Origin of the sequence: Bradyrhizobium lablabi (assembly GCF_900141755.1) — a bacterium.
GTDB classification, from domain to species: Bacteria; Pseudomonadota; Alphaproteobacteria; order Rhizobiales; family Xanthobacteraceae; genus Bradyrhizobium; species Bradyrhizobium lablabi_A.
Map to the genome: position 1 here is coordinate 7,729,481 of NZ_LT670844.1, position 54,253 is coordinate 7,783,733.

Sequence of the window (54,253 nt, forward strand, 5' to 3'; positions counted from 1 at the left end):
GAGTGGGAGGCCTGCGATGCCGCGGACAAATGTGCCGCGATCGCCTCGAGCGCGCCGGCTATCCTTTCCGTCGTGTCATGTTGAAGCGGCGCCAGACGTTTTGTCGCGGCCGGCGCTGATTTTCGCGCGGCGCGAGGTCTTGTTTTTCGAGGCTTTTTCGACATCTCTGGGGTTCCTGGCCACGCAGCCATATCGGGCCTTTGGGGTGGCCGCAAGCCACTCAAATGAATGCCAAATCAGGGCTCTGGCGGCGTTGCAATTGGGACCGCGGCCGCTATAGTCCGCGCGAATTTGCCTTGATCCGGCCTTGACGCAGAGGCGTCGCCGGCTCACTTCCGTTTCACAACCCGCGTTTCACGAGGATTGTCCAAATGCTGATCACACCTGCGTTTGCCCAGGCTGCGGGCGGCGGCGATACCAACAGCATGTTGATGTCGCTTCTGCCGTTCGCGCTGATCTTCGTGATCATGTATTTCCTGATTCTGCGGCCGCAGCAGAAGAAGGTGAAGGACCACGCCGAGCTCGTCAAAAACATCCGCCGCGGCGACACCGTGGTGACCTCGGGCGGTCTGGTCGGCAAGGTGACAAAGGTAGTCGACGACGACCAGATCGAATTCGAAATCTCCGATGGTGTCCGCGTGCGGCAGATGCGGCAGATGATTTCCGGCGTGCGCGCCAAGGGCGAGCCGGCCAAGGACAAGACCGACACCGCCAAGGAAGATAGCTCGGCGAGTTAGCGCGTTTTTCCAGCCGGCGCATATTCCAGAATTTGCCAGAATCTGACAGGTCAGCTCGATGTTGTATTTCACGCGGTGGAAGGCGCTGGCGATCATCCTGACGGCGCTGGTGGTGTGCCTGTGCGCCGTTCCGAATTTCTTCCCCGAGGCGAGGGTCAAGGCATGGCCGGCGTGGGCGCAGCGGCGGCTGGTGCTCGGCCTCGATCTGCAGGGCGGCTCTTATTTGCTGCTGGAGGTCGATTCCAACTACGTCAAGAAGGAGAAGCTCGACCAGATTCGCGATGACGTGCGCCGGACCCTGCGCGACGCCAAGATCGGCTATACCGGCCTTGCGTCGCGTCCCGACAGCGTCGAGGTTCGCGTCAAGGACACCGACCTGCCGACGGCGCTGCCAAAATTGCGCGAGCTGTCGCAGCCGCTCGGCGGATTGCTCGGTTCCAGCGGCCAGCGCAGCCTCGAAGTCAGCGATGCCGGCGGCGGCCTGATCCGCCTGGCGGTGACGCCGGCGTCCATCACCGAGCGGATACGCCAGACCATCGAACAGTCGATCCAGATCGTCGAGCGGCGCATCAACCAGCTCGGCACCGTCGAACCGGTGATCCAGCGGCAGGGCACCGATCGCATTCTGGTGCAGGTGCCGGGCTTGCAGGACCCGAGCGAGCTGAAACGCATCCTGGGCCAGACCGCCAAGATGGAATTCCGCATGGTCGACACCTCGGTGTCGCCGGAACAGGCCACGCAGGGCAGGGTGCCGCCGGATTCCGAAATCCTGATGAGTTCGAGTTCGCCGAAAATACCCTATGTCATCAAGAAGCAGGTTCTGGTCTCCGGCGGCGATTTGACCGACGCACAGCCGGGCTTCGATCCGCAGACCAGCGAACCCGTCGTCAACTTCCGTTTCAACACCTCGGGCGCCCGCAAATTTTCCCAGGCAACATCGGAAAATGTCGGCCTGCCGTTTGCCATCGTACTCGACAATGAGGTGATTTCGGCGCCCGTCATCCGCCAGCCGATCACCGGCGGTTCCGGCCAGATTTCCGGCAACTTCACGGTCCAGTCGGCCAACGAGCTTGCGTTGTTGCTGCGCGCCGGTGCACTGCCGGCGCCGCTGACCGTGATCGAGGAGCGCACCGTCGGCCCCGGTCTGGGGCAGGATTCGATCGAGAAGGGTGAGCTCGCGGCCTATGTCGGCTCGATCATGGTGATCGTGTTCATGCTCGTGACCTACCGGCTGTTCGGCGTGTTCGCCAACATCGCGGTCGCCATCAACGTCGCCATGATCTTCGGCGTATTGTCGCTCTTGAATGCAACGCTGACCTTGCCGGGCATCGCCGGCATCGTGCTGACGGTCGGCATCGCGGTGGATTCCAACGTCCTGATCTACGAGCGCATCCGCGAGGAATTGCGCGGCGGGCGCACCGCGATTTCGGCGATCGACGCCGGCTTCAAGCGCGCGCTGTCGACCATCCTCGATTCCAACATCACCACCTTCATTGCCGCCGCGGTGCTGTTCTATATCGGCACCGGCCCGGTGCGCGGCTTCGCCGTGACGCTCGGCATCGGCATCATCACCACGGTTTTCACCGCCTTCACGCTGACCCGCCTGATCGTGGCGACCTGGGTGCGGTGGAAGCGGCCGCAAACCGTGCCGATTTAGGCATGATCCCGAAAAGTGGCCACCGGTTTTCGGAGGAGATCATGCCTTCACACAATAAAGCGACGAACCTGATCCAGCCCTGCTGGATCAGGTTGTAGGGAATCCGGAGTCTGTAGTGACACATTTGGTTCTCATCTCGCTGGGCGTTCTGATTGCCGTGCTGACGGTCGTCAGCTGCTTCGGCTGGCTGCCGTCGCTGCGCATCGTGCCCGACGACACGCATTTCGATTTCACCCGCTTCCGCCGCATCAGTTTTCCGATTTCGGCGCTGCTCTCGATCCTTGCGATCACGCTGTTCTTCACCCATGGGCTGAATTTCGGCATCGATTTCAAGGGCGGCACGCTGATGGAAGTCCGTGCCAAATCCGGCACCGCCGACATCGCCTCGATGCGCGCCACCCTCGGCCGCCTCGGGCTCGGCGACGTGCAGTTGCAGCAGTTCGGCGGGCCGGACGAAGTGCTGATCAGGGTCGCCGAACAGCCCGGCGGTGATGCGGCGCAGCAGGAGGCGGTTCAGAAGGTGCGCGGCGCGCTGGGCGATAGCGTCGAGTACCGCCGCGTCGAGGTCGTAGGCCCCCGGGTATCAGGTGAATTGCTGGCCTACGGCATGCTCGGCTTGATGCTCGCGATCGTCGCCATCCTGATCTATCTCTGGTTCCGGTTCGAATGGCAGTTCGCGCTCGGCGCCATGATCGCCAACGTCCACGATATCGTGCTGACTATCGGCTTCATGTCGATCTCGCAGGTCGATTTCGACCTCACCAGCATCGCGGCCTTGCTGACGATCCTCGGCTATTCGCTCAACGACACGGTCGTGATCTATGACCGCATCAGGGAAATGTTGCGGCGTTACAAGAAAATGCCGATGCCGCAATTGCTCAACGAATCCATCAATTCGACGCTGTCGCGGTCGATCATCACCCACGTCACCGTGACGCTGGCGCTGTTCGCGCTGTTGTTGTTCGGCGGCAACGCCATCCACAGCTTCACCGCGGTGATGATGTTCGGTGTGGTGCTGGTCGGCACCTACACCTCGATCTTCATCGCAGCGCCGATCCTGATCTATCTCGGCGTCGGCACCGAGCGGCTCGACGCGCCGGACAAGCCAGCGAAAAAATAACATGCCGAGCCACTCGGACGCTCCCCATCTTCCGAGGTCGGCGCCGATCGAGGCCTACGGCAAGGGCGGTTTTGCGTTTGCCGAGATGTCGCATCGCGGCTCGCTGTTGTGCCTGCCGGATGCGATTTGGGCCTGGCCGGTGACGAGGCCGGAGGAGATCGACCGAGCCTCGCTCGACCGCGTATTCGCCTCGGCCAACGGCATCGATACGCTGATCATCGGTACCGGCACCGGCGTCTGGCTGCCGCCGCCAGAGCTTCGCGAGGCCTTGCGGGCGGTCGGCGTGGTGCTGGACGTCATGCAGACGGGTCCGGCGACCCGCACCTACAACATCATGATCGGTGAGCGACGGCGCGTCGCGGCCGCGCTGATCGCGGTGCCATGAGCAGCGCCGAGGGACTTAAAGGTTCCGCCGATTTCTGCACTCAACTGTTGCGGACCCACGATTTTGCCCGCTACGCCGCCACATTGTTCGTGCCGGCCGAGCAGCGACGGACGCTGATCGCGCTCTATGCTTTCAACGTCGAGATTTCGCGGGTGCGCGAGCAGGTGAGCCAGCCGCTGCCCGGCGAAATCCGCCTGCAATGGTGGACCGACATGCTGGCGGGAGCAGGCCATGGCGGGATCGAGGGCAACCCGGTCGCGGCCGAATTGCTGCTCGCGATCAGGACCTTCCGTTTGCCGGTCGAGCGGCTGTCGCGGCTGATCGACGAGCACCTGTTCGATCTCTACAACGATCCGATGCCCACTAAGGCTGCGCTGGAAGGCTATATCGACGAGACGTCGTCGGCGCTGTTTTCTCTGGCTGCAGCCATCGCCGGGCAGCAATCCCCTGAGATCGAGCACCTCGCGCGCCATGCGGGCCTCGCCCAGGGCATCGCGCAGGTGATGGCGGCATTGCCGCTGGATGCGTCGCGACGTCACCTGTTCGTACCGCTGCAGCTGCTGGAGCAACACGGCAGCGGCATGGAAGAGGTTTTTGCGGGCAAGGAAACCCCAAAGCTGCGCGCGGCGCTGGATCAGCTGCTCGGCGAAGCGCGGGAGCATCTGAAGACGGCGCTCGTGCTGCTTGCGGAGGTGCCGCCGCAGGTGCGGTCGGTATTCTTGCCGTTGGCGCTGACCGCCCGCGATCTCGAGCACATGTCGCGCGCGGACAATGATCCCTTTGTGCCACGTGTCACCTCGCGGTTTCGAACGCTGTGGACGCTGTGGCGGGCGTCACGGTCATATGTTTTTTCGTAGCACAGTGGCCGGTTCACAACAGGTCGTCATACCCGCGAAAGCGGGTATCCAGTACGCCGAGCCCTCTCGATTCTATCGCTGACGTCACGGAGTACTGGATCACCCGCCTTCGCGGGTGATGACGTCGGTGGACGGGGATGACGCCAAATCGGCCACTTCGAAATTGAAGCGGTCGCGCAAATTCTTGCGCTGCTCCAGAATGGCTTTCAGGAACGCGCGGTCGGTGTCGCTTTTCATCATCGGCTCGATCAGATCGAGCTGGTTCATGGCGACAAGTTGCAGGATCTCGGTGCGGGGTTTGCCGGCATCGTCGCGCGGCAAGGCCTGCACCACCTGGATATGCTCCGGCGGTTTTGGACCTTTTGCAGCCGCAAGCTCGCTGCGCAGTTGGGCCTCGAGCGCGCTCTGGTCGGCCTCGACGAAGGCATAAAGTCCGACGCCGGTGCGGCGGTCGGCGAAAGCGACGATGGCGGTATCGCGCACGGCAGGGTTTTTGCGGATCAGATCCACCAGGACAGGCGCGTCGTTGACAAGCCGCCGCCCGCCGCCTTCGCGATCGGTGAAATTGAACAGCCCACGAGTGATGCCGCGATAGACTTTCTTGCCGGTCTTGAGCCATAGGCTGGCGACAAAGGATTTGCGCGCCAGAATCTTGCGTTCCATCGGCGTCAGCGCCTCCGGCGCATAGCTGCGCTTGTGTTTCAAGAGATGCCGGAGATCCTCATAAGCTGCGATCCGGAACAGCCGACTGCGGTTGGCAAAGCAGTGTGCGAGCTGGAAGTCGGTCAGATAGGCGCGGCCGTCGCTGCCGCGCAGCCAGTTTTGCTCCTTGGCAAGATCGTTGTGGCAGATTCCGGCGCGATGCAGCCGGCGCAGCGAAAGCTTGGCGGAACGGAAATAGGCGACGTCGCCAAAGGGCTTTGCCAGGTGCAGCGCCACCCCGTCGATGAAACCGCGTACCAGCGCCTGGCGCCCGGCCCACAAAAGTTCCGGCCCGACATGGAGGCCGCTCGCCTTGGCCAGCGCACGCCGCTCGCGGGCGAACAGATGGCGCGCCGGGAGATAGGACCACCACGGCACCTGGTCGAGCCGGCGCAATACCGCATCGACCTCGCCGCCATCGCCGCGAAAGCGACCGCGCTCAACGGTCGAAAACACGTCGCGCTTCAGCAGGACGCCTTCGGTCCACCGCGCCGACAGCGCTGCTGCGTCGTCTCTGGGCAGATTCATAAAATGCTCACGCCGCCGCTGCGATATGCAGATTGTCGGCGATCCAGCGATCGAGATCGGCTAACGCCCGCGCGCTCATCGCCTGCTTCTTTGCAACGCTCTTTTCGTTGCCGCGCAGGCGGCTGCCATCGGGATTTCGCGTCGGTGGACTGGCGAGCGGCGGGAACAGCCCGAAATTGATGTTCATGGGCTGGAAGGAGCGGGGGCCGGCATCGATGGTCTCGATATGCCCGCCGGTGATGTGGCCGAGCAGCGATCCCAGCGCCGATGTCGCTGGCGGTGGCGGAAGCCCTGTCGCGCGCGCGTCGGCTGCGGCATAGAGGCCGGCGATCAGCCCGATGCTTGCGGATTCCACATAGCCTTCGCAGCCGGTCATTTGCCCGGCGAAGCGCAGCCGTGGCTCCGCGCGCAAGCGGAGTTGGCCGTCCAAGAGTTTTGGCGAATTCAGGAACGTGTTGCGATGCAAGCCCCCGAGCCGGGCGAAGTCGGCGTTTTCGAGCCCGGGAATGGTGCGGAAGACGCGCTGCTGCTCGCCGTATTTCAGCTTGGTCTGGAAGCCGACCATGTTGTAGAGCGTGCCGAGCTTGTTGTCCTGGCGCAGCTGCACGATGGCATAGGCCTTCACGGTCGGATTGTGCGGATTGGTGAGCCCGACCGGTTTCATCGGCCCGTGCCGCAGCGTCTCGCGGCCCCGTTCGGCCATCACCTCGATCGGCAGGCAGCCGTCGAAATAGGGTGTGTTGGTCTCCCACTCCTTGAAGTCGGTCTTCTCACCCGCGATCAGCGCATCGACGAAGCCGTCGTATTGCTCTTTGATCAGCGGGCAATTGATGTAGTCGGCGCCGGTGCCGCCGGGGCCGACCTTGTCGTAGCGCGACTGGAACCAGGCCGCCGACATATCGATGGAATCCCGGTGCACGATGGGCGCGATCGCATCGAAGAAGGCGAGCGCATTCTCGCCGGAGCGTTCGCGGATGGCGTCCGCAAGCGGCGCCGACGTCAGAGGTCCGGTCGCGACGATGACGTTGCGCCAGTCTGCCGGCGGCAAGCCCGTGACTTCGGCCCGGTCGATCTGGATCAAGGGATGGTCGTGCAAAGCCTTGGTCACGGCAGCCGAAAATCCGTCGCGGTCGACGGCCAGCGCCCCGCCGGCCGGCACCTGATTGGCATCGGCGGCGCGCATGATCAGCGAGCCCAGCCGACGCATTTCCGCATGCAGCAGCCCGACCGCGTTGTTGGCGGCGTCATCGGAGCGAAACGAATTTGAACAGACGAGTTCGGCAAGCCCATCGGTGCGATGGGCTTCGGTCATCCGAACCGGGCGCATCTCGTGCACGACAACGGGAATGCCCGATTCGGCGATCTGCCAGGCGGCTTCGGAGCCGGCGAGGCCCGCGCCAACGACATGCACGGCTTCAGAGGGGAGTTTGGGGCCTGTCATGGGGCGGAGAGGTAGCGCGTTTCTGCCCGCAGTGGAATGCGCAACCGCAAACCTTAAGGCGTCCGGTGACGGCAGAAACGACAACGCCCGCGGTGAGGCGGGCGTTATCCGTTTGTCAGTCGGCTAAAACGGATCAGCCGTTATAGGTGCCAGCCGCAACGCGCGGAATGTCCGAACGGTCAAGGCCAATATCGGCCAATTCGCGATCGCTAAGCTGGGACAGTTCGCTGACATTGCGCTGATAGTCCCGGAACGCCTGGATCATGCGGATGAGCGAGAGCAACATGGTAGTCTCCTTGTATCGACGATTCAGCCCTTGGAGGAAGCCTCATCGTTGGAATGAATATAGAGCAAGATTCCTCGTTCCAGAAGTTCAAATGCTGCGGTGCAGCTAAGTGCAGAGCGCATAGCAAAAGTAAGGAACGATTAACCTTTCGGCGCAGTTGCCCAAGACGGCGACCCGGCAGCCCAATTCGCTGCCTGGTCCGGGAAAATTGTCCGTAAAATCACGGCATTGCCGCATCTGCGAACGGCGCGTTAAAGAGACTGAAATGGGGATCATCCGTCGGAAATTCAAGGGAAAATCCGGTCGAAACCGAGCTCTCGCAGGATGGATATTTGGGACGGCGAGGCGAGAGCTTCATGCGCGATTCGCATGCACTGATCGATAGAATGAAGTTATAATCAGTTTTTCAGGAAGACAAGCCAGAAGAATGCGATCATCGGCAGGTCAGCTGCATGGGCCGATGCAGCGGTAACCCGGCGTAGAAAGCGGGCGACTAAGCCGGCGGCGCTACACATAGCGCGGGCCATCCTTGCAGCGACGTGGCCCAACAGCGATCCGCCGGCGATCGGTCACTCCGTTCGACGAGGTTCCAGCCGACCATGCCGGAAATGAATCCGGATCATTGTCGATTGGGATGCTGCGGCGGAGACGCGTCACCAACCAACGCACTCGGTCTGCAAACCTTGCGCGCGCGAAACTCCAACGGACGTTGGTCGTGCGACTCGTCGACGACGATGTGTGCGCTGCGGTTTCTTACCAACGTGTAATGCAAAAGCCTTGCAACGCATGAGCCTCTGCATCGCGCGCGCATCACATTTTTATCGCGCGAAATTCATTCCGAAACTTGGCGATGATCGGCGATCAATCGTTTCGCAGATTCCGGCAATGACGCCGGATCTGTTCTAAACAAATAAGAAATGGGGAAAGTAACATGCTCAATAAGTTACTCGGAGCAGCAACAATCGCTGCCGTTGCAATGACTGTCGTCCCAGCATCCGCCGCTACCAGAATGATAGCTGGCTGCAGTGGCGAAAACATGTCGAAGACCGAATCCGCGATCGAAGCCATGGCCGATGGCGAGGGCAAGGTGGCGGCGCAGAAAGAGATCGCCGCGGCGCAGACCGCGATGCTCGATGGCAAGATGGGCGCATGTTCGATGCACCTCAGCAAGGCCATGCACGTCGGCATGATGAAGTAAGACTGTCACCGGGGGCCGGTCGCGCCGAGTGGTCGGCCCCTTGAGGGGGAGTCAATATCCGAGCTATTCCTTAAGGCTGGCGCGCGAGCTGGCTCGCAAAATACGCAATCGTCTTCGCGTAAACCTCGCTCTTGTTCCATTGCTGGATCACCGCGAAATTGGCGCTGCCGGCCTCCCAGCCCTTGCCGCGCTGCCAGCCATAGCTCGCAAGGTAATTCGCCGTCGAGGCCAGCACATCGGGCGCGCTGCGCAACAGGTCACGGCGGCCGTTACCGTCGAAATCGACCGCATATTTGATGTAGGACGACGGCATGAACTGGGTCTGGCCGAGCTCGCCGGCCCAGGCGCCGCGCATCTCCTGGGGCGAGAGGTCGCCGCGCTCGATGATGCGCAGCGCATCCATCAACTCGCTGCGGAAGGTGTCGGCGCGGCGGCAATCATAGGCCAGCGTCGCCAGCGAGCGGATGGTCGGAAACTTTCCGGGGTTGACGCCGAAATCGGTCTCCAGCCCCCAAATCGCCACCAGCACCTCACCCGGCACGCCGTAGGTTTGTTCGATCCGGCTCAGCACCGAACCATATTGCTTCATCATGTTGGCGCCGCGGGTAAGGCGCGGCGGCACCATGCGGCCGGAAAACTCCTCAAAAGTTTGGTTGAACACCTTCTGCGAGCGATCCCGCGACAGCACCCCCTGATCCAGCGTGACGCCGTTCAGGCCGGCCGCGATCGCGGCCTGGGAGATTCCTTTGGCGGCGGCTTCGGTTTTGAAATCGTTGAGCCAGGCGTCGAAGTTGCCGGTACCGCAGGATGCCGCCAGTCCCGATGTCAGCGGGAGCGCCAGTGCTCCCGGTATCGCCAGCACCGCGCTCAGTGCGAGGGCTTTGAGAGGGAAACGAGGGAACATGGGAGTCATCAGGAGAGATCGATTCGCTTTCGAAGGGTGATGACCGGCACTGCATATGTCGGTGGCAACCGCGGCCAAAACATGGCTCGGACGGTTCTGGCGATCACGAACCACTATAGCAAAACCGCCGGTCAATGATGTGACCGGCGGCTTGATGGCCATGCCTATCCTTATTGCCTGTTCCTTGCCGCCTATCCGTCGGATTTACGCCGCCACGGAAACAAATTGGCCGGGAAATCCGCTGCCGGGCGCCGTTCGCGCGGCGGGCGCGGCGGGAAGGGGCGCAGCGTGGGATCAGGCGCGATCACCTTGCGATAGAGATGCCAGGTGGCATGGCCGAGCAGCGGGATGACGATGGCGAGGCCCAAAAAGGCCGGCAGCGATCCCAGAACCAGCAGCACCGCGACGATCAATCCCCAGGCCGCCATCGGCACCCGGTTTTTCGCCACGGCGCGCAGCGACGTCACCATGGCTTCGAGCGCGCCGGCGTGACGATCGAGCATCAACGGGAACGAGACTACGCTGACACACAGTGCCACCACGGCGAACAGGAATCCGACGCCGCATCCGACCACGATCAGCCACCACCCTTGCGGGGTCGTCAGCACCCGCTCAACGAAATCCGGCATGTCGGCCGCGGGGACGTAACCGAACGCCATCACGTAAATTTCCTGCGCGGTGGCCACCCAGGTCACGAACAGCGCCAGCAACAGCACGCCGAGGCCGAGCATGGCGCCGAACGACGGCGAGCGCACCACTTCAAGAGCATCCCAGGCCGAAGCCGGTTCGCCGGCCTCGCGGCGGCGGCTGAGTTCATACAGACCAAGCGCCGCGAACGGGCCGAGCAGGGCAAATCCGGCAGCAAGCGGAAACAACAGCGGCAGCACCGAATAGCCGAGCACCGTGCGCGCCAGCACCAGGCCGAGCACCGGATAGATCACGCAGAGGATAATGGCGTGGCTTGGCACCGCCTTGAAATCCTCCCAGCCAAGCCGCAGCGCTTCGTGCACGTCGGACAGGCCGATGGTTCGGATGACGGGCCCGGCCGCGCTGTCTTGCGCGGTCTGAACCTGTGACGTGACATTGCCTTGGTATGGAGTGGCCATGGTCATGTTCTCCCTTGACGAGCGGCCTCTCTCCGCGCCGAGGGGCACGCTTGGGCCGTTTCTCTCGAAACGATCACGATCTGGCCAGACGCGAAGACAGGAAACCGAAAGCTGGCCTTGTCGCGAACTGAATTGGCAGCGTACTCCCAACCGCCGGCGCTGTCGCTCACGCTTCGGTGAAAAATTTTATTGCTGCGGCGCGGACCCGAACGCGTCATTCCATCGTCATTTCGCTCCGGCTAAGCTAATTCCGCCATCTTTGCGCTGCATTGGCAAGCCTACCCGAGGCGGCTAAGCTTCGGAGCAATCCGGTCCGGCGCTGCCGGCGGCTGACAAGGGTGCCGTTCAAGCCTTCACACCATCTTAGGTTTCACACCCGTCTTTGGATTCACAGGGAGCGAACGATGAGTATTTTCGGAAAAATCATGAGCGCGATCTTCGGGACCACGGCCAACGCCACGACCGCGAGCGCCGGTGCAGCCGCAGGCACGGGGTCGGCTCCCGGATCGGCCACCGCGTCTTCGTCTTCATCGGCGGCTCCTGCGCAGTCGGTCGATGTCGCGCCGATCCTGGACAAGGCCGTCGCCGCCAAAAAGGAAAAACTGGAATGGCGCACGTCGATCGTCGATCTGATGAAAGCGCTCGATATCGATTCCAGCCTCGGCGCGCGCAAGGAACTGGCGAAAGAGCTCGGCTACACCGGCGACACCGGTGATTCCGCAACCATGAACGTCTGGCTGCACAAGCAGGTGATGGCGAAGCTCGCCGCGAACGGCGGCAAGCTTCCGGCCGACATCAAATGGTGACGCATCGTTTGACTTCATCCATCGCGTAAAATCAAAGACGCCCGCTCGCGCGGGCCTCTTTGTTTGTACAAGGTTCAACGGGGCAAGCGCTTACGGCCATTGCCGGCGCGCGGTGTTCCGCCAGGCCGCGGTCGTGAGTTCGCAGCGGCTGAACCCAATGTCGCGCAGCGTGCGCTCGTCGAGCCGGTTGATGCAGTTGAGTTCGGATCGATAGCGGGCGTATCGCCTGATCAGGGCGATTGAAGCGATCAACATGATCGTGTTTCCTTATAGATGTTTTGGGGGGAGGCACACCGTTGTGCTGAACCGGTTGGTAGCGCCCGCCGCCCAACGGGTTCAGCGCGCCGCAACAAGATTTGCCGGGTCCGGGGGAACGGCGATGAACCTGTTCACCCCACCAGATCGGCAAATTCCGGATGCTTCTGCAAATAATCCACCACAAAGCCGCAACCGGCGACGACCTTTAGTCCGTCGGTGCGGATCAATTGCAGCGCGCCTTGCACCAGTTCGGAGGCGATGCCGCGGCCGCGCAAGCTTGGCGGCGTCTCGGTGTGGGTGATGATGACGGTCGATGGCGTCAGGCGATAATTCGCAAACGCAATCGCGTCCCCGACGTCGAGTTCGAAGCGGCCCTTGGCCTTGTTGTCACGAACGCTGCCTGTCGCCATTTTCCGAAAAACCTTCCGCAAAACCAGTTCCGTCAGTCATTTAGCCACGTGAACCCGCGGATGCAAACCGGCGACCAAAGGCCATTGGCGCATGGAGGCATTGCAATATGCGTGTTTTGTCGATGTTGGCGGCTTCGCTATTCGGCGCAGTGTTGGCGCTCGCGCACCCGCTGCGGGTGGCCGCCCAGGGCGATCAGGTGCTGAGCGATAAAGGCTGGCAGGCCTGCATCGGCGCCGTCAGCTCAGCGGACGACAGAGTATCGGCCTGCACGGCGGTCATCGACGCCAAGGCGGCGACGGGACGCAAGCTCGCCGCCGCGTATTGCAACCGCGGCCACGGCCTTACCGAAAAGCGCGAGCTCGACGCCGCGCTCGCCGATCTGGACGAGGCGATCAAGATCGATCCGGCCTTTCCTTGCGCCTATACCAACCGCGGTCGCGTTTATGCCTTCAGGCACGATCTCGATCGCGCGATAGCCGATTATGATGAGGCCATCCGCGTCGATCCCTCCTTCGCGCTCGCCTACAACAACCGCGGCGACGCCTGGCTCGGCAAGGGTGATGCCGATCGCGCGCTGGCCGATTTCAACAATGCCGTCAAACTCGATCCGAAGCTCGCCATCGCCTACGGCAACCGCGGCTATCTCTATTATCTCAGGCGTGACTTTGCGCATGCGACCCAGGATTACGGCATGCAGATAAAGCTTTCGCCTGACGTGCTGGCCTATATCAACCGCGGCAATGTCTACCGCGATTCCGAACAGCTCGACCGTGCCGCCACGGATTATGCCGAAGCGATCAAACTCGCCCCGACCGACGCGCGGGGCTGGCGCAACCGCGGCATGATCCGCCTGTTTCAGGGCGACAACAAAGGCGGTCTCGCCGATTACGACAAGGCGCTGCAATACGATCCGGATGACGCCGTTTCCTGGAATAATCGCGCCCAGGCGAAGCTGCGGCTCGGCGACAAGAAAGGGGCGATCGCGGATTTCAGGCAGGCCCTGCGGCTTCGTTCCGATTTGCGCAACGCGCGCGACGGCCTGGCGCAGCTCGGCGCCTCGCCCTAACTTTTCAGCAAGTCCTGATAGGCAGCATTCTTGTCGATAAAGGCCTTCACGAACGGACACTGCGCGATCACCTTCAGGCCATCGGCCCGCACCTGGTCGAGCGCGCCCTTGATCAGTTTAGAACCGATGCCCTTGCCGCCGAGTTCGGGCGGCACCTCCGTGTGGATGAAGGTGATGACGCCATCGGCGATTCTGTAATGGGCCGCGGCGAGATGGCCGTCGACCGTGAGTTCGTAACGGTGATGGGTCCTGTTATTGGAAACTTCGTTTTCCATACCATCCAATCCGTCGGTTCAGACTACAAGATTGCTTCGAACGGGTCTTGCACGCGCCGATAGCTTCCCCACTTTTTCAGGAGACATACGCCCGACGCGGCCGGACAGGTCGTTTAACGGAACGTCATGCTCTCCAGCCGCTGACGTATGCCTCTTTTCAAGGGAGGTTTACAATGTCGGACTTTCGTTATTTCAAAACTCATCGGACATGGGAGGATTGGGCCGGCATGCTGCTTGGCGTGCTGATCGTCCTGTCGCCATGGTTTCCCACGCAGGCAGGCCATGAGGTTGTCGATGCCGAGCGCAGCTACGTGATCCTGAATACGTTTGCGGTCGGCATGCTGGTGTTTGGCCTTGCCCAGCTCGAATATGTCGCACTGCGGCGTTGGGAGGAGGTGGCCGCCATCCTGCTCGCTTTGTGGCTGATTTTCTCGCCCTACGTCTTCGGCTATTCCGGCGATGGGCTGCTGCGTTTCTACCACTCGACTCTTGGCGGACTCGTACTGCTGCTGGCGGCACTGCAGTTGTGGCAGGACTGGGACCTGAGCGATCAGGACATGCTCAAGCACGGGCAGTAACGGGGTGGCGGAAGCGGCGTCGGGCAGCCGTCCGCGATTTTCCGCATGCGGTCTGAACGCTGAGGCCGGCTGCACGCACGAAGGGTGATGACAATCCGGAAGCTCACGCTGGTTATCACCGTGCTCGCAGCCGGCTGCGCCCTGGCGCAGCAGCCCGCAAAATTGCCGCCGTTCGATCACGGCAATTATCCGCCGGAGGTGCAAAAGGCGCTTCGCTATGCCGACGACGAATGCAAGCGGGACGGCGGCGGCGAAGTCACTTTCGCGCCCGATACCGTGCGCAAGCTCGATCTCACCGGCGACGGTCGCGACGATTACATCGTGTCGTTCGGCGATACCAAATGCGCCGGACAGAGCGCCTTTGCCGCCTTTTGCGGCTCGGGTGGCTGCCTCCTGAACATCTCGGTGACCTTGCCGAACGGCCGGGTGCGCAAGGTGTTCGACAATTACGTCCGCGGCTACGCGATCCGGCCGGATCCGGCCGATGGAAGCGTTCGCTCCCGCACCATTCGTTTCGAGCTGCACGGCGCCTTCTGCGGCGGCCACGGGACGCCGTCCTGCCTCAAGGAAAAGCGCATCACGACGAGGCCGTTCGAGTTCAGGATGCCGAAGTGAGTTGATGGCATCCGCTTCCAGGTCAGGCGAATCCCTCATTCAAGTCAATACCTACTCAACACATTTCCAATTCTTCTGCACGTGAGGCTCACAGGTATTGGTGTTACTCGGGCAAATGTTCACCCGGTTGAGCACGTCAGACAAGCGCGTCGGCAGTGAGTTTTGAATTTGTCGGTAGAACCGTCCGTCGGTACCTTTATTTTGGTCAACGCAGGCACATTTCAAACGGTCTGGATCAATCTTTGTGCCTGTATCAAATTGTATCCAGGAAACGTTGGTGAGATTGAAGTCGGGATAGTCTTCCAGAGAAGCGCCCCTGAAATCGGTACCTCCCAAGTAGGCGCCGCTAAAATTCGAGCCGTCAAGCGTGGCATTGCGAAGGTCGGCCTTGGCGAGATTCGTACAGGCTAAATTGCTGTGAGAGAAATTGGCGCCGGATCCCTTTAGGGCACCCAATTCCATTCTTTCCAGCGATAGCGAGTTGAGATCGATACAGTCTGGGAAGATAATTTCGAATGTCGATTGAACGAATGTTCCGCGCCACCAAGCACTGCAATGTCGGGTCAGTGTTTCAATTGCGGCAAGCTGGCCAACATTTCCCCAATTTTTCTTATCTCCTTGTTGAGTCCAGACGATCGCAGCTCGAAGGGTTGCCCAGGCGCTTTCCTGTCGGCTGGCGGCGCGATCCTGAAAGCTTACCCAATAGCTCACGACAGTGACGGCTAAGGTAAATGTCCCAACTTTCGCAAGGTGCTTGCTGGCGTCAGAACGGATAAATTTTATGGCTCTCTGAACGGTACCCATATGTTGCTCCCACAGCCTAAGATATTAGAGTGCAATTTTAAATTGCATACAAGCAGTTCTTTTGATTCCAGCGGCTTCATTCTCATAATCTTCTTGGCTCTCTACCCTTGTCGGAGCGTGCGCGAAGACGATAAACATTGGTCAAGGCAAACCCTTTGATTGCCCTTGATTTCAAGAGGAAACCTCCATGAAGCTTGTCCTGACCTTGCTCGGCGTCGTCCTGCTCGTCATTGCCGCCGTCTATTTCGTGCTTCCCGCCGATCAACTGCCCGGCTTCTTCCCCGGACACGAGACCGGAGTTGCACGGATGCACTACAAACACGGCATCGTCGCAGGCGTGGTCGGTGTGGTGCTGTTGGCCGCGGGCGTATGGATGGGACGACGGTGAGCGAGGAGGGCGCAGCATCCGGCATGGGCGGCGCGATGCGCATGTCCCGCCGGGTGATGAATCTTGCGCATTTCTTGACCCAAAATGCGCGCCGGCACAGCGAGCGCACCGGCTTCGTCTGGGGCGACCGGTCCTGGACCTGGCGCGAGATCGACGCCGGCGTGTCGCAGCTTGCGGCGGCATTGGCCGCGCGCGGCATCGTCAAGGGCGACCGGATCCTGGTCCATTCGAAAAATTGCGACGAGATGTTCTGGTCGATGTTTGCGGCCTTTCGTTTGGGCGCGGTTTGGGTGCCGACCAATTTCAGGCTGATGCCGGACGAGGTCGCCTATCTCGCCACCGCCTCCGGCGCCAAGGCGTTCTTGTGTCATAGCGATTTTCCGGAGCATGCCGCCGCCGTCAAAGCCGCGAGCCCGGCGCTCGGCTTTACCTGGCGGATCGCCGACGGCTCGCTCGGCGAGAAATCCGTGAGCGAGGCGATCGCCGCGCATGCCGGCGCTCGCGTCGATAACGCCGGCGTCGAGTATGACGATCCCTGCTGGTTCTTTTTCACATCAGGCACCACCGGACGCTCCAAGGCGGCGGTATTGACCCATGGCCAGATGGCTTTTGTGGTGACGAACCATCTTGCCGACCTGATGCCCGGCACGACCGAGCACGATGCGTCGCTGGTGGTGGCTCCCTTGTCGCATGGCGCAGGCATCCATCAGCTGGTGCAGTCGGCGCGCGGCGCCAAAACGATCCTGCTGCCGTCGGAGCGTTTTGACGTCAACGAAGCCTTCCGACTGATCGAAACGCATCGCGTCAGCAACCTCTTCACCGTGCCGACCATCCTGAAGTTGATGGTCGAAAACCCCGCCATCGATCATTACGACCATTCCTCGCTGCGCTATGTCATCTATGCCGGAGCGCCGATGTATCGCGAGGACCAGAAGGCCGCACTGAAAAAGCTCGGCCATGTCTTGGTGCAATATTTTGGCCTCGGCGAAGTCACCGGCAATATCACCGTGCTGCCGCCGGCGCTGCATCATCCCGAGGACGGGCCACAGACGCGGATCGGCACCTGCGGTTTCGAGCGCACGGGCATGCAGGTCTCGATCCAGGACGATCAGGGGCGCGAACTAAAGCCGTTCGAGACCGGTGAGATCTGTGTCATCGGCCCTGCCGTGTTCGCCGGCTATTTTGATAATCCCGAGGCGAATGCAAAAGCGTTTCGCGATGGCTGGTTCCGTACCGGCGATCTCGGCCACATGGACAAAGAGGGTTTTGTCTATATCACCGGCCGCGCTTCCGACATGTACATATCGGGCGGATCCAACATCTACCCGCGCGAGGTGGAAGAAAAAATCCTCACCCATCCCGCGATCGGCGAGGTCGCCGTGCTCGGCGTGCCGGATCCGGTGTGGGGCGAGGTCGGCGTCGCCGTCTGCGTGCCGCGCGAGGGCGCGAGCCCCGTGACCGAGTTGGAATTGGCAGGCTACCTCGCGACCAAAATGCCGCGCTACAAAATGCCGAAACGGTTTTTCTTCTGGGAGGCACTGCCAAAGTCTGGCTACGGCAAAATACCAAAACGGCTGGTGCGCGATGAGCTGGAGGCGCGCGGCCTGCTCGATCTCACCACCAAGCAGACGGGTTGATGCGAATCATCGCTCAGCCCGGCCCGCCCGCGCCCGAACGCATCCAATGGGTTGCCGCGCGTGGCCGCGCGTTCTCCTTCACGCTGCAAGCCGGCCTGCCATTGCTCGAAGCCGCGCGCCGCGGTTTTGCGGCGGAAGGATTCACGAGCGGCACACTGAACATCAGGGGCGGGGCGCTCGGCCCGTTTGCCTATGTCATGCCGGCACTGTCAAAGACCGGCGAGAACGCGGCGTTTTATAGCGACATGTTTCGGCCCACGGGCGTCACGCGGCTGAGGATGGGAGCGATGACGCTGGGACGGCGCGACGGCGCCGCCTTTTTCCATTGCCACGCGCTGTGGACGGAGGCCGACGGGCGCCCCGGCGGCGGCCATATTTTGCCGGAGGAGACGATTGTCGCCGAACCTTTCGAGGTGGAAGCCTTCGGCCTCGATGGCGCAGTGTTCACGGCGGCGCCCGACCCCGAGACAAATTTCAAACTGTTTGGGCCGGTGGAGAGCGCGACGACGGGAGCCAAAACGACGCACCGCGCGTTCGCGCTGCGGCTGCGGCCGAACCAGGATTTTGCCGGCGCGCTCGAGGCGTTTTGCGGGGGGCGCGGGATTATCCGTGCAAAACTCCATGGCGGCGTCGGCAGCATCATCGGCGCGCGTTTTGTGGATGGTCGCATTGTAAAACCGTTTGCGACGGAGATGGCGGTCCGGTCCGGCGTCATTGCTCCGGGCGCGGACGGCGCGTTGGACGCCAAGCTCGACGTTGCGCTCGTTGACTATACGGGCGGTCTCGCCGAGGGCCGGCTGATCCGCGGCGACAATCCGGTGCTGATGACGATGGAGTTGGTGCTGGAGGTGATCGAGGGGACCGTAATTCGTGTGCAATGAAGTTGTAGGATGGGTTGAGCCCTTCGCGAAACCCATCAATGCTTCGCACGAGATGATGGGTTTCGAAGGGCTCAACCCATCCTACGCAAAATTCCGTTTCACTTTTCAAACAGCCAGTCCGGCAATGACATCGGACATAAATCCGCAATCCCGCGACGCAATGCGCCCGAGTTGTGCGTCAATCATCCGCCCCAAAAAGAAGGGCGTGGGGAATGCCGGGCGCACGGTGCACCCGCAGCCTCGTGTGCAAAGGTGGAGTGTAGAAAGCACACGAGTAGTCACGGTCGCACCGGAATCACCCGGCATCCCCGCACGCAATGGTCTTACGGCTTATATCGTGCTCTCCCCGGTGACCGGGCTTTCTTGCCACCGTCATCCCTGAGAAGCCTGCTTCTCAAGAACTTGACGCCAGCGTCGGGGCGCCAGGACCACACGGTTTTGCCGTACGCGACACGCCTGCGCCTAAGCCTTCGGCGGGCTTGGTACCCGTCCGCCGAAACTCCAGCGAAAGCGGAAACAGCGCCATTCGTCCGCACACTCCGTGCCGCTGAAAGCGATCACATCGCGTGCCTGACGCCGCCGCGTCCATCGCATCCCGCCCCGCGTCGATGACGATGGCCAACGCCCCTCTGTGGGACGGGATGGCAAATCATATAGCTTGATTTGCGTTTCGGAAAAACAGAAATATCTTTGCGAATGGGGCTGGACAGAACGTTAGCATTGGTAGATGGCCTGATTTGCCCGTCGGGCAATCGGTACTCTCATGGCGCGACTATCCGCATTGATATTCACCGTTTCCCGTAGTATGTTATTGCCATGATCAGGTCGTGGCGGAATTCTGCAGCCCGCAAGGTCTGGGATGGCGAGCGGCCGAACCAGTTTCGAGGACTGGATTTCGAGGCCGCCGTCGATCTGTTACTGGCGTTGAATGTCGCCAAATCGCTCGGCGATCTCAGCCCCTTGAAAAGCGTCGGCCTGCACAAGCTCAAAGGCGATCGACGGGGACAATGGGGCGATGACAGTGAACGACCGCTGGCGCATTTGTTTCGAATTTCGCAAGGGCGATGCGCACGAGGTCGAAATCGTTGACTACCACAGAGGTTGAACGCCATGGCTCCTGTTGTACACCCCGGCCGTTTGTTGAAGCGCGAATTGGTCGCGCGAAAGCTCAGCGCCAACCGCCTGTCGCTGGATATCGGCGTTCCCTCCGGCCGTATTACCGACATCCTCAACGGCCGCCGCGCGATCACGGCCGATACCGCGGTGCGGCTCGGTCGGTATTTTGGCAACAGCGCGCAGTTCTGGCTGGACCTGCAGGGTCAATACGACATCGGCGTGGTCGAGCGGGAGAAGGGCGCCGAGATTACCAGGCGCGTCAGGCCGGCAGATGCGGCATGAGCCGGCCGACCGCCAGACCTCGAACTCTTCTGATTTTCGCATTATAGCTTCTCCTGCTTCATGGAGTCAGGCGACCAGCGTTTGGGCAAATGCGATATTCGATCCACGATAAAACGCTTGCGGCGAAGAAAGCCCGCATATTGATCAACGCGCTGGTCGATTGCGCAAAGGCGGGGGTCAAGTCGAGCGCCGTTACCAAGAAAATGCTTTGGGGAATCTCGCTTTACCTGGAATGCGGGAGTTTCACCAAGGAAAACTGGCAAACGTACCATCGCGCAAGCGACGCCGCCAAGCAGGTGCGGGAGTCGGGCGACAAGGACTGGAAAAGGAACGTCACGTTCGAACATGCACGCCCGCTGGGCGTGATGTATCAGATGCTTCTGGATGAGCGGGCAACCCTGACCCTTGAAAGGGCGGCGTTCATCATTGGTGAATATCCGCCCGTCTTGATCACGACGGAAGAAGAGCTCCGAATGGCGAAACTCGGGTTCAAAGGTGACGGCGCGCCGGAGCAGCGATACGCCGAAATTCCGATTTCCGGTTTCAGTCTGCGTTCAGACGATGCAATGTCGCGTTGACGCTCTATCGATTGGTGCGTTTCGCCTCCATTATATATTGCGAGGTGCGTAGGGCGGATTAGCGTGAGCGTAATCCGCCATCGCTTTGGTTGGGGAGGCGGATTACGCCTTCGGCTAATCCGCCCTACGCGCTGATGACGATGGAGTTGGTGCTGGAGGTGCCCTAGGGAGCTCAGAGCCTCCCTCATCGTCATTGCGAGGAGCGTAGCGACGAAGCAATCCAGCTTTTTCCTTGCGGCAAGATGGATTGCTTCGCTTCGCTCGCAATGACGTCAACAACGACTCCCGATCGTCGCTAACGCCGCTTGCGCACATGGACATTGATATCGAGATCGATTTCGCTGACGCAGGTTTGCTGGGTGCGGTGCGAGCCGCCTTCATGCCAAGGGCCGTTACGCGCGCGGGCGTCTCTGACGTTGGCTAGCCTCAAGCATCGCCATTGCGGCAGCTTGCCTGAACTCTGGCCGGCAAACTGCCAAGCCAGCACGACTTCTTCGCCGCTCTTGTTGGTGCCGATGATGTGCGGACACAGTTCGCGCACGCGACCATCGTAGCTGCACACGACCTGCTGCTCGGCGAGGATGGCGATGCGGAAGAGGGTGTAGGTGGCGCTGGGCATGGCGGGCAGGGACTGCTAGCTTGCTATCTGGGATTGCAGAGGCGTCCCTAGTATAGACATTTGACGCAATCTTGTTCCGTCGGACCCGAGCGCATGGCCTCAAGACGAAATCGAACCATCAATATGCCGGCGCCGTATCTTCGGCGCATCTGGCTCGAGCCGTCGCGCATCGCCGACCGCGCGGCCTATCCGTTCTGCCTGCCTTTCCTGCAGGATGATTTCGAACTGAGCTTCGATCGGCCGATCACCATCATCGTCGGCGAAAACGGCACCGGCAAGTCCACGCTGCTGGAAGGAATAGCCGTGCTCGCCGGATATGACGAAGCCGGCGGCGGTAAGGGGTACATGCCGGTCGATCATTCCAATGCGACCGAGGTGATGGGCGGAGAGCTTTCAGAGGCGCTGCGTGCGGGCTGGCTGCCGAAGATTACCAACGGTTGGTTCTTCCGGGCAGAGAGTTTCTTTTCGATCGCAAGATATCTCGACGATGCGGCGCGCGATGTTGGCGCGCCCGAGCCAGACTTCCTCTCCCATTCCCATGGCGAAGGTTTTCTGCGCTTCTTCGAAGAGCGCTGCCAGCGGCAGGGCATCTTCATCTTCGACGAACCGGAATCGGCGCTGTCGCCGGCGCGCCAGATGGAATTTTTAAAACTGATGCGGCGCATGGAGCAGTCCACGATCTGCCAGATCGTCATGGCCACGCATTCCCCGATGCTGATGGCCTATCCCAATGCGCGGCTGTTGCGGCTGACAAAATATGGGCTGGACCCCGTGACCGTCGAACAGACGGATCACTACAAGGTCATGCGGGAGTTCTGCGAGGACCCGGCGGGGTTTGTGGAGGCGGTGATCGAGGAATGAATAGTCAAGGTTGCAGCATGTAGGATGGGTGGAGCGAAAGAGGCTGGGCATTCTTGCCCAGCCTCGAAAGCGATACCCATCAGTCTCAGTTTGCGAAGATGATGGGTTTCGCGAAGGGCTCAACCCATCCTACGGGCTCTTTTGATTTCCGCATTATGGCTTCTTCCGCTTCATGAAGTCAGGACCGTAGGGCGCAATAGCGTAGCGTATTGCGCCGCATGTGTACGAGACGAAAGAGGCGGAATACGCTCCGCTATTCCGCCCTACGGGCTACGCCAACACCGTCGTTCACCGCGGAACACCATGGACCGAAAAAAGCCGCCTAGCCTTTAATGGTTGCTACGCGCTGAGGGAGTGAGCGCGAAGCGACGATCGGTTGCCTTGCCAGCCCGCCCTCTTTAGAGTTTCGGACATTTTCCCTTGGAGCACTGCGCGTCCGTGGCCCTTCTGAAGGCAAACATCTTCGTCCAGACCAGTGGCAAAAAGCGCCACATGATCGCCATTCGAGAGAATACCAAGGGCGATGTCTATATAACGATCAGAGGCGGTCAGAATATCGAAATGGATATCACCGGCAAACCCAAGATTCTGGAGGTCCGCGTCTCCATACATCCGACCCGTGACAGCCCAACATCCAATATGCTGAAATTACAACGGCTGGATGATACCGGTCGGGTCGTCGACAAGGTCGCTTTCACCGACGCGATCAAGAGGTTCCCGGGGCGTTTTGCGGTCGTATCAAGTTCCCGCTTTACCAGCTTGAAAAGCACCTATCACGACTTCGCTGCAAAATACGAGTCATCGGGCTACAAAAACATAGATTTCGGCAACTTCGATCCTGAGCAAAGCACCGCCACGATCGGCCTACTCGTCGGATCCCGCGGACTTCCGTTCGTTTCGCCAAATTGTGCGCGCTTGGAGACTTCTCTTTACCAGCTCGTCTTCTTCCGAAAAGACGTAAATACTCCCGCATCGAACTTCGGCAAGACCCTCTTTCATGAAACGTTCGATCCAGCCGAAATTTCAGCGGACGATTTTCGCCGCGACTTCATCCTCGCCTTTAATCAAGGCTCTTCTCCAAGACAGTGCGAATGGTGGCTCGATCACGATAGCCTCTATCTTGGTATTGATCACATCAAAACGATCCGCTCATTTTTTGAACAAGCTGGCGAGCCGACTGACTTTCTAAATGAGCCCAGGATGCAGCTGCAACGCTTGCTCAGTGAACATATGAAAACGGGACCGCTGTAGGACGATGCGCATCGACGGGCCGCCGACAATCGCTACGCCGCCGCGTTTGTCAGATCACCGTCGAGATGGTAGAGGGAGACCAGCCCGGTCTCATTCCGAAATCACTCCGCCGCCTCACTCGCCCCGCTCTTCCTCGGCTTCCCCGCCACCCTCGCCAGCACCGGCGCCAGAAATTTCCCCGTATAGCTCCGCGGCGCCTTGACGATATCCTCCGGCGGGCCCCAGGCGACGATTTCGCCGCCGCCGTCGCCGCCTTCGGGGCCGAGGTCGATCACCCAGTCGGCGGTTTTTATCACTTCGAGATTGTGCTCGATCACGACGACCGTGTTGCCCTGCGACACCAGCTCGTGCAGCACTTCCAGGAGCTTCTTCACGTCGTGGAAATGTAGGCCGGTTGTCGGTTCGTCCAGGATGTAAAGCGTGCGGCCCGTCGCGCGCTTACTCAATTCCTTCGCCAGTTTGACGCGCTGGGCTTCGCCGCCCGACAAGGTCGTCGCCTGCTGGCCGACATGGATATAGTCGAGGCCGACGCGGTGCAGCGTCTTGAACGTCTCGCGCACGCGCGGCACCGCCTTGAAGAAGTCGGCGGCTTCTTCGACCGTCATGTCGAGGACGTCGGCGATCGACTTGCCCTTGAACAGCACTTCGAGCGTCTCGCGGTTGTAACGTTTTCCCTTGCAGACATCGCAGGTGACGTAGACATCGGGCAGAAAGTGCATCTCGATTTTTATCACCCCATCGCCCTGGCAGGCCTCGCAGCGGCCGCCCTTGACGTTGAAGGAAAACCGGCCGGGCTCATAGCCGCGCGCTTTCGCTTCGGGCAAGCCCGCAAACCATTCGCGGATCGGCGTGAAGGCGCCGGTATAGGTCGCCGGATTAGATCGCGGCGTGCGGCCGATCGGCGACTGGTCGATGTCGATGATCTTGTCGATATGCTCGAGGCCCTCGATGCGGTCGTGCGGCGCGGCGCCTTCGCTGGCATTGTTGAGCTTTCGGGCGATCGCCTTGTAGAGCGTGTCGATCAGCAACGTCGACTTGCCGCCGCCCGAAACTCCCGTCACACACGTGAACAGCCCCAGCGGAATCTCCGCCGAGACGTTTTTCAGATTGTTGCCGCGGGCGTTGATCACCTTGATGGTGCGGCGATGGTTCGGCGGCCGGCGCTCGGGGATCGCGACCGACAATTCGCCGGTCAGATATTTTCCGGTCAGCGAGTCCGGGTTCTTCATGATGTCGGCGGGCGTGCCCTGGGCGACGATATGGCCGCCATGCATGCCGGCGCCGGGGCCGATATCGAGCACATGATCGGCCAGGCGGATGGCGTCCTCGTCATGCTCGACCACGATCACGGTATTGCCGAGGTCGCGCAGCCGCTTCAGGGTTTCCAACAATCGCGCATTGTCGCGCTGGTGCAGGCCGATCGAAGGCTCGTCCAGCACATAGAGCACGCCGGTCAGGCCGGAGCCGATTTGCGAGGCGAGGCGGATGCGCTGGCTTTCGCCGCCGGAGAGCGTGCCGGAGGCTCGCGCCAGAGTGAGATAATTCAGGCCGACATCGAGCAGGAACGACAATCGCTCGCGGATTTCCTTCAAGACGCGCGCGGCGATCTCGTTCTGCTGCGCGTTGAGCGCCGTCGGCACGGTCTCGAACCATTCGCCGGCGCGGCGCACGGAAAGTTCGGAGATTTCGCCGATGTGTTTTCCGCCGATCTTGACGCACAGGGCTTCCGGCTTCAGCCGATGGCCGTGGCACGCCTCGCAGGGAATGTCGGAAAAATATTTTGCCAGTTCCTCGCGCGCCCATTCGCTCTCGGTCTCGCGATAGCGGCGGTTGATGTTGGTGATGACGCCCTCGAACGGCTTTTTGGTGTCGTAGGAGCGCACGCCGTCTTCATAGGAAAATTTTATTTCGTCCTCGCCCGAGCCGTGCAGGATCGCTTGTTGGGTCTTCTTCGGCAGGTCCTTCCACTTGGTGTCGAGGGCAAATTTGTAAAACTTTCCGAGCGCGGTCAGGGTCTGGATGTAATAGGGCGAGGATGATTTCGACCATGGCGCGATCGCGCCCTTGCGCAGGCTCAATTCCTTGTCGGGAATGACGAGGTCCTCGTCGATATGCTGCTCGACGCCGAGGCCGCCGCAGGCAGGGCAGGCGCCATAGGGATTGTTGAACGAGAACAGCCGCGGCTCGATTTCGGGAATGGTGAAACCTGAAACCGGGCAGGCGAATTTTTCGGAGAACAGAATCCGTTCCGGTCCGCTCTTGTCGTGGATTTTTGCCACCTTCTTTGTCGGGGCCTCATCCTTCGAGACGGCGCTTTGCGCCTCCTCAGGATGAGGGGAAGCGCCTCGCTTTGCTGCCTTCGATCGTCGGGCACCATCCTCATCCTGAGGAGCGCCCGCAGGGCGCGTCTCGAAGGATGATGATTGAGGTGCGTCCGCATATTCGATGACCGCCAACCCTTCCGCAAGCTTCAGCGCCGTCTCAAAACTCTCCGCCAGCCGCTGGCCGATGTCCGGACGCACCACGATGCGGTCCACGACCACATCGATGTCATGCGGGAATTTCTTGTCGAGCGCCGGCGCCTCGGCGAGCTCGTAAAACGTGCCGTCGATCTTGACCCGCTGGAATCCCTTTTTGAGATATTCGGCGAGCTCCTTCTTGTACTCGCCCTTGCGGCCGCGCACGACCGGCGCCAGCAGATAAAGCCGCGTGCCCTCAGGCAGCGCCAGCACGCGGTCGACCATCTGCGAGACGATCTGGCTTTCGATCGGTAGCCCCGTCGCGGGCGAATAGGGCACGCCGACCCGCGCCCACAACAGCCGCATGTAGTCGTAGATCTCGGTCACCGTGCCGACGGTCGAACGCGGGTTTTTCGAGGTGGTCTTCTGCTCGATCGAAATCGCCGGCGACAGCCCGTCGATCTGGTCGACGTCGGGCTTCTGCATCATCTCCAGGAACTGGCGTGCGTAGGCGGAGAGCGACTCGACATAGCGCCGCTGGCCTTCGGCATAGATGGTATCAAACGCCAGCGATGATTTTCCGGAGCCGGACAAGCCGGTGAACACCACGAGCTTGTCGCGCGGGATTTCCAGATCGACGTTTTTCAGATTGTGCTCGCGCGCGCCGCGAATCGTAATCGCGCGGCTGCCCGATGCGGCGGCGGATTGTTGGCGCTTCGCCCTGATCACTTCATCCATATCGGCATTTCCACGCGCGTTGGCCGCGGCTTAGCGTTACGGCGCGTATCGCCGGGAAGGTGCGATCGGACGCCAGAGGTGCGCTCGGAACATAGGAAGAACGCACGCGGATTTCCAGTGCCCTGTGCAAGCCATCAACGGTTTGTTGGGATCGGCGCGCGCATTGGCGGCAGCAGGCAGCAGGCAGCAGGTTCGAGCATAAACAGCGCAAACAAGAAGACCGCGCAAAACAAAAAGGCCGGCGCGAGGCCGGCCTTTGCGTGCAGCAGAATCTGCCGACGATCAATCAGTACCTCGCCACGACCGGACCGCCGAAGCGGTAGTTCACGCGAACCGTGGCCATGTCGACATCCTGCTTGATGCTGTCGACGCGCGAGCCGACGAACACGGTGGTCGGGAAGGTGATGCTCCGGTTGCCCATGAACAGGTGATCGTATTCGACCCCGACCGACCAGTTCGGCGCAAAGCCGAATTCCACACCGGTTCCGACCGTGCCGCCCCAGCGGGTTTCGCTGGCCTGATCGAGCACAATGCCTGCTCCGGTGAGGAAGCCGGTGTACTTGTCATGGGTGACGGCGCCGCCGCCCTTCAGATACCAGAGAACGTTGTTCCAGGCGTAGCCGACCTGGCCGGTGAAAAGGCCGATCGCGTCGATCTTGGTCTGGTTGGTCAGCAAGGGCGTCAGGGCCGCCAACGAGCTCGGATTTGACCCCTTCAGATCAGCCCAGTCGCCCTGGGCTTCGAGGCCGAACACCACGGGGCCGCTCATCCAGCGGTAGCCGATCTGACCGCCGACCAGGCCGCCGGTCGCGTTGTGACAACCCTCCGCCACGGACGGTGAAACCGGAATACCCGTGACGTTGGTGAGATCCCAGCACTTGTGGCTCCAGCCGCCGCCGCCGTTGAGACCGATGTAGAAGCCGCTCCAGTCATAGAAGGGCGCCGTGACGATCGGAGGCGCTTTGGTGTAGGGACGGGCCGCGAGGTCCGCGGCGGACGCCGGCGCAGCCAGACCTAACGCAAGCAGTCCGACGGTGCCCAGCAAAAACTTTTTCATCTCACTCTCCAGACCTTTGTCCGCTCAAAGACTTGTTCGCTTCCTTGATTCCGAAGCAATTGAAAAATCCCGCAATCGCACGCGGCATGGGGATTTATATCCGATTCAAGCGCAGAGGCTGTCCCCGAAAGGCAACACTCGCCGGCGATGATTCCGCCCGCGTTAACAGCCCGCAAGCAAAAAGGCCGGCGCGAAGCCGGCCTTTTCTTAGATCGATATCAGTACTTCGCGACCACCGGGCCACCCCAGCGGTAGTTGACGCGGACCAAGCCGATATCGACGTCCTGACGGATGCGATCCGCGCCATCGAACAAGCCGCCCGGCGTGGTGAAGTTGAAATTGCGATTACCCATGAACAGGTGATCGTATTCGATGCCGACCGACCAATTCGGCGCGAAACCGTATTCGAAGCCTGCGCCAACCGTGCCGCCCCAACGCGTTTCACGTGCGGAAGAGAAGAGCGCCCCAGTGGGAACCTCGAATATGTCGTACTTGTCGGCGGTTACGGCGCCGCCGCCCTTTACGTAAAACAGCGCATTGTTCCAGGCGTAGCCGACCTGACCAGTGAGCAACCCAAACGCATCGATGCGCGAGCGGTTGCGGTCCGTCGGAAACACCGTGCTGATATTGTCGCCTCTGAAATCAGCCCAGTTGCCCTGTCCTTCCACGCCGAACACCCAGTTCGAGGCCTGCCAGCGATAACCGATCTGACCACCGACCGTCCCGCCGGTCGCGTCATGGCAACCTTCCGGCGTAGCAACAACCGGAACGCCTGCGGGCGTTGTTATGAGATCCCAGCACTTGCGGGAGGACCCACCGCCGCCGTTGATGCCGATGTAGAAGCCGCTCCAGTCATAGATGGCGGCGACCATCGGCGGCGGCGCTTTGGTGTAGGGACGAGCCGCGAGATCCGCGGCGGAAGCCGGCGCAGCGGTTCCCACCGCAACCGCGCCCAACGAGACCAGTCCAACAGTGCGCAGGGAAAACTTTTTCATGCATTTCTCTCCGGCTCTTGGTTCGCTTCGCTTGTTGTGAAGCTTTTTGAAATGAGGCTGCGACCGCCGCGGCGATCTAATTCTGGGCAAACGATAGTCCGATTCAACCCGAAATGCCGTCTCCGAAATGCAACACTCGCGAGCGAAGTGGGCGAAGGGAAAGTTACTGGATGTTAATGATTTGATAGGGTTTTCCGGGAACCCGATGGAACCCGACCCCGAGATTCGACCCGCGGTCGTATCGACACACCGCCTAAGATTTAGCGGTCGTATCGACACACCGCCTAAGATTTAATCGCTGCATTGCGCAGGAACAAAACTGGAACAATCGCGGTGGGAATGCTATATGTGGATAACCGCTGAAACCGGCGGATCTGCAAGCTCGCGCCTCGCGGCGAGCGTATAGGGTCGGGCTTGTCCCAGTAATTTTCGAGAGTGGAGAGTGGCGATGGCAGGAAGCGTCAACAAGGTGATTCTGGTCGGAAATCTCGGCAAGGATCCGGAGATCCGGCGGACCCAGGATGGCCGCCCGATTGCGAATCTGAGCGTGGCGACCTCGGAAAGCTGGCGCGACAAGGCGACCGGCGAGCGCAAGGAAAAGACCGAGTGGCACCGCGTCGTGATTTTCAACGAGGGCCTCTGCAAGGTCGCCGAGCAATATCTGAAGAAGGGCGCCAAGGTTTACATCGAGGGCCAATTGCAGACCCGCAAATGGACCGATCAGGCAGGCGTTGAGAAATACTCCACCGAAGTCGTGCTGCAGGGGTTCAATTCGAACCTGACCATGCTCGATGGCCGCAGCAGCGGCGGCGGCAGTTTTGGGGCCGACGATGCCGGCGGCGGCGATTTCGGACCGTCCACCGCCGCGCCGCGCCGCGCCGTTGCGGCCGGAGCCCGCAGCGACATGGACGACGATATTCCGTTCTGAGATTTTGTTCGGAGCGCAAGGCGAGGGCGCAAGCCGCGCCACCGCCCCCCTTTTGGCGGCGTGCGTCAGCCAAGATTCGGGACCGGGGGGACAGCCTCATGACCCTTGCGCCGCTGCTCGACGCAGCTCCCGCGATCCCGCTTCACGCTTTTGCCGCGATGGGCGCCTTCGTGCTCGGCGTCGTCCAGCTGGCCGCGCCCAAGGGAACCTTGCCCCATCGTGCGCTCGGCTTCATCTGGGTCGGCCTGATGGCGCTGGTGGCGATCAGTTCGTTCTGGATCCATCAGATCCGCTTGCTCGGTCCCTGGAGCCCGATCCATTTGCTGTCGATCTTCACGCTGGTCATGCTTCCGCTCGGGGTATGGATGGCGCATCGCCACCGGGTCGAGCATCACCGCCAGATCATGATCTATACGTTCTCGGGCGCGCTCGTCATCGCCGGACTGTTCACACTCGTCCCCGGGCGGATCATGCATGCCGTCGTGTTCGGGCCTTGAGCCGGCCGGCCCGAGAAAGCGCATGCGGGCGATCGGATTCAGGCTCCGGCCGCAAGCCCCGCGCCCCACGTAAGTCTCTGGAAAAACGAAGGGAAAAACCGCGCGCGCCGACCTGTTAGGGGTGGTTTTGGCGGCCCTTACGCGCTATATGATTCGACAAGAAAAACTGACCGGATTCCCCCTTTGTCTGACCCTGAAGATACCCCGCCCGGCGAGCCGCCGGCGCCTTCCGATATTCGTCCTGTATCCATCCTCGACGAGATGAAACGCTCCTACCTCGATTACGCCATGAGCGTGATCGTGGCGCGCGCGTTGCCGGACGCGCGCGACGGGCTGAAGCCGGTGCACCGGCGCATCCTGTATTCGATGTACGAGCAAGGCCACACGCCCGACAAGAAGTACGTCAAGTCCGCGCGCGTCGTCGGTGACGTGATCGGTAAATATCATCCGCACGGCGACCAGTCGATTTACGACGCGATGGTCCGGATGGCGCAAGACTTCTCCATGCGCGTGCCGCTGATCGATGGACAAGGCAATTTCGGCTCGATCGACGGCGATCCTCCGGCGGCTTATCGGTATACTGAAGCGCGCCTGACGCGATCAGCACTCGCGGTTCTCGGGGATATCGATAAGGACACGGTCGATTTCCAGGCCAACTATGACAATTCCGAGAAAGAGCCGTCGGTTCTGCCGGCGAAGTTTCCGAACCTTCTGGTCAACGGCGCCGGCGGTATTGCCGTGGGCATGGCCACCAACATCCCGCCGCACAATCTCGGCGAAGTCATCGACGCCTGCGTCGCGCTGATCGAAAATCCCGCGCTTAGCATCGATGAACTCATCAACATCATTCCGGGTCCCGATTTTCCGACCGGCGGCATCATCCTCGGCCGCCAGGGCATCCGCTCAGCCTATCACCTCGGCCGCGGCTCGATCGTGATGCGCGGCAAGGTCAGGATCGACACCGTCCGGAAAGATCGCGAAGCGATCATCATCTCGGAAATTCCGTACCAGGTGAACAAGGCCACCATGGTCGAGCGCATCGGCGAACTGCATCGCGAGAAGAAGATCGAAGGCATTGTCGAGCTGCGCGACGAATCCGACCGCGACGGCTATCGCGTGGTCGTCGAACTGAAGCGCGATGCCATGGCCGACGTCGTGCTGAACCAGCTCTATCGATTCACCCCGCTGCAGACGAATTTTGCCGCCAATATGCTGGCGCTGGACGGCGGCCGGCCGCAGACGATGAACCTGAAGGATCTGCTGACGCTGTTCATCGCCTTCCGCGAGCAGGTGGTGACCCGCCGCACCAAATTCCTGCTCAACAAGGCCCGCGACCGTGCCCACATTTTGGTCGGCCTCGCGATCGCGGTCGCCAATATCGACGAGGTCATTCGCGTGATCCGGACCTCGCCCGATCCCAACACCGCGCGCGAGACCCTGATGTCGCGCGACTGGCCCGCCAGGGATGTCGAGGCGATGATCACGCTGATCGACGATCCCCGGCATCGACTAAACGCTGACGGCACCGCGCGGCTGTCGCTGGAGCAGGCAAAGGCCATTCTGGACCTGCGGCTGCAGCGGCTGACCGCGCTCGGGCGCGAGGAAATTTCCGAAGAGCTCGACAAGCTCGCGGTGGAGATCGCCGACTATCTCGACATTCTGCGTTCGCGCGCGCGCGTGCAGGCGATCATCAAGACCGAGCTGGCCGAGGTGAAGGACGAGTTCGCCACCCCGCGCAAGACAGTGATTATCGAGCAGGAAGACGAGGTCGAGGACGAGGACCTGATCCAGCGTGAGGACATGGTGGTTACGGTCTCCCATGCCGGCTATGTCAAGCGGGTACCGCTGTCGGCCTATCGCGCGCAGCGGCGCGGCGGCAAGGGCCGCGCCGGCATGCAGACCCGCGACGAGGATTTCGTCAGCCGGCTGTTCGTGGCTTCGACGCATACGCCGGTGTTGTTCTTCTCCTCGCGCGGCCAGGTCTACAAGGAAAAGGTCTGGCGATTGCCGATGGCGGCCCCGAACGCGCGCGGCAAGGCGCTGATCAACATCCTGCCGCTCGAGCAGGGCGAGCGCATTACCACCATCATGCCGCTGCCCGAGGATGAATCCTCCTGGGCCAATCTCGACGTGATGTTTGCGACCACCGGTGGCAACGTCCGCCGTAACAAATTGTCCGACTTCGTCGACGTCCGCCGTTCCGGCATCATCGCCATGAAGCTCGACGACAACGAGGCGATCGTCGATGTGCAGATCTGCACCGAGCGCGACGACGTGCTGCTGACGGCGGCCGGCGGCCAGTGCATCCGCTTCCCCGTCACCGATGTGCGGGTGTTTTCGGGCCGCACCTCGATGGGCGTGCGCGGCATCGCCTTGCCCGAAGGCGACAAGCTGATTTCGCTTGCGATCCTGCGCCATGTCGAGGCGACGTCGGATGAGCGCACGGCGTATCTGAAAATGCGCCGCGCTGTTGCCGGCGAAGTCGCGGCCGAGGAAGGTACGGAAGCCGATACCGAGGAGGCCGCCGGCGCCATCCAGCTCTCTTCCGAACGCTATGTCGAGATGTCGGCGCAGGAACAGGTGGTGCTGACGGTTTCGGTCAACGGCTACGGCAAGCGCACCTCATCCTACGAGTACCGCACCACCGGCCGCGGCGGCAAAGGCATCGTCGCGATGTCGGTCAACAACCGCAACGGCAAGCTGGTGGCCTCGTTCCCGGTCGAGGACAGTGACCAGATCATGCTGGTCACCGACAAGGGTCAATTGATCCGTTGCCCGGTCGAGGGCATCCGGATCGCGGGCCGTTCGACCCAGGGCGTCATCGTGTTCGACACCGCCGAGGACGAGCATGTCGTCTCGGTCGAGCACATCGGCGAGGACGCTGAAAACGGCAACGGAAACGGAAATGGTGGCTAGGGCCTTTCGGCTCTGATTGAAGCAGAACCGGGCTCTAATAGTCTTTTGTTTCAAGGAAGCCGACTTCTGGGAAATGGGTTGGCGGGCGGATAACCTTCATGGCCCTTCGGCCGTTTAGGACAGGCCGGCCTTGCAGGCTGCGTTGCGGCCTCGCGCGCTGTTGCAAGCGCGACAACTGGGTCAGAGGCCGAATGACTGCTTTTTGCCTGCCGCCGAAGCGGTAGCCGGATCCTAATGCTTCAGCCGCTGGGTTGAACCAACAGTTAGAAACCGCTGCCGTCGCTTTTCTTGAGTGCGGTTTTCAACGCACGTTCCGATTGTGCAGCCGAGGTTTGGGTTGTACCCTTCGCGTTTCCAGAACCGTTTGCAACGAACCAGCAGGGGTAGTCCCGTGATCAATTCGCCTGCTGGCCTGAAGCTCAGCGATTACCAAACTGAGGCGCTGAAAGCAGACAAGAGCCCAGATACTTCTTTGGCCTTTCCGTTGCTGGGGTTGTTTGGTGAGGCTGGCAGCCTGCTGAGCGTGGTGAAGAAGAAGCAGCGAGATCGGGCTGCGTATCTCGGATATGCGCCCAATGTTACCGAGGAACTTGGCGACGTTCTTTGGTATTTCGCCATCGTCGCCTCTCGCGGCGGCATCGCCCTCTCAGACATCGCCAACAACCTCAATCGGGGATTCTCCGATTGGCAGGACGGCGGCGGTCAAGAATTACTCTTCCGAGCCCTGCAATCGTCGTCGTCGTCGTCGTCCGTCATTCGTGACCAGCCGACGCCGGAGTTTGAGAATACCCTTCTGGAACTTGCGGGCGAGATCGGTGCGATCGTGTCCGACCAGCAAACCGGCAGGCTGAACGGCAACCAGGCCGCGCTTAAGGGCAGACTGGTTGCGATCATGCGCGCCCTTGTGAAGGCCGCAGACGAAGCCGGGGTTACACTGGAAGCCGCCGCGGAAGGCAATTTGAGGAAGATATTCGACCGCTGGCCGACCAATCCCAAATACCCGGACCCTTTCGACAAAGACGCGCTCAAGAACGAGCAGCTTCCGCGTGAGTTCACGATTGATATCTTCGAGCGCGAAGTACGCGGGCAGGTATATGTCTTCCAACAATGCAACGGGATCAACATCGGCGACCGTCTGACCGACAATGCCATCGAGCCTGACGACTACCGCTTCCACGATGCATTTCACTATGCCTATGGCGCCGTGCTAACGTGGTCGCCAGTCATGAGGGCGCTTCTCCGGCTGAAGCGGAAAAGCGATCCGTTGATAGACGAAGCCGAGGATGGCGCCCGCGCCCTTTTGATCGAGGAAGGAATCGCGTCATGGATTTTCGGCCAGGCGAAGCGACTCGATTTTTTCGCAGGGATGAAGTCCGGCGATTTGTCATTCGATATTCTCAAAACTGTTAGGCAATTTGTCGCTGGCTATGAACCCGAGCGTTGCCCACTATGGGTCTGGGAAAAAGCGATTCTCCAAGGGTTCGATGCTTTTCGGTTCCTGAAGGAGAACCGCCGCGCCCGCCTTCGCATCGACTTGGAGCAAAGGCAACTCATCGTCGGAGAATTGCCGCATGACACCTAGCGCTTTTGTCACAGCACTCGCAGATGTGCGCTTGCCCTCGGTGTTTAATCCATACTCGGATTGCTGTGCCATCCATGACCGTGCTGATGCCGCCAAAACGCGCAGGAAAAATCTTGAGGTGTTCCTTCAGGGCGCCTTGAGCAGCAAGGTCGAGACAATTTGGGTCGCGCGAGACCTTGGTTATCGCGGGGGCCGCCGCACCGGCGTCCCGCTCACGGACGAAGTTCACCTGGACGGTGTTGGGCGTCTTTTTGGAGGCATCGAGCTTAAGAGGGCGACGCGAGGGCCTGTAATGGCGGAAAGAACTGCGGCAGTTGTTTGGAGAGTGCTATCGCGCATTCACAAGCCAGTCGTGTTGTGGAATGTCTTCCCGTTCCATCCCCATGAGCCAAACGATCACCTATCAAACCGCTGCCACACCTCGGCCGAGCGCCTTATTGCGCTACCGCTATTTGAAACCTTGATTGAAATGTTTCAACCGCGGCGGCTGGTTGCGATTGGGCGAGATGCGCAACTCGCCTTGAAAGATATTAAAATCCCCGTCACCACCGTGCGGCATCCAAGCTACGGCGGACAGAATGAGTTTATCGCCGGCCTCTACGACCTTTATGGCGTCAACGAGCAGCCGGCCCCCGAACTTGATCTCCGCGACAAGGCGAAGGTCCTGCCGCGGTCTTCGCCAACGCGGCGGGCTGAGCGCACTGTTCCAGCAGGTTGACAATCTCCTGTCGTGACGCGCTGGGTTGATCGATGGTTGCGTGCGTCGAAAGCACGGTCAGCGCCCCAACCGATGTTCCCGTTTCAGCGGCGACAAAGGCCATCAGACGGCCAAGGCCGATCAGGTTCCCGAGCAGTTTTTCAACGTAGTAGTGATTGCGATACTGCGCCGTCAGCAGAAGGGTTTTGGGCGTCCCCGGAACAAGGTGAAAGCTGAGAAAGCTCAAGCACTGGCCTCCGTACGGCGACCCGGTTACATCTCGCTCGGGATCGAACAGCGACAGCTCGTGCTTGTTGAGAGACGTGTTCGACTTGTCCTGGATGCGGCCGACCATTCGGGAAAGCTGGTCCAGCGTTCCACCGCCCACCTGCGGCATGCTGGTCATGCGCTCGAAATAATACCCCGACCAGCGGCCATTTTTCCGGACCTTCGGAAGCACGCGCTTGTGAAAAACCTCGATGAACTTGTCCGAACCATGCCGCTGGTACAGCGCTTGCGGAAAGATGGTGTTAGCGATGCATTCCACCGATTTTTCGCGCTCTTCCAGAAAGTCGTTCACGCACGAAACGATGGGGTTAGCCAGGTTTGCGCCTGTGACGGGGTCCGCAACGTCAATCAGGACGTTATGGGCTTCATGGCCGGTTTGGCCATCGACCAGCTTGAAGGCTTCAAGCCACGCAGTGGCGCAGTCAGGCTGCGACGGAATTGCCAGGTGCACTGAGATCCTCCTTCAGGATTGCCAATCTAAACACGCGCGGCTTCAAGAAATTCTCCGTCAGCCACCCGTAGCCACCGAGCCCCCACCCATCGCCCCAGCTATTGCGGACCAACACGGCACGTTGCCCGCCAACTTCACCGTGGCCGACGGCGATCACGGCGTGCCTGCGAAGATATTCAGGCTGCTCATTCTGTCCGGGATCGACGATGCCATCGGCCTTTACCCAATCGAACGAGCGCGACAAGCGCATCAGCGCGAGAACGGGCCTGTTTTGATCAAGTTCGGCGATAATCGCATCAACCGTGTCTTTTCCGGCCTCACCGGCACGCTTGAATAGCGGCGTAACGCCGGCGGGCGGCTCCCATTGGGTCAAATCGGCGGGAAGTTGCGCAAGGTACTCCCAACCCGTTTCGTGCGGCTGTCCGTCATCGCGCAGTGCTTCGAGCATCGACGGCAGGGTCGCTCCTTCCGTCGGCTTGCGCTTCGAGCGTTGTTGCGCACGGAAGAAAATGTACTCGCAAGACAACGGGGACCACGCCCCGCGTAGCGCCGCATGTATGTCGCTCATGGCAAACGCCAGGCACGTGGGGCGCTGTCCCTGATCTCGCACCGGGCCGAACAGCCGGCGGAGGTCTATCTTGATCGTTGTAGAGGTCATGCTGCTTCGAGGAGTCGGCGGCGTTCAGCCCGCGAGAAGCCTTGTTCTTCAGGCCCTGTGAGGTCGTAGTTCAACGTCACTCGCGAAATGGGTGAACCTGGTTGCCAAGGGCGAGCTTCATTGAGCGACAACTGGCCACGCTGACCTTCTTCAAGTTCAAGTCCAGCGGTGACGTGGCGAACGACCGGGCCGCCAACGCCTTCATGATCCGTCGACTCCCGATCGTCGTGAATGATCACGAAGCCGCTCTCACGTAGTTGATCCATATTCCAAAGATATCCGCCGCCGCTGTGTTCATTGAGGCGCAAGACGAAGTGGTCGTTGCGGCTGCCGTCGATGCGTGTATCGGCATCGCGTTCTGTGAGAAGCCAAACGTCCCCGCGGTAGTCGCTCGGACGGTGACCTTCGAGCAAATCGATTTTCAATTGCCGCGGCGGCGATTGGCGCAACGCACGTCCAGCTTCCCCGGCAATCAAGTTGTACCGTTGAAGCGTCCACGTCGTGGCCTCGTAGCTCGCCCCGAGGCGCAACGAAAGCTGATACACAACATGAGGCTTCCGCAGGTCCGAGGCCAGCCAGCCTTGCCGGAGGCAATGCCAACCGATAAGCCAGCGCGGCATGAGGAAGCCCACGGCAAAGGCGTCAGCCTCGACCTCCTGCATGTCGGGATCGGCCGCCGTCGGCGTGGCGGTCATGGTCATGCGACGCAGGATGTTGTTTTCATCATCCAGACTGGGACGATGCCTGAGCCGGAAATGCCCGAGTTCATGCGCGGCCGTGAAGCGCTGGATGCTGAGCGGACGTTCGGTGGTGACGAGAATGCCGGGTATCGGGTCGGGAAGGTATGCGCCAAGAAGCCCATCTAGAGGACGCAGTAGCAGGGGTAGGTGGACGCCAAGCACAGCATCGAACACATCGATGCCGCCGCCTTGCTGCTGCATCTTGGCCTGGGTACCGAACTCGACGTGCAGTCTGGCCGCCGCCATCGCCCCGTTTCGCACTGCCCCTGCGTAGTCGGTAGCCATGACTACTCCTGGCCGGCCTGTGAGCGGGCGCGGAGATATTCAACGAACCGCCCGAGCTCTGCCTGGTCTTGATCGGACAATGCGGCTGCCTGCCGTGCGAGGTGCGCGACGCTGGGGGGAAGGGCGGCTGCCGCGGCATCTTCTCCCGTGAAATAGCTCACCGGCTGCTTGTATAGCTTTGCGAGGCGCGTCAGTTCCATCGCTTCGACACGGCGCTGACCGCTTTCGATATCGACCAGCGCCGTACGCGGGATCTTCAGGTAGGTAGCCACGTCCTCTTGCTTGAGGCCCAGATACTTGCGAGCCTCCCGAAGCCTTTCGCCAAGTCGCTGACGTTCGCCTTCTTCGTTGAAGGTTGAGGCGGATTGATCGGTCATTTTTTGCCTCCTTTACTTCCGTTCTTTTCCCACGCCTTCTCGATGCGAGGCATGAGGTGGTCCATCGCTTGATTCACGGAGTTGTAACCGCCGGCTCGAACGAGGTGGTCCTTCAACTCAAAACCGACGATTGGCTCGATGTCGCACAACAGGGAGACGACATCGAGCGAGTCGAGGCGGACCGATGCGGCAGCCTGGCCCGCGACATCGGCCGGCAGATTGATGCCCTTCATCATTGCGTCGGAATTCGCCGATGCCAGCAGGGCGTCGCGCAGCTTTGCTTCGACCGCTGCTTTCGGAAACGCGGTGGTAGTTCCGGGTTTTGTAATCGTATCGACCGGCATCACGCCCTCTCTGTGTTAATCAGCGACGTGAAAAGAGTATAATGTGTCTTTTTCAGACATTCAACAGTTAAGATTCTCGTATTTCGCGGTTTAATGTGTTGCTACCCGCCCTGATAGTGACCTGCGGCCAGAGAAGGGACCCCTAACGATGCGATTCAAACTGGCCACCGATACGGCAGCCCTCGCGGCATACCTGCCCATTCATGATCTTCATCGAAACCGGATTGTCGTTGCCGTCCGCTCCCACGGTTCGCCGCCGCCGGAATCGATGAGGTCCCCGGGGGGCATCCCGGGGACCTCTAACCAGAGCAATCTGGAAGCAATTGAAGGTTAAATCGGTAGGATCGGCGCTCTACGGCGTGCGGTCGGCGGTAACCAGCCGGGCTTCCCGGATCATGGTCTTGGTCTTGGAGCCGGCGACGCGCAGGCAGGAAGCCTCGAAGTTCGGCCAGGCCTTCTGCGAGCAGTTCGGGCCCATGGTGTTGATGTCGAGCCGGTCGGCCTTGGCGAGGGCCTGCGGCGTGGAGGCTTCGACCTGGGGGGCAAAGCCGGGAAGAACGGTCAACGCGGCAGCGACAAGCGCAGCAATAGCGATAGCTGAAAAAGCCTTGATCATGGCGGTCCCCTGTCTTTGGGCCTTGGCGGCCCCGTCGTTTCGTTGGTTAACTGATACAAAGCGACCGTTTCCGGATGTCTTCGCGGGGTCAGAAAACGGTTTCATGCCCCTGGAGTTTTGTTTCGTCGCTGCGGTGGGACGAAACATGGCCCGGTTGCCAAGAAGACGCTGGGAACCGCGAACGGGTTCGGAGGCTTGCGAAATAATAAAAATCGAGCTTTCGCGGGCCCCACCGGGAACCGGCCCGGCTTGCCCGGCCGCCCGGGGCGGGGTAGACGGGGCTTATGCCCCGTATCGCGCTTTATCCCGGCTCCTTCGACCCCGTCACCAATGGCCATTTGGACGTGGTCCGGCACGCCGTCGTGCTGTGTGACCGGCTGATTGTCGCCGTCGGCCTGAACTCGACCAAGCAGCCGCTGTTTTCGACCGACGAGCGCCTGGACATGGTCAAGGCCGTGTTTGCGCCGGTCGCCGCCAAAGCCGGCTGCGCCTTCGATTGCACGACCTATGACAATCTCACCGTTGCTGCGGCGCAAAAACACGGCGCGACCATCATGATCCGCGGTTTGCGCGACGGCACCGACCTTGATTTCGAAATGCAGATCGCCGGCATGAACGAGACCATGGCGCCTGACGTGCATACGGTGTTCGTTCCGGCATCGCCCGCCGTCCGCCCGATCACCGCCACACTGGTGCGCCAAATCGCCGGCATGGGTGGCGACGTATCGCCGTTCGTGCCGCCTTTGGTCGCGGCCGGCCTTAAGACCAAATTCGGCGGCTAACTAAAGACTTCAGCGCGTCTTCCGCGAAAGCTAGAACCCGTCTTGCGACAGGACTACGCGCCGACCCAAAGACCCTCATCTTTCTCACCTGATCCGGAGTTTTCATGATCCGAGCTCTCGCCTTTATCGTCGCGCTGATTTGCGCGGCCCCCGCGCTTGCGCAGCCGCTGCCCGCAGGTCTCGACAAGCAGAACGCGATCGTCATCGATACGACCAAGGGGCGGATCGTCATCAAGCTGCGGACCGACATCGCGCCCCAGCATGCCGAGCGCATCAAGCAACTGGCGCGCGAGGGCTTTTACAACAACGTGCCGTTCCACCGCGTCATGGACGGCTTCATGGCGCAGACCGGCGACGGCAAGAATTTCGACGGAACGGGCGGATCGAAATACCCGAACCTGAAGCAGGAATTCTCCAATGTTCATTTCAAGCGCGGCATTGTCGGCATGGCGCGGCGCGGCGACAGCGTCGATTCCGCCAATTCGCAGTTCTTCATCATGTTCGCCGATGGCGCGAGCCTCGATGGCCAATACACCGTGATCGGCGAAGTGGTGTCGGGAATGGACGTGGTCGACAAATTGAAGAAGGCGCCTCCGGGCTCTGCCGGCGGCGCCGTGACCGATCCGGACAAGATGGTGAAGGTACAAGTCGCCTCCGACATCAAGTGAGGGGCTGTGATGCGGCGGCGCAATCAATTGCTCTGGATGGCCTCGGCGCTGCTGCTGCCGGCCTCCGCCTGCGCGCAGGGGGCGCCGGCGCAGGTCAATACCATCCAGGATGTGTTCACCAAACTGGGGACCTGCTGGAAACCGCCGCCGCCGTCCCGCGCCAACCCCGATATCGACATCACGGTGATCGTCAGTTTCAAGCGCAGCGGAGAGATTCTCGGCCATCCGAAGATCACCTATGAATCGGAAAAGGCGACCGATAACGACCGGGTAGAATACCGGATCGCCGTGATGGAGGCGTTGCAACGCTGCACGCCGATGCCATTTACCGAGAGTATGGCCGGCGCGGTTGCCGGCCGGCCATTCGCGGTGCGATTTTACAATCACAAACCCCAACCCGCGGAGAAGAAAGCATGGCTGACACCGAAAATACTTTGATCCTCGAAACCACGCAGGGTCCGGTCACGATCGAGATGCGGCCCGATCTTGCCCCCGGTCACGTCGCGCGGATCAAGGAACTGGTGCGCGAAGGATTTTACGACGGCATCGTGTTCCACCGCGTGATCGACGGCTTCATGGCGCAGACCGGCTGCCCGCAGGGCACCGGAACCGGCGGCTCCGGAAAAAAACTCAAGGCCGAATTCAACAACGAACCGCATGTGCGCGGCACCACCTCGATGGCGCGCGCGGCCAGCCCGGATTCCGGCGACAGCCAGTTCTTCATCTGCTTCGACGACGCCTCCTTCCTCAACAAGCAGTACACGGTCTGGGGCAAGGTGGTTTCGGGCATGGAGAACGTCGACAAGATCAAGCGCGGCGAGCCGGTGAAAGACCCGGACAAGATCGTCAAGGCGCGGATGGCGCTGGACGACGCGGCGTGAATGGTCATGCCCGGCAATCACGGGCCGAGACGCACTGCGCACCTTACACACAACCGTCATCGCCCGGCATAGCCGTCCGAAGGACGGCGTCGCTTCCGCTCGCCTATGACCGGGCGATCCAGTATTCCAGAGCAATTGCGATAGAGCCGTGAAGCCGCGGCGTACTGGATCCCCGCTTTCGCGGGGATGACGAGTATTGATGCGGAGCCGGTCAAGCCCGGCAATGACAGTGTTATCATGCGCACCGACCTCTTCGACTTCGAGCTTCCTGCCTCAAGCATCGCGCTGCGCCCGGCGAGCCCGCGCGATTCCGCGCAGATGCTGACCGTGCAGCCGGACGGCGCCTTGGCCGACCGCGTCGTCGCCGATCTGCCGCTGATGCTTCGGCCCGGGGACCAGCTCGTCGTCAACGACACCAAGGTGATCGCGGCCCAGCTCAAAGGCCGCCGTATTGGGCGTGAAACCGAGCCGAAGATCGACGCAACATTGATAAAACGCCTCGACGGCTCCCGCTGGCAAGCACTGGCAAAACCGGCGAAAAAACTGTCGCCAGGCGATGTGATCCGCTTCGGCAATGAGGGCAAGGTGTGCCTGCTCGGCCATCTCGATGCGCAAGTCGAGCACAAGGGTGACGACGGCGAAGTCACGCTGTCGTTTTCATTTCACGGGCCGACGCTCGATTCTGCCATTGCCGATCTCGGCAGCCCGCCGCTGCCGCCTTACATCGCCTCCAAGCGTGCGCCCGATGAGCGCGATGAAGCGGACTACCAGACTATGTTCGCGGCCAATGAGGGCGCGGTCGCAGCACCTACCGCCGGATTGCATTTTACGGAGGCGCTGGAGGCGGCGTTGCGCGCGCGCGGGATCGGCATTCACCGGATCACGCTGCATGTCGGCGCAGGGACCTTCCTGCCGGTCAAGGCGGAGGATACGGCCGGGCACAAGATGCATTCCGAATGGGGCACGATCTCCCGCGAGACGGCCGATGCGCTGAATGCGGCCCGCGCCGCCGGCGGCCGCATCGTCGCCGTCGGCACCACCTCGCTGCGGCTGTTGGAGAGCGCCGCCGCCGAGGACGGCACCATCGGACCGTTTGCGGATGAAACCGCGATCTTCATCACGCCGGGCTACCGCTTTCGCGCGGTCGATATTTTGATGACCAATTTTCACCTGCCGCGTTCGACGCTGTTCATGCTGGTGTCGGCGTTTTCGGGGCTCGACACCATGAAACGCGCGTACGCCCACGCGATCGCTGGTGGATACCGGTTCTATTCCTATGGCGACGCCTGCCTGCTGTTTCGTGCACCTGACAAGCTAGGGCGCGAACTCATTCCAGCGTAGCCAAATTCGGATTGACATGCGGACGGACATTGAAGAGGTCAGCTTATCGGGCAAGACCGGAAGTGACCGGCGCGCTGTCAAAGCGACGCGATTGACCCGCAACGGACAGGTTGGGGATGGGCAGAGCACCGCTGCTCTGTCCACCTACTTCAGACATTAACTTGTTCCGCAATTTGGTCTGCCGCACCAAAGTCCGCTTCGTGCCCATAAGCGGCCGTTTCGGCGATATCGCCAGTCCCGCAAATACGAAGAGTCCAAGCTGTGAGGCGTAAACTGCTAAAATCAATCGCGTTCGAAGATCTTGGCGCCAGGGTAGACGCGCCGGGCGTACGCCACGACCAACTCCCGGTCCTGAGTCTCCAGGAACGGAGTTCGGATCTGACACGACCCGACGATGAGGTGCCACAGGCCATTAAGCCTCTGAATGATGATGTTCATTTGAGTGTTCCTCGAAGAACCTGCCGCTGTGGAACGACGATTGCTATCGTTAGTCGCGCTTCCGGAGAGAGAGAAGTTGTGAGCTGCTTGTGTGTCCGTTTGGAGTTGCCACGAGTATAAAACCTCTCGCCGTCGCTCAATTGTACGAGCGTAAGCACAGGGCATGAGAAGGGATGAAAGAGGTATACATAGGTATGCTGATGTCCGTCCCGGAGGTGCAGCGGAAGTGCGTTGCCGGAGGCCGGACGACCGCTCATGGCCCTGACCAGAATAACGCTGAGCCCGTCGAACACGTCGGCTCCCGAGAGCAAATCGGACCTGGATTGAGTCAACCGGGAACAGCCGCTCGTTATCGGGCTGTTAACGCGACGCTTCCGCGAATGCCCCTTGTCATTTACCCGAACAGCCAGGACCTGGGATTGGCGATCGGCTTGTACTCGTTGACCGATATGATGCCCTTGATGATGCGGATCAGCGACCACAGGAGCCACCAAGCAAGAACCGGGATGCCGATGAGCACCATGCACAGCGGAATGCCGATCGCGAGGTACAGCAATCCGATCCAGAAGGTCCTGATCTGGAACTGGTAATGCGACCGCAGCACCGGGTCGGTATCGTGGACCTTCACGTGCGCGATGATGACGCCAATCAGCGCCGAAATCCCGGTGAAATAGCCCACGCAGTAAAGCACGTAGACAATGACAGCGAGAGCATTGTCCGAGACGATGGGTCGCGGGGTTTCGGAAGTAAGTGTCATGGCCGCCTCCGTTGCGACGAGGATCGTCGGGCTCTGCGAACGCCCGTTGGTCGCTCCTGCCATATCCCCGGTTCAAGAAGTCGTCGCGCAAAGAAGGATCATACGCCTTTTCCGAAAACTCCCTTTCTCCACGGGCATAATCGACGGCAAGCCTTGAGCCGGGCGCGAGCGCCCGGCCCAAAGTGTACGCGAAGTCATCAAGACCGCATCGAAGATGGCCCGCTTTGAGGGGGCGGCCCCCTTGGCGGGGCGTTGCACATGGCGTTACCAGCTAGCGCCCAGACCGCAGCCCTCGAACGGCTTTCGCCAGTTCGCCGCATCGATCGGCGGCAGCTGGTAGCTGTCTTTTCCGGCCGATATTGTCAGGGGCTCGCCCGACCCGAGCAGCGCATAGAGCCGCGCTCTGAGCGCAAGCCATTTTTTCCCGTACACTTGCGGATCCCGTTTGGCGTAGCCGAGATAGGTCTGCGAGAATTCGGTGGCGAAGTTCATCGGTACTGGCTCCTCGACCTCGATCGGTTCTACGAATTCGCCGTCAAATGTCATCTTGCTTTTCGCGTTCGCGATCGTGACGCGCGCCTTGCCTTCTTTCTTCGCGATTCCGGGATATTTGAGTTGCAGCACGAAGAAGCGGCCGCATCCGAGATAGAATGTCACCTTGTCCGCTTCCGAATAGGTCAGTACGTGGCCGTCATTGGGCATGACCTGATATTTCCAGCCGTCCGCGGCGAAGGCCGACCAAAGCCCGAGCCAGCCGATGGCGATCACGGCCGAGAGGAGATTTATGGGTGAACTGTATTTCATGCGGCCTAACCTTCATAGGCCCCGAAGGTGCAATCGATCACCATGTGAAGGTGCAACTGATCACCGTTGGAAAACCAGTCTTACAATGATGGTAATCCAAGCCCCGTGCGAGTGCGAACGCCATCGCGAGCACAACGACCGTGGCGAAAACCAAACTGCCGACGAGCAAAACACCTTGAGTTCGACGATTCACCGCCGGATTCCCATCTCTATGCCTGCGCGGCTGACTATGCACCTTTAGAGCCCTGGGCTCAGGTGCTCATCATAAGCTTAGTAACATTGGTCCTGTAATAGCGTGTCCTCACAAAACATGGGTGCAGCGGAACCTGGTTTCGGGAGGTGCGGCTTAAAAGCGTTGGCGTTGGTTGTTGCCATGGCGCTCATCGCAACGAGAGTGACGAGAGTGGCGGCAGACAATCTTGATTTCATTGGACTCTCCATTCCCTGGTTGGCGAAACGAGAATGGCTCGCTTTGGAGTTCGACGACGCCAGAGCGAAACCGGTTCGAGAGAGCCGTTGAAAATTAGTTCAGACCCGCTAGCACCCGCCATCGTGAACCGAACGGGGCCCCCAACGGACAAATACCCATGAATTGCAAAGCCGCCCTGCTGCTTTTTTCCTGCTCATTCATTTTCGGTTCATTGATTGCCGACAGCGGTGCGGCCAGTTCCGACGTAGAGGATGCGGTACTTTCGCTCAAGGCAGCTTTTGCAAAGCCAATTCCGCCCGAGGTATTTGGAAAGGGTGATCGCACTACCCGCCGTTCCACTGTCTTGAGTTTTATGGGTGATTCAAGGAATTTTGCCTATTCCGCGAAATCCACGTCCAGGACGTATTCGAAGGCGACCGGTTCGGAAACGACTTCACCCGTTGTCATCGTGAGAACCTCACAAGCCCTGTTTTCGGATTTGAAAGCGGTATCAAGAGAAAAATCGGAGTTTATGGGCAAGGCTGTAGGCCTTGACACGCTGACGATCCTTTGCAGTCCGGACAACGAGTGTTTCAAGAGCACAGGACCGGACGTCGTGATGGGTAGCGGTGGGCTCCACGGCGCTCAGCCAATCCAGTTCGCTGATCCGGAAGCTGCGGCGGAAGCGAAGCGTGCTATCGAAATATTGATTCAAGCCAATCGCAGGTAGTCACAGGGCCGTGGATTCCATGGGGTTCGAGTGTGCCCAAACCTACCGGAAGGGGCACGTTCACCCGCCCCATGGAATCTACAATCCGGGAAATCCCAGACTCACGCCATTGCGCGCTGCGGCAGTAGTTCCGCGATCTGGATGGCGTTCAGCGCGGCGCCCTTCAGGAGCTGGTCGGCGGAGACGAACATCGCGATCGAATGGCCGCTGGGATCGCTGAGGTCCTTGCGGATGCGGCCGACCAGAACGTCGTCCTGGCCTGACGCATCGATCGGCATCGGGAAGTAGTTCCTGACCCGATCGTCCACGAGTCTGACGCCTGGCGCATTGGTCAGGATCGCGCGCACCTCGCCTTCCGAAATCGGCCTCTCGCATTCGAAGGTGATTGCCGCGCAATGCACGCGCAACACCGGCACGCGCACGCAGGTCACGCCGACCGCAATCCTGTCATCTTCGAAGATCTTCCGGGTCTCCTGGATGACCTTGGTTTCCTCCTCGTTATAGCCAGTCGTCGGATCGATCGGGGTATTGTGGCTGAACAGGTTGAAGGCGTAAGGGTGCGGCATCACGTTGGGCGGATAGGCCTGCCCGTTGAGGCTGGCGCGGGTCGATTCAATGAGTTCTTGCATCGCCGCCGCGCCGGCACCGCTGGCTGACTGATAGGTCGACAGGATCACGCGCTTGATGCGGTTACGCCTGTGGATCGGCCATAACGCCATCAGGGCGGTAATCGCGGTGCAATTCGGAACGGCAATGATGCCCTTGTGCTCGGCGATGCGGCCAGCGTTGATCTCCGGGATCACCAGCGGCACGTTCGGATCCATGCGGAAGGCCGACGAATTGTCGACGACGACGGCGCCGGCCTTTACCGCGATGGGAGAAAATCTCCTCGAAACGCCGCCGCCCGCCGAGAACAGCGCGATATCGACACCTTCGAATGAATTCTCGGAGAGCTCTTCGATCAGGACTTTCCGCCCGCGAAAATCCAGCGTCTTGCCCGCCGAACGCGCACTCGCCAGCGCTTTGAGCTTGCCGACCGGAAACGCGCGCTTGTCCATGGTGGCGATGAATTCGGCACCGACCGCGCCGGTCACGCCGGCTATGGCAACAACGGGATCGTTCTTCACTTCTGCTCTCCATCAGGCAATAAAAAAAGCCCCGGACCTTTTCAGGCGGGGCTTCGGTTCAGATGATGCGATCGTCCGGCTACGCGCGCACGCCTCCCGAGGCCCCAGCGGGCTCCGCGGTTTTGGTGGTGCGTTTGGTGGTCGTGATCATGGGCCGGAGCTTATGGGGGAGAGTTTGGTCGACGTCAACGGCTTTTGGATAAGAAATCGGCGTCAACAAGGTTGAACTGGGCACCGTTGTTACGCGATAAGCTGACGCATGAGCCTTCCCAATCACTTCGATCTCATCGCGACCGACGGCACCGCGCGGACCGGAAAGCTGACGACGCCGCATGGCGAGGTGCGGACGCCCGCCTTCATGCCGGTTGGCACGGCTGGCGCCATGAAGGGCGTGCATTGGCGCGAGGTGCGCGATGCCGGCGCCGATATCGTGCTCGGCAATACCTATCATTTGATGCTGCGGCCGGGCGCCGAGCGCATCGCCGAACTCGGCGGCTTGCAGAATTTTACCGGCTGGCGGGGCCCGATGCTGACCGATTCCGGCGGCTTCCAGGTGATGTCGCTGGCGCAGTTGCGCAAGCTAAGCGAGCGCGCGGTGACGTTCCGCTCGCATATCGACGGCATGAAGGTCGAGCTGTCGCCCGAACGCTCGATCGAGGTGCAGCGGCTCCTCGGCTCCGACATCGCCATGCAGCTCGACGAGTGTGTAAGGTTACCGTCGGAGCGGGCCGATATCGAACGCGCGATGCAGCTGTCATCGCGGTGGGGGGAGCGCTCAAGGCGCGCATTCGAGAGCGCACCTGCCGGATACATGCTGTTCGGCATCGCGCAGGGCGGCGACGTGCCTGAACTGCGCCAGACCAGCGCGCGGGGCCTGGTCGAGATCGGCTTTCACGGCTACGCCATCGGCGGGCTCGCGGTCGGCGAGCCGCAAGCGGTGATGCTCGCGATGATCGAAGAGGTCGCCCCGATCCTTCCCAAGGACCGCCCGCGCTATCTGATGGGCGTCGGCACGCCCGAGGATATTCTGGAGGCGGTCGCGCGCGGTATCGACATGTTCGACTGCGTGATGCCGACGCGCAACGGACGGCACGGCGTGGCGTTCACCCGTTTCGGCCAGATCAACCTGCGCAACGCCCGCCACGCCGACGATCCCCGGCCGCTGGATGAGGAAAGCCCGTGGCCGGCCACGCGCTCTTGCGCGCGGGCCTATCTGCACCATCTCGTGAAATCGGGCGAGACGCTGGGGGCGATGCTGCTGTCGGAAATCAATATCGCCTATTACCAGCGCCTGATGCAGGACATCCGCGACGCCGTCTCGAACGGCACGTTCGAGAGCTTTCGCGAACGCACGCGCGCGGAATGGGCGAGGGGCGATATCGCCCCGCGCTGACCGCACGACGATCCCGATCGATGCGGACGAAACCCTCAACCAATTGCAGCCGACGAGTGTTCTTCTTTCTCCTGCATCGGCTCCTTACAGCTCCTGCAGGCAGTTGAGCTCGGCGTTGAACACGGTTCCTGGCACGCTCACTCGCTCATCGCAATAGAGCGCACTGAGTTCGTCGACGTGAGCATCAGGCTCGAGGCTAACAATTGCCAGCCGATCGAAAAAGGCGAGATCCAGCTCGCTGTCTTGCCGGCGCATTGCGCCCCAAACGTCCCACGGCAGCATCTCACGGTTGTTCAACGCGGCGACGTCGCGGACGAGGTTGCCCGCAATGAACCAAAGTCCGTGCATGTCGAGGATGCCGAAGGCACTCGGATCGGTCCTTCCGCAACGGCAGAGCGACCAGGCATCGCCCGCGACCACGAACTGATCCCGCGGGACGTCTGCTGTATCGAACCCGATCCTGAAGAGTTCGCGTTGGCGATTGTCGATCTGTGAATCGAACAATACCCAACATTTCTTTCCTTCGTTCCAGTATTCAGTTACCCAATGGTCGAGGTATTTACCCTTTTCGAAATAGGCGCCGAAGCCGCAGCGGGCGCGCGCCGGAATGCCCTGCGTGCGTAACATCGCCACGTGAAGAAGCGTGAAGTGCCTGCAGACACCGACTTGCCGCTCGTTGGTAGCTCGCGCTGCAGAAAGCGGCCGGCCGTCGCGCGTTACGATGTCACCCAAAATCTTCTCGACATCGCGAACATGCGACTGAGCTTGCTGGTCGCGGCTTAGCGTCACGCCGTAGGCAGGGGCAACGTGCTGATGGATCAGCAGACCCTGCACAGTCTCCGCGAGCGCGCCGGTGTCGCGCGGCAAGCCGTCGAATAGAGCGGCGTGGCGCCCGGGATCGCTCATGGCAATCGGTCTCCTGTACCGATCGAAGTTCATCCGAAGAGTCTCTCGCAAACCACCGTCCGGAGCTTCCCATTGCAGACAAGCTGCTCCACCACGGGCCAGCTTATCGCAAATTGAGCTTCCCCCCATCACCCAGATGAGAAAGCGAGGGTCGGCTTGTGGGCACTTTTCAGACCTGAGGTGATGTCTGATCTGAGTCCGCAATGCGCACCAAAGCGGACGTCCAACGACGCCTACGGATTAGTGAAGTTCGGGGCCTATCGTCAGAAGCTCAGTTGCAGGCAAACCGCCGCAGCGCATGTTTGGTTACGAAACCGTAACCACAGGTATCGCAGGTCCAGAGATAGCTGATGACGTTGTCGGAAACGTAAGCGGATGCTTCCGCGGCCACCATGGAATCTGCGCACACCGGGCAGGTCGGCATATCGCATCCGCGCGGGTCGGGATGACGCGTCTCGGTCGACAGAACTGCAGCGACAGCTGACATCGTGACCTCCCTGCTTGCGATCTGAACCAGCAGCCTAACATAAACCGATTTGTTTGACGATGTCGCAACACAAATACGTTGGTTTTACGTTATTTGGCCGCGTTAAGGCTTTTGCATTGCAGCGAATTCCTTGGTTTCGCGTTTCTTACTTGCACATCGGCGTGAGCTGTCCCTAATGAAGAAGACCCGCTAATTTCGGCCACATCGCAGCCCACACAGGAGTTCATTATGGATGCGCCAGCTACGAGTGCAGTGCACCGTCCCGGCCGCGGCAGGGTCTTCGACTCGATCGTGGATGCCGTCGGCGACACGCCGATCGTCCGCCTCCGCAAATTGCCGCAGGCGCACGGCGCGCACGCGACCATCCTCGCCAAGCTCGAATATTTCGCGCCGGCCGCGAGCGTGAAGGACCGCATCGGGGCTGCGATGGTGATCGCGATGGAGAAGGCCGGACAGATCAACGCCGATACCGTGCTGATCGAGCCGACCTCGGGAAACACCGGAATTGCGCTCGCGTTCGTGGCGGCGTCCCGCGGTTATCGCTTAAAACTCGTGATGCCGGAATCGATGTCGATCGAGCGGCGCAAGATGCTGGCATTTCTCGGCGCCGAAATCATCCTGACGCCGGCCGCCCAGGGCATGAAGGGCGCGATCGCGACCGCCGAAGAGCTGGTGCGCACGACGCCCAATTCGGTGATGCCGCAGCAGTTCAAGAATCTCGCCAATCCCGAAATCCACCGCCGCACCACCGCGGAGGAAATCTGGAACGATACCGGCGGCAACATCGACTACTTCGTCGCGGGCGTCGGCACCGGCGGCACCATCACCGGCGTCGGGCAGGTGCTCAAACCGCGAAAACCCTCACTGCGCGTCGTCGCCGTGGAACCGGAGGAAAGCCCGGTGCTGTCAGGCGGCCAGCATTCCCCGCACAAGATCCAGGGTATTGGCGCCGGCTTCATTCCGGACATCCTGGACCGCTCCGTGATCGACGAGATCGTCAAGATCAACAGCGGAACCGCGATCGAGACCACGCGCGCGCTGGCGCGCAACGAAGGCATTCCCGGCGGCATTTCCTCAGGTGCCGCGATCGCGGCCGCGCTGCAAATCGGCAAACGCCCGGAAGCCGCCGGCAAGACCATTTTGGCGATCGTGCCCTCGTTTGCCGAGCGCTATCTGTCGACTGCGCTGTTTGAAGGAATCTAGCCGTGCCCGACCAGCCGAGACGCCCGAGAACCCTCAACGATGCCCGCACCGAAGCCGAGGCCGCGTTCAAGCGGACCACCGCCAAGGTGCCGGAGGCGCCGCCGAAGCCAACCGCGCTTCCCGGCGTCAAGGAACTGGTTTCGCTGCGGATCGATCAGGACGTGCTCGAATACTTCCAGGAGGGCGGGCCGGGTTGGCAGGACCGCATCAACGAGGCGCTGAGAAAGGCCGCGGGGAAATAGACCCGTCGCGGCCGAGACAGAGAAAAGGCCGCAACAGAAAAAAAGCCCGGGATCAACCCGGGCTTTTTTCGTCGGAGCGCAAAACAGGCGGGTCGGGTCGATCAGTGCCGGAACATGCCGCCCATCATGCCGCCCATCACGCCGCCGATGAAGCCGCCGGGATTGCCACCGCCACCGCCACCGCCGCCGCCGCCGCCACCACTGCGACGGCCGCCGCCACCGCCGCCTCCGCTGCTGTGGCGGCGGGTCGCGCGATCGTCCGAGGAATCATCGCTCGAACTAGTTGATGTCGTTGCGACGATTTCGCTGAGCAGCGCCTTGTGCTGGAACTTGTTGAGGAAGCCGCTGGTGGGATAACCGCGGGCGGCTTGCCAGCGCCTGATCACGGAGCGGGTATCGTCATCGAACTTGCCCGTCACCTTGGTGTCGAAGCCGAGTCCGTTCAGCCGGCGCTGCACGTCGCGGCGCTGGCCCTTGTCGAGGCTGATCTGGTCTTCCGTGACCTGGTTGGCCTCCGCGGTGAAGGTCGCGGGATCGATGCCGGTGGTCAGGTTGCGCGTGGTGGTCGACGGGCCGTTCTCCAGCGAGGCGATCCGGGCCAGCGCCAGCGATTTGAACTGGCCGTTGGGATAGGCGGAAAGATAAGCGTTGAGTTCTTCCGGCTTGTTGGATTCCTTGACCGAGCGCCAAAACTCGAGTTCGACGTCGGTACCACCAGACGTTGAGGCGAGGGCCGGCGTCGAAGGCGTCGGCGCGGCAGCGGCCGCGCCGGGCGCAGGGGCCGCAACCGGGTTCAGATACACCGCGCCGATCAGGTTGGTGTGGCCCCAGGGCAATTGACCCTTGTTGGTCTCTTCATTGACCTGGGCGCGGACCTCGGTCATCGCCTGCTGGATCTCGACGCCGGGCTGGGTGACGTGGGCGATCAGCGCGCGGGTGAACGGGCTGTTGGTGCCTTCCTGGCCATCGAGCGCGGTTTGCCCCGGACCGGTCGCGAATGCGATCAGCGTGCCTTCGCCGGATTGCATTTCGGCAAGCCCCGACTGCACCGATACGCTGCGGGTGGTGGCGTTCGATTTGATCTTGGCGGCAAACGGATTGTCGCGGCAGGCATCGAGGAACACCAGCTTGACCTTGGCGTCGCTCATGGTCTGGTCGAGCGTGAGGTCGATATTGATCGCCGCGCCGAGCTTGACGTCCATTTCCGATTTGATGTCGGCATCGATCGGCAGCAGATAATTGATGCCGTTAACGGCGATGCCGTGCCCGGCATAGAAAAATACCGCGACGTCGGCGCCTTGAGTCTTCTTGCCGAAGTCGAGCAGCTTTTCCGTCATCTTGTCGCGGGTAAGATTGGTGCCTTCGACGACCTCGAAGCCGACATTGCGAAGGGCGGCTGCCATCGCCTTGGCATCGATCGGCGGGTTCGGAAGTGGCGCGACATTCTTGTAGGCGCCGTTGCCGACCACAAAGGCGACGCGTCGGTCGGCCTTGGCGGCTTGCGCCGTGAACAACATGCAGATCAGGGAAAGTATGACGGTGAGATAGCGCATCTGAAATCCCCAGGTCGAAACGAAACGTAGAATCGAATATTTTAGGGCGCTAACGCGTTTGCAGCAGACTACACGAAAAAACCACACTTCGCGCCACAAAAAATCAGGCATGCCCAAATCTTGATGACGATCATCCGTGGAACTCACGGTATTTAATCGCTGCGTTGGCCTGCGTGATTTAGATCACATCGTTTTGGCGGCGGATAATGGGATCGCTCAGGCTGAAACGCGCGCGGGCGCGGGATCGGCGGCTTTCAAATTCAGCAGATTACCGGTGAGGATCAAGGCCGCGCCGAGCAAGGTGAAGAGGTCGAGGCGCTCCGAATAAATCAGCCAGCCCGCGGTCGCCGTCAGCGGAACGCGCAAAAAGTCCATCGGCAGCACCACGGTGGCATCGGCATACAGCATCGCGCGCGCCATGCAGTAATGCGAAAACGTCCCGCAGAAAGCGATCACCACGATGAAGCCCCAGGCATAGGCGCTCGGCCATTGCCAGACATACAGCGCGGGCAAAAATCCGGCCGCGGCCTGGATCAGCAGCATCCAGAAGATAATCGAAAGCGTGCTTTCGGTACGGGTCAAGGACTTCATCATGGCGATCGAGATGCCGAAGGCGACAGCGGCGGCGAGCGCTATCAACTGTCCGGGATTGATCTCAGAGGTCCCGGGGCGGACGATGATGATGACCCCGACCAGGCCGAGCACGATCGCCGTGGTTTTCCAGACCGTCATACGCTCGCCGAGAAAGGTTGCGGCAAGGATCGCGGTCCAGATCGGCATGGTGAATTCGATCGACACCACCTGGCCGAGCGGAATCAGCGTCAGCGCGAAGAACCAGCCGATCTGCCCGGCATAGTGAACGAGATTGCGCCCGATATGCTGCAGCGGCCGCGATGTCCACATGGCCGCAAGCCCGCCATTGACGTGGATCAACGGCGACAGCATCAGAAGGCCGAGGATCGAGCGGGCCTCCATGACCTCGAATACGTTGAGTTCACGCGTCGTCTCGCGCCCGGCGACCGCGATCATCAGCATCAGCGCCAGCCAGCCCGCCATCCACAGCGCCGCCATCGGTTTGGAAGGTGTTCGGTCCATCAGCGGGAAGTGTTTTGGGCGCGGCAGGCGCGGGAGGTTTTCTGGGGGAAACGGCAGGCCGGTATCGGCGACCTCGCCCTGATTTGCAACGCGCAAATATGCTGACGCAGTGATGCGCGCGGCCTGCAAACGGTGCTATGGGATTTGCCCGTCATTCCGGGGCGCGTCGAAGACGCGAACCCGGAATCTCGAGATTCCGGGTCTGGTCCTTCGGACCATCCCGGAATGACGATCCCAAAATTCTGGAGGACCTGCTTATGCGTATCCTGCAACCCGCCGAGTGGACAAAACCGCGCGGCTTTTCGCACGGCGTCGAGGTCGAGGGTCCCGGCCGCTGGATCGTGCTGGCCGGCCAGACCGGCGGTGACGAGAAGGGCGAATATCAGTCCGATATGGCCGCGCAGGTCGGCACCGCGTTGCGGCGGATCATCAAGCTGCTTGGCGAAGCCGGCGCCGGTCCCG

Annotated in this window: 61 protein-coding genes (2 of these 61 cut by a window edge); 33 read left to right on the top strand and 28 right to left on the bottom strand. The window is 61.0% G+C overall.

Annotated elements, in window-relative coordinates; translation table 11 throughout:
- Positions 1-164, bottom strand: the 5' portion of a protein-coding gene (locus B5526_RS36250; protein WP_079544410.1) for an ATP-binding protein. Its footprint begins 790 nt before the window's first position; the window shows 164 of its 954 coding nt (coding positions 1-164); its start codon is at positions 162-164; the stop codon falls past the left edge of the window.
- 207 nt (positions 165-371) lie between these two features.
- Between B5526_RS36250 and yajC the strand changes: the two genes are divergently transcribed.
- The 5 genes from yajC to B5526_RS36275 all read left to right on the top strand — a co-directional run bounded on the left by yajC (position 372) and on the right by B5526_RS36275 (position 4,756).
- Positions 372-737 carry a preprotein translocase subunit YajC gene (gene yajC, locus B5526_RS36255; RefSeq protein ID WP_079544411.1) on the top strand — a complete coding sequence of 122 codons (366 nt, stop codon included), beginning with the start codon at positions 372-374 and terminating at the stop codon, positions 735-737.
- 58 nt (positions 738-795) lie between these two features.
- The gene (secD, locus tag B5526_RS36260) at positions 796-2,394 is read left to right on the top strand and encodes a protein translocase subunit SecD (protein ID WP_079544412.1); all 1,599 of its coding nucleotides are present in this window, start codon (positions 796-798) and stop codon (positions 2,392-2,394) included.
- 115 nt (positions 2,395-2,509) lie between these two features.
- Positions 2,510-3,514 carry a protein translocase subunit SecF gene (secF, locus tag B5526_RS36265; protein WP_079544413.1) on the top strand — a complete coding sequence of 335 codons (1,005 nt, stop codon included), beginning with the start codon at positions 2,510-2,512 and terminating at the stop codon, positions 3,512-3,514.
- Position 3,515: 1 nt separating this feature from the next.
- The gene (locus B5526_RS36270) at positions 3,516-3,899 is read left to right on the top strand and encodes an Mth938-like domain-containing protein (protein WP_079544414.1); all 384 of its coding nucleotides are present in this window, start codon (positions 3,516-3,518) and stop codon (positions 3,897-3,899) included.
- Positions 3,896-4,756, top strand: coding sequence for a phytoene/squalene synthase family protein (locus B5526_RS36275; RefSeq protein ID WP_079544415.1), 861 nt, complete (start codon positions 3,896-3,898; stop codon positions 4,754-4,756). The genes B5526_RS36270 and B5526_RS36275 overlap by 4 nt, the downstream gene beginning before the upstream one ends.
- Positions 4,757-4,855: 99 nt before the next feature.
- On the opposite strand, the gene B5526_RS36280 is transcribed toward B5526_RS36275, so the two are convergent.
- From B5526_RS36280 to B5526_RS36290, 3 genes are all read right to left on the bottom strand, one after another.
- Positions 4,856-5,986: a serine/threonine protein kinase gene (locus tag B5526_RS36280; RefSeq protein WP_079544416.1), complete on the bottom strand. Its 1,131-nt coding sequence runs from the start codon at positions 5,984-5,986 to the stop codon at positions 4,856-4,858.
- Positions 5,987-5,993: 7 nt separating this feature from the next.
- A complete protein-coding gene (gene trmFO, locus B5526_RS36285) occupies positions 5,994-7,427 on the bottom strand; it encodes a methylenetetrahydrofolate--tRNA-(uracil(54)-C(5))-methyltransferase (FADH(2)-oxidizing) TrmFO (RefSeq protein WP_079544417.1) in 1,434 nt (477 codons plus the stop codon).
- Between the two features lie 133 nt (positions 7,428-7,560).
- Positions 7,561-7,713, bottom strand: a complete 153-nt coding sequence (locus tag B5526_RS36290) for a DUF1127 domain-containing protein (RefSeq protein WP_016846063.1) — start codon at positions 7,711-7,713, stop codon at positions 7,561-7,563.
- Positions 7,714-8,749: 1,036 nt separating this feature from the next.
- Here B5526_RS36290 and B5526_RS39325 point away from each other — a divergent pair.
- The gene (locus B5526_RS39325; RefSeq protein ID WP_244562151.1) at positions 8,750-8,911 is read left to right on the top strand and encodes a hypothetical protein; all 162 of its coding nucleotides are present in this window, start codon (positions 8,750-8,752) and stop codon (positions 8,909-8,911) included.
- A 70-nt stretch (positions 8,912-8,981) separates the two neighbouring features.
- Here B5526_RS39325 and B5526_RS36300 read toward each other — a convergent pair whose 3' ends face one another.
- Complete coding sequence (locus B5526_RS36300) at positions 8,982-9,824, bottom strand: lytic murein transglycosylase (RefSeq protein WP_079544419.1); 843 nt, start codon at positions 9,822-9,824, stop codon at positions 8,982-8,984.
- Between the two features lie 182 nt (positions 9,825-10,006).
- Positions 10,007-10,921, bottom strand: a complete 915-nt coding sequence (locus tag B5526_RS36305) for a DUF2189 domain-containing protein (protein ID WP_079545959.1) — start codon at positions 10,919-10,921, stop codon at positions 10,007-10,009.
- A 404-nt stretch (positions 10,922-11,325) separates the two neighbouring features.
- On the opposite strand from B5526_RS36305, the gene B5526_RS36310 reads away from it, so the two are divergent.
- Complete coding sequence (locus tag B5526_RS36310; RefSeq protein ID WP_079544420.1) at positions 11,326-11,727, top strand: DUF3597 domain-containing protein; 402 nt, start codon at positions 11,326-11,328, stop codon at positions 11,725-11,727.
- Between the two features lie 90 nt (positions 11,728-11,817).
- On the opposite strand, the gene B5526_RS36315 is transcribed toward B5526_RS36310, so the two are convergent.
- Together B5526_RS36315 and B5526_RS36320 are read right to left on the bottom strand one after the other, a co-directional pair.
- A complete protein-coding gene (locus B5526_RS36315; RefSeq protein WP_079544421.1) occupies positions 11,818-11,982 on the bottom strand; it encodes a DUF1127 domain-containing protein in 165 nt (54 codons plus the stop codon).
- Between the two features lie 134 nt (positions 11,983-12,116).
- Complete coding sequence (locus tag B5526_RS36320; RefSeq protein WP_079544422.1) at positions 12,117-12,395, bottom strand: GNAT family N-acetyltransferase; 279 nt, start codon at positions 12,393-12,395, stop codon at positions 12,117-12,119.
- A 107-nt stretch (positions 12,396-12,502) separates the two neighbouring features.
- Here B5526_RS36320 and B5526_RS36325 point away from each other — a divergent pair, with 107 nt between their 5' ends.
- Positions 12,503-13,462, top strand: a complete 960-nt coding sequence (locus B5526_RS36325; RefSeq protein WP_079544423.1) for a tetratricopeptide repeat protein — start codon at positions 12,503-12,505, stop codon at positions 13,460-13,462.
- Here B5526_RS36325 and B5526_RS36330 read toward each other — a convergent pair.
- Positions 13,459-13,737 carry a GNAT family N-acetyltransferase gene (locus B5526_RS36330; protein WP_079544424.1) on the bottom strand — a complete coding sequence of 93 codons (279 nt, stop codon included), beginning with the start codon at positions 13,735-13,737 and terminating at the stop codon, positions 13,459-13,461. The genes B5526_RS36325 and B5526_RS36330 overlap by 4 nt on opposite strands.
- A gap of 173 nt (positions 13,738-13,910) precedes the next feature.
- On the opposite strand from B5526_RS36330, the gene B5526_RS36335 reads away from it, so the two are divergent.
- Together B5526_RS36335 and B5526_RS36340 are read left to right on the top strand one after the other, a co-directional pair.
- The gene (locus B5526_RS36335) at positions 13,911-14,315 is read left to right on the top strand and encodes an SPW repeat domain-containing protein (RefSeq protein ID WP_079544425.1); all 405 of its coding nucleotides are present in this window, start codon (positions 13,911-13,913) and stop codon (positions 14,313-14,315) included.
- A gap of 87 nt (positions 14,316-14,402) precedes the next feature.
- Positions 14,403-14,930 carry a hypothetical protein gene (locus tag B5526_RS36340; RefSeq protein WP_244562152.1) on the top strand — a complete coding sequence of 176 codons (528 nt, stop codon included), beginning with the start codon at positions 14,403-14,405 and terminating at the stop codon, positions 14,928-14,930.
- Between the two features lie 51 nt (positions 14,931-14,981).
- Here B5526_RS36340 and B5526_RS36345 read toward each other — a convergent pair whose 3' ends face one another.
- The gene (locus tag B5526_RS36345; RefSeq protein ID WP_079544426.1) at positions 14,982-15,734 is read right to left on the bottom strand and encodes a pentapeptide repeat-containing protein; all 753 of its coding nucleotides are present in this window, start codon (positions 15,732-15,734) and stop codon (positions 14,982-14,984) included.
- A gap of 187 nt (positions 15,735-15,921) precedes the next feature.
- Between B5526_RS36345 and B5526_RS36350 the strand changes: the two genes are divergently transcribed.
- The 6 genes from B5526_RS36350 (at position 15,922) to B5526_RS36375 (ending at position 20,616) form a co-directional block, all read left to right on the top strand.
- The gene (locus B5526_RS36350; protein WP_079544427.1) at positions 15,922-16,122 is read left to right on the top strand and encodes a hypothetical protein; all 201 of its coding nucleotides are present in this window, start codon (positions 15,922-15,924) and stop codon (positions 16,120-16,122) included.
- Positions 16,123-16,145: 23 nt separating this feature from the next.
- A complete protein-coding gene (locus B5526_RS36355) occupies positions 16,146-17,759 on the top strand; it encodes an acyl-CoA synthetase (protein ID WP_079544428.1) in 1,614 nt (537 codons plus the stop codon).
- Entirely contained in the window at positions 17,759-18,640 is an 882-nt protein-coding gene (locus tag B5526_RS36360; protein ID WP_079544429.1) for a PCC domain-containing protein, read from the top strand. Before B5526_RS36355 ends, B5526_RS36360 begins: the two co-directional genes overlap by 1 nt.
- A gap of 816 nt (positions 18,641-19,456) precedes the next feature.
- Positions 19,457-19,729 (top strand): plasmid maintenance system killer protein, encoded by a 273-nt coding sequence (locus B5526_RS36365; RefSeq protein ID WP_244562153.1) that lies wholly within the window; start codon positions 19,457-19,459, stop codon positions 19,727-19,729.
- A gap of 21 nt (positions 19,730-19,750) precedes the next feature.
- Positions 19,751-20,038: a HigA family addiction module antitoxin gene (locus B5526_RS36370; protein ID WP_079544430.1), complete on the top strand. Its 288-nt coding sequence runs from the start codon at positions 19,751-19,753 to the stop codon at positions 20,036-20,038.
- Positions 20,039-20,127: 89 nt separating this feature from the next.
- Positions 20,128-20,616 (top strand): hypothetical protein, encoded by a 489-nt coding sequence (locus B5526_RS36375; RefSeq protein ID WP_079544431.1) that lies wholly within the window; start codon positions 20,128-20,130, stop codon positions 20,614-20,616.
- Between the two features lie 295 nt (positions 20,617-20,911).
- On the opposite strand, the gene B5526_RS36380 is transcribed toward B5526_RS36375, so the two are convergent.
- Positions 20,912-21,235, bottom strand: coding sequence for a hypothetical protein (locus B5526_RS36380; RefSeq protein ID WP_079544432.1), 324 nt, complete (start codon positions 21,233-21,235; stop codon positions 20,912-20,914).
- Between the two features lie 93 nt (positions 21,236-21,328).
- Here B5526_RS36380 and B5526_RS36385 point away from each other — a divergent pair, with 93 nt between their 5' ends.
- Both B5526_RS36385 and B5526_RS36390 read left to right on the top strand, forming a co-directional pair.
- The gene (locus B5526_RS36385; RefSeq protein ID WP_079544433.1) at positions 21,329-22,096 is read left to right on the top strand and encodes an AAA family ATPase; all 768 of its coding nucleotides are present in this window, start codon (positions 21,329-21,331) and stop codon (positions 22,094-22,096) included.
- Positions 22,097-22,534: 438 nt separating this feature from the next.
- Positions 22,535-23,347 carry a hypothetical protein gene (locus B5526_RS36390; RefSeq protein WP_079544434.1) on the top strand — a complete coding sequence of 271 codons (813 nt, stop codon included), beginning with the start codon at positions 22,535-22,537 and terminating at the stop codon, positions 23,345-23,347.
- Positions 23,348-23,448: 101 nt separating this feature from the next.
- On the opposite strand, the gene uvrA is transcribed toward B5526_RS36390, so the two are convergent.
- The 3 genes from uvrA to B5526_RS36405 form a co-directional block, all read right to left on the bottom strand.
- Entirely contained in the window at positions 23,449-26,544 is a 3,096-nt protein-coding gene (uvrA, locus tag B5526_RS36395) for an excinuclease ABC subunit UvrA (protein WP_079544435.1), read from the bottom strand.
- A 286-nt stretch (positions 26,545-26,830) separates the two neighbouring features.
- The gene (locus B5526_RS36400) at positions 26,831-27,601 is read right to left on the bottom strand and encodes an outer membrane protein (protein ID WP_079544436.1); all 771 of its coding nucleotides are present in this window, start codon (positions 27,599-27,601) and stop codon (positions 26,831-26,833) included.
- Between the two features lie 218 nt (positions 27,602-27,819).
- The gene (locus B5526_RS36405; RefSeq protein ID WP_079544437.1) at positions 27,820-28,596 is read right to left on the bottom strand and encodes an outer membrane protein; all 777 of its coding nucleotides are present in this window, start codon (positions 28,594-28,596) and stop codon (positions 27,820-27,822) included.
- A gap of 448 nt (positions 28,597-29,044) precedes the next feature.
- On the opposite strand from B5526_RS36405, the gene B5526_RS36410 reads away from it, so the two are divergent.
- The 5 genes from B5526_RS36410 (at position 29,045) to B5526_RS36430 (ending at position 35,237) form a co-directional block, all read left to right on the top strand.
- Positions 29,045-29,524, top strand: coding sequence for a single-stranded DNA-binding protein (locus B5526_RS36410; protein ID WP_079544438.1), 480 nt, complete (start codon positions 29,045-29,047; stop codon positions 29,522-29,524).
- A gap of 98 nt (positions 29,525-29,622) precedes the next feature.
- Positions 29,623-30,021: a DUF2306 domain-containing protein gene (locus tag B5526_RS36415; protein WP_079544439.1), complete on the top strand. Its 399-nt coding sequence runs from the start codon at positions 29,623-29,625 to the stop codon at positions 30,019-30,021.
- Between the two features lie 183 nt (positions 30,022-30,204).
- Complete coding sequence (gene gyrA, locus B5526_RS36420; RefSeq protein ID WP_079544440.1) at positions 30,205-32,937, top strand: DNA gyrase subunit A; 2,733 nt, start codon at positions 30,205-30,207, stop codon at positions 32,935-32,937.
- Between the two features lie 391 nt (positions 32,938-33,328).
- On the top strand, positions 33,329-34,519 hold the full coding sequence (locus tag B5526_RS36425) for a nucleoside triphosphate pyrophosphohydrolase family protein (protein ID WP_079544441.1): 1,191 nt from the start codon (positions 33,329-33,331) through the stop codon (positions 34,517-34,519).
- Positions 34,509-35,237, top strand: coding sequence for a uracil-DNA glycosylase (locus B5526_RS36430; RefSeq protein WP_197688397.1), 729 nt, complete (start codon positions 34,509-34,511; stop codon positions 35,235-35,237). The genes B5526_RS36425 and B5526_RS36430 overlap by 11 nt, the downstream gene beginning before the upstream one ends.
- Here the strand turns inward: B5526_RS36430 and B5526_RS36435 are convergent.
- From B5526_RS36435 to B5526_RS36460, 6 genes are all read right to left on the bottom strand, one after another.
- Positions 35,134-35,955, bottom strand: coding sequence for a hypothetical protein (locus tag B5526_RS36435; RefSeq protein ID WP_197688398.1), 822 nt, complete (start codon positions 35,953-35,955; stop codon positions 35,134-35,136). The genes B5526_RS36430 and B5526_RS36435 overlap by 104 nt on opposite strands.
- A complete protein-coding gene (locus tag B5526_RS36440; protein WP_079544442.1) occupies positions 35,927-36,613 on the bottom strand; it encodes a C1 family peptidase in 687 nt (228 codons plus the stop codon). The genes B5526_RS36435 and B5526_RS36440 overlap by 29 nt, the downstream gene beginning before the upstream one ends.
- A complete protein-coding gene (locus B5526_RS36445; protein ID WP_079544443.1) occupies positions 36,610-37,638 on the bottom strand; it encodes an ImmA/IrrE family metallo-endopeptidase in 1,029 nt (342 codons plus the stop codon). Before B5526_RS36445 ends, B5526_RS36440 begins: the two co-directional genes overlap by 4 nt.
- Before the next feature lie 2 nt (positions 37,639-37,640).
- A complete protein-coding gene (locus B5526_RS36450; RefSeq protein ID WP_079544444.1) occupies positions 37,641-38,015 on the bottom strand; it encodes a helix-turn-helix domain-containing protein in 375 nt (124 codons plus the stop codon).
- Positions 38,012-38,359 (bottom strand): hypothetical protein, encoded by a 348-nt coding sequence (locus B5526_RS36455; RefSeq protein ID WP_079544445.1) that lies wholly within the window; start codon positions 38,357-38,359, stop codon positions 38,012-38,014. The genes B5526_RS36450 and B5526_RS36455 overlap by 4 nt, the downstream gene beginning before the upstream one ends.
- 352 nt (positions 38,360-38,711) lie before the next feature.
- Positions 38,712-38,975 (bottom strand): hypothetical protein, encoded by a 264-nt coding sequence (locus B5526_RS36460; protein ID WP_079544446.1) that lies wholly within the window; start codon positions 38,973-38,975, stop codon positions 38,712-38,714.
- Between the two features lie 284 nt (positions 38,976-39,259).
- Between B5526_RS36460 and coaD the strand changes: the two genes are divergently transcribed.
- From coaD to queA, 5 genes are all read left to right on the top strand, one after another.
- Positions 39,260-39,757: a pantetheine-phosphate adenylyltransferase gene (gene coaD, locus B5526_RS36465; protein ID WP_079544447.1), complete on the top strand. Its 498-nt coding sequence runs from the start codon at positions 39,260-39,262 to the stop codon at positions 39,755-39,757.
- Between the two features lie 104 nt (positions 39,758-39,861).
- On the top strand, positions 39,862-40,425 hold the full coding sequence (locus tag B5526_RS36470; protein ID WP_079544448.1) for a peptidylprolyl isomerase: 564 nt from the start codon (positions 39,862-39,864) through the stop codon (positions 40,423-40,425).
- A gap of 6 nt (positions 40,426-40,431) precedes the next feature.
- A complete protein-coding gene (locus tag B5526_RS36475) occupies positions 40,432-40,863 on the top strand; it encodes a hypothetical protein (protein ID WP_154071629.1) in 432 nt (143 codons plus the stop codon).
- On the top strand, positions 40,839-41,306 hold the full coding sequence (locus B5526_RS36480) for a peptidylprolyl isomerase (protein ID WP_079544450.1): 468 nt from the start codon (positions 40,839-40,841) through the stop codon (positions 41,304-41,306). The genes B5526_RS36475 and B5526_RS36480 overlap by 25 nt, the downstream gene beginning before the upstream one ends.
- A gap of 237 nt (positions 41,307-41,543) precedes the next feature.
- On the top strand, positions 41,544-42,647 hold the full coding sequence (gene queA, locus B5526_RS36485; RefSeq protein ID WP_079545966.1) for a tRNA preQ1(34) S-adenosylmethionine ribosyltransferase-isomerase QueA: 1,104 nt from the start codon (positions 41,544-41,546) through the stop codon (positions 42,645-42,647).
- 282 nt (positions 42,648-42,929) lie between these two features.
- Here queA and B5526_RS38595 read toward each other — a convergent pair whose 3' ends face one another.
- The 3 genes from B5526_RS38595 to B5526_RS36495 all read right to left on the bottom strand — a co-directional run bounded on the left by B5526_RS38595 (position 42,930) and on the right by B5526_RS36495 (position 44,646).
- Complete coding sequence (locus tag B5526_RS38595) at positions 42,930-43,085, bottom strand: hypothetical protein (RefSeq protein ID WP_172842177.1); 156 nt, start codon at positions 43,083-43,085, stop codon at positions 42,930-42,932.
- 394 nt (positions 43,086-43,479) lie between these two features.
- Complete coding sequence (locus B5526_RS36490; protein WP_079545969.1) at positions 43,480-43,842, bottom strand: DUF4870 family protein; 363 nt, start codon at positions 43,840-43,842, stop codon at positions 43,480-43,482.
- Positions 43,843-44,106: 264 nt separating this feature from the next.
- Positions 44,107-44,646, bottom strand: a complete 540-nt coding sequence (locus B5526_RS36495; RefSeq protein WP_079544451.1) for a hypothetical protein — start codon at positions 44,644-44,646, stop codon at positions 44,107-44,109.
- A 587-nt stretch (positions 44,647-45,233) separates the two neighbouring features.
- On the opposite strand from B5526_RS36495, the gene B5526_RS38250 reads away from it, so the two are divergent.
- Entirely contained in the window at positions 45,234-45,785 is a 552-nt protein-coding gene (locus B5526_RS38250; protein WP_154071630.1) for a hypothetical protein, read from the top strand.
- Between the two features lie 101 nt (positions 45,786-45,886).
- On the opposite strand, the gene B5526_RS36510 is transcribed toward B5526_RS38250, so the two are convergent.
- Complete coding sequence (locus tag B5526_RS36510) at positions 45,887-46,912, bottom strand: aspartate-semialdehyde dehydrogenase (RefSeq protein ID WP_079544454.1); 1,026 nt, start codon at positions 46,910-46,912, stop codon at positions 45,887-45,889.
- A gap of 259 nt (positions 46,913-47,171) precedes the next feature.
- Between B5526_RS36510 and tgt the strand changes: the two genes are divergently transcribed.
- A complete protein-coding gene (gene tgt, locus B5526_RS36515; protein WP_079544455.1) occupies positions 47,172-48,305 on the top strand; it encodes a tRNA guanosine(34) transglycosylase Tgt in 1,134 nt (377 codons plus the stop codon).
- A gap of 84 nt (positions 48,306-48,389) precedes the next feature.
- Here tgt and B5526_RS36520 read toward each other — a convergent pair whose 3' ends face one another.
- Positions 48,390-49,211: a transglutaminase-like domain-containing protein gene (locus tag B5526_RS36520; RefSeq protein ID WP_197688399.1), complete on the bottom strand. Its 822-nt coding sequence runs from the start codon at positions 49,209-49,211 to the stop codon at positions 48,390-48,392.
- 271 nt (positions 49,212-49,482) lie between these two features.
- Positions 49,483-49,698, bottom strand: coding sequence for a hypothetical protein (locus tag B5526_RS36525; RefSeq protein ID WP_079544457.1), 216 nt, complete (start codon positions 49,696-49,698; stop codon positions 49,483-49,485).
- A gap of 228 nt (positions 49,699-49,926) precedes the next feature.
- On the opposite strand from B5526_RS36525, the gene cysK reads away from it, so the two are divergent.
- Both cysK and B5526_RS36535 read left to right on the top strand, forming a co-directional pair.
- A complete protein-coding gene (gene cysK, locus B5526_RS36530) occupies positions 49,927-50,901 on the top strand; it encodes a cysteine synthase A (RefSeq protein WP_079544458.1) in 975 nt (324 codons plus the stop codon).
- Between the two features lie 2 nt (positions 50,902-50,903).
- Complete coding sequence (locus tag B5526_RS36535; protein WP_079544459.1) at positions 50,904-51,143, top strand: BrnA antitoxin family protein; 240 nt, start codon at positions 50,904-50,906, stop codon at positions 51,141-51,143.
- Positions 51,144-51,244: 101 nt separating this feature from the next.
- Here B5526_RS36535 and B5526_RS36540 read toward each other — a convergent pair whose 3' ends face one another.
- Both B5526_RS36540 and B5526_RS36545 read right to left on the bottom strand, forming a co-directional pair.
- The gene (locus B5526_RS36540) at positions 51,245-52,696 is read right to left on the bottom strand and encodes a caspase family protein (RefSeq protein WP_079544460.1); all 1,452 of its coding nucleotides are present in this window, start codon (positions 52,694-52,696) and stop codon (positions 51,245-51,247) included.
- A gap of 216 nt (positions 52,697-52,912) precedes the next feature.
- Entirely contained in the window at positions 52,913-53,791 is an 879-nt protein-coding gene (locus B5526_RS36545) for a DMT family transporter (protein ID WP_079545971.1), read from the bottom strand.
- 257 nt (positions 53,792-54,048) lie between these two features.
- Between B5526_RS36545 and B5526_RS36550 the strand changes: the two genes are divergently transcribed.
- A protein-coding gene (locus B5526_RS36550; RefSeq protein WP_079544461.1) for a RidA family protein crosses the window boundary here: on the top strand, positions 54,049-54,253 show its 5' portion. Its footprint extends 194 nt past the window's final position; the window shows 205 of its 399 coding nt (coding positions 1-205); its start codon is at positions 54,049-54,051; the stop codon falls past the right edge of the window.

Coding starts and splice junctions, on each gene's coding strand:
- B5526_RS36305 (WP_079545959.1), bottom strand. CDS start 10,921: ATGGCCACTCCATACCAAGGCAATGTCACGTCACAGGTTCAGACCGCG.
- B5526_RS36365 (WP_244562153.1), top strand. CDS start 19,457: ATGATCAGGTCGTGGCGGAATTCTGCAGCCCGCAAGGTCTGGGATGGC.
- B5526_RS36345 (WP_079544426.1), bottom strand. CDS start 15,734: ATGGGTACCGTTCAGAGAGCCATAAAATTTATCCGTTCTGACGCCAGC.
- B5526_RS36315 (WP_079544421.1), bottom strand. CDS start 11,982: ATGTTGATCGCTTCAATCGCCCTGATCAGGCGATACGCCCGCTATCGA.
- B5526_RS38250 (WP_154071630.1), top strand. CDS start 45,234: ATGAATTGCAAAGCCGCCCTGCTGCTTTTTTCCTGCTCATTCATTTTC.
- B5526_RS36405 (WP_079544437.1), bottom strand. CDS start 28,596: ATGAAAAAGTTTTCCCTGCGCACTGTTGGACTGGTCTCGTTGGGCGCG.
- B5526_RS36280 (WP_079544416.1), bottom strand. CDS start 5,986: ATGAATCTGCCCAGAGACGACGCAGCAGCGCTGTCGGCGCGGTGGACC.
- B5526_RS36350 (WP_079544427.1), top strand. CDS start 15,922: ATGAAGCTTGTCCTGACCTTGCTCGGCGTCGTCCTGCTCGTCATTGCC.
- trmFO (WP_079544417.1), bottom strand. CDS start 7,427: ATGACAGGCCCCAAACTCCCCTCTGAAGCCGTGCATGTCGTTGGCGCG.
- queA (WP_079545966.1), top strand. CDS start 41,544: ATGCGCACCGACCTCTTCGACTTCGAGCTTCCTGCCTCAAGCATCGCG.
- B5526_RS36415 (WP_079544439.1), top strand. CDS start 29,623: ATGACCCTTGCGCCGCTGCTCGACGCAGCTCCCGCGATCCCGCTTCAC.
- B5526_RS36545 (WP_079545971.1), bottom strand. CDS start 53,791: ATGGACCGAACACCTTCCAAACCGATGGCGGCGCTGTGGATGGCGGGC.
- B5526_RS36335 (WP_079544425.1), top strand. CDS start 13,911: ATGTCGGACTTTCGTTATTTCAAAACTCATCGGACATGGGAGGATTGG.
- B5526_RS36355 (WP_079544428.1), top strand. CDS start 16,146: ATGGGCGGCGCGATGCGCATGTCCCGCCGGGTGATGAATCTTGCGCAT.
- tgt (WP_079544455.1), top strand. CDS start 47,172: ATGAGCCTTCCCAATCACTTCGATCTCATCGCGACCGACGGCACCGCG.
- B5526_RS36325 (WP_079544423.1), top strand. CDS start 12,503: ATGCGTGTTTTGTCGATGTTGGCGGCTTCGCTATTCGGCGCAGTGTTG.
- B5526_RS36525 (WP_079544457.1), bottom strand. CDS start 49,698: ATGTCAGCTGTCGCTGCAGTTCTGTCGACCGAGACGCGTCATCCCGAC.
- B5526_RS36340 (WP_244562152.1), top strand. CDS start 14,403: ATGACAATCCGGAAGCTCACGCTGGTTATCACCGTGCTCGCAGCCGGC.
- B5526_RS36455 (WP_079544445.1), bottom strand. CDS start 38,359: ATGCCGGTCGATACGATTACAAAACCCGGAACTACCACCGCGTTTCCG.
- B5526_RS36540 (WP_079544460.1), bottom strand. CDS start 52,696: ATGCGCTATCTCACCGTCATACTTTCCCTGATCTGCATGTTGTTCACG.
- B5526_RS36490 (WP_079545969.1), bottom strand. CDS start 43,842: ATGACACTTACTTCCGAAACCCCGCGACCCATCGTCTCGGACAATGCT.
- B5526_RS36430 (WP_197688397.1), top strand. CDS start 34,509: ATGACACCTAGCGCTTTTGTCACAGCACTCGCAGATGTGCGCTTGCCC.
- uvrA (WP_079544435.1), bottom strand. CDS start 26,544: ATGGATGAAGTGATCAGGGCGAAGCGCCAACAATCCGCCGCCGCATCG.
- B5526_RS38595 (WP_172842177.1), bottom strand. CDS start 43,085: ATGAACATCATCATTCAGAGGCTTAATGGCCTGTGGCACCTCATCGTC.
- B5526_RS36460 (WP_079544446.1), bottom strand. CDS start 38,975: ATGATCAAGGCTTTTTCAGCTATCGCTATTGCTGCGCTTGTCGCTGCC.
- B5526_RS36520 (WP_197688399.1), bottom strand. CDS start 49,211: ATGAGCGATCCCGGGCGCCACGCCGCTCTATTCGACGGCTTGCCGCGC.
- cysK (WP_079544458.1), top strand. CDS start 49,927: ATGGATGCGCCAGCTACGAGTGCAGTGCACCGTCCCGGCCGCGGCAGG.
- B5526_RS36380 (WP_079544432.1), bottom strand. CDS start 21,235: ATGCCCAGCGCCACCTACACCCTCTTCCGCATCGCCATCCTCGCCGAG.
- B5526_RS36320 (WP_079544422.1), bottom strand. CDS start 12,395: ATGGCGACAGGCAGCGTTCGTGACAACAAGGCCAAGGGCCGCTTCGAA.
- B5526_RS36410 (WP_079544438.1), top strand. CDS start 29,045: ATGGCAGGAAGCGTCAACAAGGTGATTCTGGTCGGAAATCTCGGCAAG.
- B5526_RS36370 (WP_079544430.1), top strand. CDS start 19,751: ATGGCTCCTGTTGTACACCCCGGCCGTTTGTTGAAGCGCGAATTGGTC.
- B5526_RS36310 (WP_079544420.1), top strand. CDS start 11,326: ATGAGTATTTTCGGAAAAATCATGAGCGCGATCTTCGGGACCACGGCC.
- B5526_RS36470 (WP_079544448.1), top strand. CDS start 39,862: ATGATCCGAGCTCTCGCCTTTATCGTCGCGCTGATTTGCGCGGCCCCC.
- B5526_RS36440 (WP_079544442.1), bottom strand. CDS start 36,613: ATGACCTCTACAACGATCAAGATAGACCTCCGCCGGCTGTTCGGCCCG.
- B5526_RS36445 (WP_079544443.1), bottom strand. CDS start 37,638: ATGGCTACCGACTACGCAGGGGCAGTGCGAAACGGGGCGATGGCGGCG.
- B5526_RS36400 (WP_079544436.1), bottom strand. CDS start 27,601: ATGAAAAAGTTTTTGCTGGGCACCGTCGGACTGCTTGCGTTAGGTCTG.
- B5526_RS36385 (WP_079544433.1), top strand. CDS start 21,329: ATGGCCTCAAGACGAAATCGAACCATCAATATGCCGGCGCCGTATCTT.
- B5526_RS36480 (WP_079544450.1), top strand. CDS start 40,839: ATGGCTGACACCGAAAATACTTTGATCCTCGAAACCACGCAGGGTCCG.
- coaD (WP_079544447.1), top strand. CDS start 39,260: ATGCCCCGTATCGCGCTTTATCCCGGCTCCTTCGACCCCGTCACCAAT.
- B5526_RS36270 (WP_079544414.1), top strand. CDS start 3,516: ATGCCGAGCCACTCGGACGCTCCCCATCTTCCGAGGTCGGCGCCGATC.
- B5526_RS36360 (WP_079544429.1), top strand. CDS start 17,759: ATGCGAATCATCGCTCAGCCCGGCCCGCCCGCGCCCGAACGCATCCAA.
- B5526_RS36375 (WP_079544431.1), top strand. CDS start 20,128: ATGCGATATTCGATCCACGATAAAACGCTTGCGGCGAAGAAAGCCCGC.
- B5526_RS36495 (WP_079544451.1), bottom strand. CDS start 44,646: ATGAAATACAGTTCACCCATAAATCTCCTCTCGGCCGTGATCGCCATC.
- B5526_RS36290 (WP_016846063.1), bottom strand. CDS start 7,713: ATGTTGCTCTCGCTCATCCGCATGATCCAGGCGTTCCGGGACTATCAG.
- B5526_RS36275 (WP_079544415.1), top strand. CDS start 3,896: ATGAGCAGCGCCGAGGGACTTAAAGGTTCCGCCGATTTCTGCACTCAA.
- B5526_RS36330 (WP_079544424.1), bottom strand. CDS start 13,737: ATGGAAAACGAAGTTTCCAATAACAGGACCCATCACCGTTACGAACTC.
- secD (WP_079544412.1), top strand. CDS start 796: ATGTTGTATTTCACGCGGTGGAAGGCGCTGGCGATCATCCTGACGGCG.
- B5526_RS36300 (WP_079544419.1), bottom strand. CDS start 9,824: ATGACTCCCATGTTCCCTCGTTTCCCTCTCAAAGCCCTCGCACTGAGC.
- yajC (WP_079544411.1), top strand. CDS start 372: ATGCTGATCACACCTGCGTTTGCCCAGGCTGCGGGCGGCGGCGATACC.
- B5526_RS39325 (WP_244562151.1), top strand. CDS start 8,750: ATGTCGAAGACCGAATCCGCGATCGAAGCCATGGCCGATGGCGAGGGC.
- B5526_RS36450 (WP_079544444.1), bottom strand. CDS start 38,015: ATGACCGATCAATCCGCCTCAACCTTCAACGAAGAAGGCGAACGTCAG.